Origin of the sequence: Pseudomonas sp. 24 E 13, from assembly GCF_900004715.1 — a bacterium.
In the GTDB taxonomy this organism is placed as follows: Bacteria; Pseudomonadota; Gammaproteobacteria; order Pseudomonadales; family Pseudomonadaceae; genus Aquipseudomonas; species Aquipseudomonas orientalis_A.
The window spans coordinates 24,357-64,880 of sequence record NZ_CVTO01000106.1 but is presented as its reverse complement, the minus strand read 5'-3'; the positions used below and the strand labels follow the sequence as shown (position 1 = coordinate 64,880).

The following is a 40,524-nucleotide window of genomic DNA, read 5'->3' as shown; positions in this document are numbered from 1 at the left end:
CCCCGCCAGCACAAACCGCTCGCTGGCCTGCAACGGCACGCTGAACAGCGCATGCAGCATCAGGCCCGGTACACACCACGCCACGATCTGCAGGTTGCTGGCGGCCAGGTTCGTGGCGCCGGCGGCCAGCCCAGGGCCGAGCACCTGCACCAGCCAGGGCGCCAACAACATCAGCAACAGGCTGGTGAGCAGGGCGATCAGCATCAATGCCGGGAACAGCACCGCCAGCCAGTCCAGGCGTTCGCTGTCCCGGCGTTGCAGATACAGCGGCAACGCGGCGGCACTCAATACGCCACCGGCCAGCGACATGCGCAGCGCCTCGGGCAGGAACAAGGCGATCAGGAACGCATCACTGCGCTCGCCCGCGCCCCAGGCAGCCACCAGCAACCACTCGCGCGCAAACCCCAGGCACAGACCCAACAGGGTCGCCACGGTCAGCCATACGGCGGAGCCGAGCATCAGGGCCGCGCGCCATCAAGCATCGGCTTTTGATACAGCACCGCCTTGACCTGGGGCAGGCGCGCCGGGAACAAGCGGCGCGCCTCCAGCACGTTAATCCCCACCATCAGCCAGAACAGCGCCACCATCACCACGGCAAAGCTGAAGTAGTGGTCAAACAAACCGCTGACCAGCGCCGACAGAATCCCGGCCGTGCTGCCCAGCCACAGCGCATTGTCCTTGGTCAGGCGGATCGGGCCTTTTTCCGGCCGGGCCTCACGCCACCAGCGCACGGTGACCGCGATAAACAACAGCATGCCGACCACGCCGGTCTTGTAGATGAAGTTCAGCCACAGGTTGGAGATGCCCAGCAAGTGCGTGTCCGGTACCGGCGGGTCGACTTTGAAACCGATGCCGAACGGGTACGCCGCCACGGCCTGCGGGAACATGCGGTACTCGTCGAAGCGCACTTCGGTACTGGCGTTGCTCGACGAGAAAATCGTCGCCAGGCGCTCCTGCAACGGCGGATACGCCATGACCAGCGCCACGGTCAGTGCCGCGCCGATCATCAGCAAGCGTCCGGTGTAGGGCACGCGCCGGCCGGCCAGCCATATCAGCACCAGCGCCAGGCTGACCATCGCCCCCCGGCTGCTGGCCAGCAGCAGCGCCGCCGCCCCCAGGCACGCCACGGCCAGGCCCAGCGCGCGTTTCCAACCCTGTTCGGTCATGCCGAAGCAGAAGGCCAGGGGCAGCAGCAGCGCCATGATCCCGCCGATGGCATTCGGGTGCATCCACGGCGAGCCCATGCGCGACGACATGGCTTCCAGGCCGAATTTCAACATGTCGAAGTTGCCGTAATTGAGCAGCGCCAGGATCGGCGCAATCCCCGCCCCGGAGCGCGTGCGCACGAACACCGCGATCGACATCACCAGCATCGCCAGGGTGCCCAGCAGCAGGGCGATCACCAGGCTTTCGCGGCGCTTGTAGTCCACCAGCAACTTGGCCGTGAGAAACACCCCCGACAGATTCAGCAACCAGCGCAGCCAGTTGGCCACGCCGCTGCTTTCGGCATGGATGCTGACCTGGCCGACAATGAACGGGAACACGCTGAACAGCATCAGCCACAACAGCGCCTGGTCGGTGGGGCGGCGGGCCAGGCGCGGCGCATCCGGCAGGCGTGACAGAAAACTGTGCCACAGCACCGCGCCCCAGGTCAGCGCAAGAATCGCTTCGCACACCGTACTGCGGATGCCCAGGTTAAGCGTGGAGTAGGGCATGAAGGTCGCCACCAGGGCGAACAGCAACAAGCCCCAGAAGGGAAAGCGCAGGATGGTCACGGCCGCCGCCAGGCCAATCACGGCGAGAAACGCCTTGGCCGGTGACAGCTCCAGGGCGATTACGCCAAACAGCACGCCGAGGAGGATGGCGACGAGGCTTGCCAGGGAGAGTCTCATTTCAGTTCCTCGATCAGTTCGGCCAGGCGCTGACGATAGGCGTGTTGATTGAAACGTGCGGCCCATTGGCGATGGTCTTCGGGTGTGCCTTCATCACCGCGCTCACCCAGGCTCAGCATCAGTTGCACCAGGGCAGGGCCGTCGGTGGGCGAAAAGCGCGGTGCCGCCGGCGGGGTGATTTCGTCGAGCGAGGTGCCGCTGGCCACGGCCACGGGGGTGCCGACGCTCAGCGCTTCAATCACCGGTAAACCGAAACCCTCGGCGTAGGACGGTTGCCACACACGTGACGCCTGGCGGTACAGCCCGTGCAGCTCGGCATCAGAGACGCCACTCAGCGCATGAATGCCCGCCAGCGTGCGTTGGGCTTCGGGCAAATGCTCCAGGCTGCCCACCAGCACCAGTTCCGGCACGTTGACGGACAGGCGCCGCGCCTGTTGCCAGGCGTCCACCAGGAACGGCACGTTCTTGCGCAATTCACGGGTGCCCACCAGCAGCCAGAAGCCCTTGGGCAATGGGCGCGCCGACAGGTCCGCCGCCGGTTCGTTGAAACCGTTCACCTGATTGGGCAGCACGCGAATCTTGCCCGCCGCCTGGGGAAACAACCGCGCAGTTTCGTCGGCGCTGTACTGGGAGGGTGTCCACACCCGGTCGGCGCTACGCACGGCATAGGCAATCGACAGGCGATCGGTGGTCTTGTACACCAATGCCTTCAGGCGATTGGCGTGGTAGTTGTCCAGGGTGATCTGGAACAGGTCGTGCAGCAGCACCACGGTTCGCAATCCCTTGGGCCTGGGCGGCAACGGCAGGCCCATATTGAAGGTGCTGATGTACAGGTCGATGTGCTGTTCGCGCAGGGCGCGGGGTAAAAAACCGGCTTCGAAGCGCAGGCGATTGTGCGGCTGGTGCATCGCCGTTTTCGCGCAGCCCCAGGCCGGGCAGTGCGCCTGCAACCGCGTTTCATCGCCCAGGGGCGCCACGGTAAAGCGCTCCAGTTCCAGGTCCGGCACGCTGCGCAGGGCGCTTTCCAGCGCATACACCTGGCGGCTGATGCCCGATTGCGGGGAGGTGCCGACGGTGCGGTAATCCAGGCCTACACGCATGCGGGCTCCTTTTGATTGAGCGGCGACAGGGTGGCGTACACCTGCTCCAGTTGGCTGGCGGCAACGCTCCAGTCGTGGGCCCGTCGCACATAGGCGCGGCCGGCTTCACCCATGGGCGCGGCGGTTTCGGGCGACTGCAATAGGCGCACCACGGCGTCCGCCAGGCCGGCGGCGGTTTGCCCGCCGAGGTAATCCAGGCCGTCCACCAGGTCCAGGCCCGACACCCCCTGTTCGGTGCTGGCCAGGGGCAGGCCGGCTGCCAGCGCTTCGAGCACCTTGAGCTTGGAACCACCGCCATGGCGCAACGGCGCGAGAAACACCGAACAGGTCGATTGCAGGCTCAACAGGTTTGGCACAAAGCCTTGCCATTCGATGCGCGGGTCCTGCCAGCGTTCGCGCCAACTGGCGGGCATGCCGAAGCCGCACACACTCATGCGCGCGTCGGGGCAGTGTTCCCAGACTTTGGGCAGGATTTCATCCAGAGCCCATTCGATGGCATCCACATTGGGCGCGTACTCATAGTTGCCCAGGAACAGCACGCGGCGGGTCGACGGGTCAGGGCGGGCAGCGGCGAAGTGATCGCAGTCCACGCCATTGACCACCACCGGCACCGGTTTGCCGGCGATTTTTTCCAGCACCTGCGCATCGCTGTCGGTGACCGCCACTACCTGGGTGGCCTGGCGCATCACGCGACGCTCCCAGCGCGTGTAGCGCCATTGGTCATAGCGAATAAATGGCAGCGCCCAACGTGGCAGGCGGTCGTAGGTGGCCGCGCCAAGGGCCGACTCGACGTTGTGTTCGGTCAGCACGAAGGGTTGGGATTTACGCACCAGCGCATTTTCGTAAGGCTGGAAGGTGTAGCTGTGCTCGACCTGCACCACGTCCCAATGTTCGTTGAGCAGTTGGTTGAACCGGTCCTGCAACGCTCCCGACAGGCCGTTGACGCTGGCCAGCAACGGGTAAGGCGCAAACAGCCCGGCCGCCAGGGTTTTCACGCTGCGCAGCGGGCGGCGCGGCAGGATGATCAATTGCTCGAGAAACGCCTCCAGCACCTGGCGATCGGCCAGCGACACCGGCTGCTTGTCGTGCAGCAGCAAGGTGATTCGGTGCCCACGTGCGGCCAGGCTGCGCAGCAAGTGGAACTGGCGCGTCTTGCCGCCGCTGGTGGCGGGCCAGGGCGAGTAGGGCAGGATCCATAAAATGCGCATGGCGGGCTTCAATCCCATAACAGAATTTGCAGGTTCGACTTGACCGGGACAGTCAACCCGTCGGTGCCGCTCACCGGTGTCTGGGTGCCGCGCAACGGGTCATACAGCGTGGCGCTGGCGAGGTTCGGCAAGTGCGCGTTGCCGCCACCGGCCGACCAGAAAAACCACAACTTGCGCCCATCGGCGCGGGTCCAGCCGATGCTGAACAGGCCGTCGGGCAGTTGGTCGGCGGTGGGCGGGTCGCCGGGGGTCAATTGCGGGCCACTGACGTCGAGGAAATTTTTCAACGCGGTGTAGACCGGCTTGGGCTTGGCGTCGATATCGAGCAAGCCGTAGGCGCGGTCGCGCACGCTGGCGCGCTGATCCAGGTCGTTCAGGGTAAACAGGAAAATCTTGTCGAAATCCAGCGCGCTCATCAGCGCCAGGCGGCGTATCACATAATCGGCCTGGCCCTGTTGGCTGATGATGTCCTGGGCTTCCTTGGGCCCGAGGTAGTTCGACCAGCCCCACTCGGTGCTCCACAGGGTTTTCACGCCGCTGTTCCTCAGCTTCTGGTTGAGCGCGGTGGTCTTGGCCACGAAGTCGAGGTTGGCCGGGTCGTTGCCCTCGGGCAGTTGCGTGTACGGGTGGTAGGACATGACGGTGTTCAGGCTCGGCACGCCGAGGGCATCGAGCGCGTCGAGCATGGTCTGGCCGTTGGGCATTTCGCTGAAAAACGCCATGCCGGCGGCCACCACCGGTTTGTTCGGGGCGACGGCGCGCAGTGCGGCGGCGGTGGTGCGCAGCAGCTGGGCATAACCGTCCGGGTCCGCCGCCGGGCGCCAGAAGCCCAGCAGGTTCGGCTCGTTCCACACCTGCCAGGCGTCGACGCTGGGGTAGCGCTGGGCCAACAGCGCCATGCGCAGCGCAAACACATTCGGGTCTCGCGGCGGGTACTGGTCCTGATACGGCGCACCCGCCGGCGCGGAGGTGATAAACGGCGCCGAGCCGACCAGGTAAAACACCGACTTGAGCTGGTTGTCTTTAAGCTTGGTCACCAACTGGTCCAGGGTCGCCACCTGGTATTGGTCGGCGACGGGTTCCAGCTGGTCCCAATGCAGGTCCAGGCGCACCCATTCCAGGCCCAGGTCCTTGAGGCGGTCGATCTGCAACTGGTAGCGCTCGGGGCTGAACCACAGGAACTGCGCGTTCACGCCGAGGAAGTCCTTCCACACCACCACCTTGTTGCCTTTGAGCACGTGGTTCTCGGCATCGGCCGGGCGCCCCCAGATAAAGGCGGTCAGACCCAGGACGACGACCAGCGCAAGGGTGGCGAAATACGTCCGTTTACGCGCCATACGGGGCTCCCGCAATTGCCTGTTCGAAAAGCTGCTTGAAGTGCTGCGCCGTCAGCGGCCATAAGCGTTCGCGGCCGATGGCCCCGGCGCGTTCGGCCCAGTCCCGGGCCAGGGTCGGTGTACGGGCCAGGCGCAACAACTGCTCGCCCAGCGCGGCCACATCGCCTTCGGGATAGATCGCGCCGTTACCGCTGGCGACTTCCTCGGCAAACGCCCGCGCATCGGAGGTAATCGCTCCACGCCCACACGCGGCGGCCCAGGACAGCGCGCCACTGGTGCCGCGCTGGCGGCCGAGCAGGCCGAGTTTTTTCGATTCGCGATACGGCAGCACCATCACATGGTGGGCCTGGATCGTCTGGGCAATGTCGTCAGCCGGCAGGTTCAGCCGCCAATCGATGACGCCTGCCAGGCCGAGGTCGGCGATCTGGCGGTTCAACTGCTCCAGGTAATTACCGCCCGCGCCAAACGCCATTTCGGCGGCAGTGCCACCGGCCAGGGTCAGGCGCACACGGTCACGCAATTGTGGGGCTTGCTTGAAGACGGCGGCCAGGGCCTGCAACAAGTCTTCAATGCCTTTGCCACGGTAGATAAAGCCGAAATACAGCAGGTGCAGCGTGTCCAGCGGCGGCAGGGCCACGGCTGGAATCAACAGGTTGGCGTGATGGATAACCGCCACCTTACCGGCTGGCAGTTGCATGCGCTGGCTGAGGCAATCGGCGCCCAGGCGCGTCAGGGTGATCAGCCGCGTCAGGCCCCGCGCGACCTGGCGTTCTTCACGCAGGGTCAGCGGGTCTGCCAGCACCACTGCCGCCTGCGGCAACGGGCTGGGCAGGCGCTCCAGCAGGTTGAGCGGGAAGGGCAGGTGCTCGCGCCGCCACACGATGCGCTCGGGGTCATGCACGGTGGCCGTCAGCGGCAGGTCCGGGTAGGCCTTGCGCAACTCGCGCAAGGCCAGGAACTCTCCCAGGCGCCCGCCGCCCAGCTCGGCGTGGACCAGGTCCACGCTGCGCCAGTCGAACGCGGCAACCGCCTGCCTGATCGCCGCGCTCGAGCCTTCCACGCCGCTCAACGGTGTCAGCACCGTCACGCCCAGTTGCTCCAATGCCGTCTTGAAATGGTTCGCATAGTCGGCGATCCCGTTTTTTTCCGGCGGCAAGGGGGCAAGCAGGGCGATGCGCATCAGAACGCCCCCCGGTATTTGCCGATGGTGCGCAGCACCTTGGCTGGCACTTCGAACTTGCGGCGGTTGATGATGATGCCATCGACTTTGCCGAACGCCGTGTTGAGGATCGACAGCGCGTGCTCCACCACCGGCACCGTGCTCTTGCGGGCTTCGACCACCAGCGCGATCAGGTCGGCGCGCAGCAGGTTGACGAAGGCATCGCGGTTGTCCAGCAGCGCCGAGGCGTCCAGCAGCACCACTTCGCCTGGCGCCGCAGGATCAGCGCCGCCGATGCGCACGGTGATGCCGTTTTCCAGGAGCAGTTGACGCAGTTGCTCCACCACGAAGGTCACCCCTTCACCGTGGCGCGCCGAGGTCAGCCCAAGGGTCAGGCCGCGTTCGGCCACGCGGTCCAGCTGCAGCAGGCCGTACAACCGGTAAATGCTCGCATTGAACGCATTGGTGCCTTGCGCGGTGCTGGTGTCCAGCTCCGGCAACGTGGTCCACAGCGGCAGGCCGAACTTGCGTTCCACCAGGCCGCCATCGTGAATGCGCTGGTCGAGCAGGTAGCACAGGTAGACCACCAGCAGGCCGACGACGATGGCGAACGGGATCGCCAGCAACAGCATCAGCAGGGTTTTGGGGAAGATGCGGCCCGGGTTCAGGGTGGCTTCCTCGATCACCGCGATGTTGCTGATCTGGCTGTTATCCAACTCACGGTCGATGCGCGATTTCTCCAGGTTGTCCACGTACAGCGCGTAGTTGCGCTCGGTGGCGCCCAGCTCACGGGACAGGCGCGCCAGTTCCGGTTCAATCTCCAGCGCTTCCTTGCGTTGCGCCTCGAGGTTGACCAGTTGCTTCTGCTGTTGCACCAGCTGGGTACGCAGCGCCAGGTTGTTGCTGGACTCGTCGAGCAGCACACGCTGCAAGTGGATTTCCAGGGTGTTCGGTGCGCGGTTTTCCGAACTTTGCACGGTGTTGCTTTCACTCGCGACCTGGACCCGCATCGCCTGAATCGACGCATCCAGGGCTTTGACCGGCGGCGCGTTATCGGTGTAGGTGCGCATCATGTCGGCTTTTTCCAGCAGCTTCTGGTTGAGCAGACGACGCAAATCCTGCTGCTGCGGGTTCAGCGCAATCTGGCGAACCGTGGTCACTTCCTTGGGTTGGGTCTTGAGCTGGGTGCGCGTGCTCGCAATGGCGCTGTCGGACGAAGCGATCAAGCGCGTGGTGTTGAAGGTTTCACCGCGCAACACGTTGATGCGCTCGGACAAATCCTCCAGGCGATCGGTGATGCTCGCCGCGCCGATGCGGTTCAATTGGGCAAGGATCTGCTCCTTGTAGCTCTTGATCTCGGTGGCGCTGTTGGACACCTGGCCTTCATAGAAGACGTACAGGCTCTTGCGCCCCAGGGCCTGGGTGCGTTCGTTGATGTAGATCTCGACCCAACTCTTGACCACCGCCTGGGCGATTTGCGGGTCGCTCCACTTGAAGCTGATGTCCATCACCGTGGAGCCGGCCGCGTGGCTGACTTCGAAGTTCTTCTCCAGGCCTGCGGCGAGGCGCTCCACCGGCGTGGTCCGTTCAATCACGCCCACGGTTTCCAACACCACGCGCACCCCATCGAACACTGCGCCGATGCCGTTTTTGACGTAGTACTTGGTGCGTTGCCAGACGCCTTCGGGCGGCGGCATTTTGTCGATGACTTCCAGGTAATGCTCGGCCACCGCCCGTACGATCGGGCGCCCGGTGAGCAGGCGTTCCTCATCGACGATCGGGTCGCGCTGGGTGCTGGGCATCACCAGCGCCTGGCGATTGCTGATCTCGATCGGCAGCGTCGAATCACGCCCCGGCTTGACCAGCAGGCGCGCGGTGGATTCGAACTTGGCCGGCAGCAGGAACGCCCCCAGCAGGATGATCACCAGCGCCGCGATGGCCGCCAGCTTGAACTCATGCCGGAAGATGAAGAACAGGCGCAGAAGATCGCGAAAAGAACGGATCTCGATCATGGGATGTCGCTCCTTTAGTTACTGCCGCCGCTGGTTCGGGTGTAGTTGTAGCCAACCCCGATCGACTTGGTGAATGGGATCAGTTGGTTCAGGTAGGTATCCACGCCCTGGATGCGCTCGCCCACATTGGATTTGGGCACGAACACCACGTCACCGCGTTGCAGGGGCACTTGTTTGCGCCCGTTGGGGCCGGTCTTGAGGTATTGGCTGAAGTCCAGGAAGTAGGCGCGATAGACGCCCTGGGTATCTTCGCGCAGCAGCGCGACCATGCTCGCATTGCCCGCCGGGTTCACCCCGCCCGCGCCGATAATGGCTTGCTCCAGGGTGTTGGCCACTGCGATCGACACCGAGGTCGGGTTGTTCACCGCGCCGCCGACAATGATCGAATTGGCCGGCGCCTGGTTGATGTTCACCGTCACCCGCGGCTCGCGATACACCGGCGTGAGCTTGTTGGTCAACTCGTTCGCCACTTCCGTCGGCGTGCGCCGGGCCACCTGGATCGGACCCAGGAACGGGTAGTTGATCTTGCCGTCGCTTTGCACCGTGTACAGCGTCAGCTCGTAGATCGTACTGACGTTGAACGCCGACAGCGTCGGCATTTCCCCGGCATCGCGCACGATACGCAACTGATCGCCGATGCGGATGCGTTCCACCGCAGGCGGCAGTTGGGCAAGCTGGTCGAGCGCGCGCTTGCCGTCCTCGACCGTCTTGTCGTCGGGCGCAACGATGCGCGCGGGCGTATTGCAGGCGGCCAGGGCCATCATGGCCAGGACGAGCAGGGTTCGTTTCATCAAATAGGACTTCCTGTAGGTCATGATGCTCACCTCCAATAACCGGGGAACATGCTGATGCGCCGCTTGAGGGCGAGGGGTAGCCGGCGCTCCTGCTGGCCCAGCCGATAGCCGAGCAATTTGAACGCGCTGCGCACCAGCACTTCGGGTACGCGGTGCCAGGCACCGGCTGCGCGCAATGCCGCGAGTTCAGCCAGTACATAGCGTTTACCTTCACCGCCGGCATCGCCAAAGGCCTGGCGTATCCACGGTTCGCGACCGTAGAACACGCCAATGTCGAAGTAGCGGTGAAACTCGTCCATGAGTCGGTAATCGTGGGAGTGGTACACCTGCGCGGAGGCCGCGTAGCGCACGGTGTAACCTTCGATCAGCAGGCGTGCCGCGACGTAGGCGTCTTCGCTGCCGATCACATCGGCGGGGAAGCCGCCCACGGCCTGCAGGGCGCTGCGCCGGTAGACGGAAAACGAATCGGAGCTGAAACAGGTCTTGATTCCCAGTTCCGGCGCATCGGCCAGGCGCTTGCTGCGGCTTTGGGCCGGGTAATTGAAGTGACGCGACTGCGCGCCCAGCACACCGGCATCCGGATGCGGCAACTGGCGCCCGTAGGCCACGCCGTTGAGCGGGTCCTGCTGCAATTCCGCGAGCAGGTTGGCGAAGGTTTCCGGGGTGGCGGGGATGGCGTCCTGGGTCATCACGATCAGGGCGTCACCGCTGACTTGCTCGCTGGCCCAGCGCCGTGTGCCGCCATGATTGAAGGTGCGCGCGTCGATCACCTCGACCCGCGCACCGTAGTCGCGAAAGCGCGCCACGGTGTCATCGCTGGAGGCGCTGTCGACCACCAGCATGTCGTCCGGCTGCAGGGTTTGCATCTTCAGTGCAGGCAGCAGCCGCGCCAGGTGGCTGGAGGCGTTACGGGTCGGGATGATCAACGAAGTGCGCATGTCATTTCTTCACGTCGGCAGGCGCACGCCCGTAGATGTCATCGAACCGCACGATGTCGTCTTCGCCCAGGTACTCGCCGCTCTGCACCTCGATCATCACCAGGTCGATGATGCCGGGGTTGGTCAGGCGGTGTTTGTGCCCGGCCGGTATGTAGGTGGATTCGTTGGCGTTGATCAGGAATTCGCGTTCGCCATTGGTGATCTGCGCCGCGCCGCTGACCACCACCCAGTGCTCGCTGCGGTGGTGGTGCATTTGCAGCGACAACGACGCCTGGGGCTTGACCACGATGCGCTTGATCTTGAAGCGGCTGCTTTCCTCCAGCACCGTGTAGGTGCCCCACGGCCGGGTGACGGTGCGGTGCAGGCTGAAGGCCGGATGGTTCTGGCGCTTGAGCTCGGCCACGATGTAGCGCACGTCCTGGCTGCGGTTGGCATCGGCGATCAGCAGGGCGTCGGGGGTGTCGACGATGATCAGGTCACGCACGCCGACCGCACCGAGTACGCGCTTGGGCGAGTCGATGTAGCAGTTGTGCACGTCATGCAGGATCGCTTCGCCATTGACCTGGTTGCCCTGGGCATCGCTGGGGGTGAGCTGGCGCAGGGCTTCCCAGGAACCGATATCGCTCCAGCCGATGTCGCACGGCACCACGGCCACTTGCTGTGACTTCTCCATCAGCGCCACATCGATGGAGATGTCCGGTGCACTGGCGAAGGCGTCGCTGTCCAGTTCGCGCTGGCGCGAGGTTTTGTTCTGCAGGTGCTGACTGTGCTCGAGGGCGGCACGTGCGGCGCTCAGCACGTCGGGCGCGTGGGTGTTCAGTTCATCCACCAGGGTGCTGGCCTTGAAGCAGAACATGCCGGCATTCCACAGGTGCTTGCCGCCGTCGAGGTAGGCTTGGGCGGTGGCCAGGTCGGGTTTTTCGACAAAGCGCTTGACCCGGTTGCCCAGGCTCAGCGCTTCGCCTTGTTCGATATAGCCGAAGCCGGTTTCCGGGTGGTCGGGCTGGATGCCGAAGGTCACCAGATAGCCGGCTTCGGCCAGTTCGCGGGCCTGGGTCACCGCCTCGGCGAACGCGCTTTCATCGAGCACCAGGTGGTCGGCGGGCATCACCAGCAGTTGCGCCTCGCCACCGAAATGTTCCTGCACATGCAGCGCCGCCACGGCGATGGCCGCAGCGGTATTGCGCCCGAACGGTTCGAGCAGCAGGTCCAGGGGCAGGTGGGCCTTGTTGACGCTGCGGTAGTCGTCCAGGGTGCGAAACAGCAGGTCGCGGTTGGTCACCGTGAGCACGCTTTCCACACCGGGCAGGCGGGCGGCGCGCTGGAAGGTTTTCTGCAGCAGGCTCTGGCCGTCGCGCATGCGCATGAACGGCTTGGGCATGTTCTGCCGGGACACCGGCCACAAGCGGGTGCCCGAACCACCGGAAATGATGCAGGGAATCAATCCGTTGAGTGTATTCATCAATAGACTTCCTTGGTGGAAAGGACGGCCGGGACCGTCATGAAAACGATGTACAAGTCAAACCACACCGACCATTTGGAGATGTACTCCAGGTCGTACTCGACGCGTTTCTGGATTTTGAACAGGGTATCGGTTTCGCCCCGGTAGCCGTTGATCTGCGCCCAGCCGGTAATGCCCGGCTTGACCCGGTGCCGCGAGCTGTATTCGCTGACCGCCACCTCAAAGGCAACGCCTGCCGCCTTGGTTGCGGTGGCGTGGGGGCGCGGGCCGACCATGGACATGTTGCCCAGCAGTACGTTGAACAATTGCGGCAGCTCGTCGATGCTGGTTTTGCGGATGATGCGCCCGACCCGGGTGATGCGCGGGTCCTGACGGGTGGTCTGGCGCTCGGCGGTAAAGTCGCTTTGGTCGGTGAACATCGAGCGGAACTTGAACACACGGATTTCATTATCGTTGTAGCCGTAGCGGTTCTGGCGAAAAAGAATCGGACCCTTGGAATCGAGCTTGATGGCGATCGCCGTCAGCAGCATCACCGGCGACAGCACCACCAGGGCGACGCTGGCCAGCAGCAAGTCTTCGCAGCGCTTGATAACGGGCGACCAGCCGCGCAGCGGTAACTGCGAAGTATTGAACATCAGGATGCCGCCCACATCGGTAATGCGGCTGTGGCCGTAGCGCAGGGCGGCCATGTCCGGCACCAGCATGACGTTCACCGACATCTGTCGCAGGCGGTTGACCAACCCGTGAATACGCTGCTCGGCGGCCCACGGCAGGCAGATCATCACTTGGTTGACTTGCTCGGCGCGGATCAGCTTTTCCAGGTCGCGGGTATTGCCCAGCAAAGGCAGACTGCTGAGTTCCTTGGGAATGCGTTCGGTGCGGTCGTCGATAAAGCCGATCAGGCCGGAGCGGATATCGCCATTGCGTTGCAGGTGGTCGGCGACATGTATGGCGGTATCGGTGAAGCCCAGAATCACCGTGCGCTGCAGGAATTTGCCCTTGCGCATCAGGCTGCGGTACAGGCGCAGCATCAGCAGACGCTCCAGGCAGAACAGCGCGAGGCTGGCGAAATACCAGGCCACCAGGTTGCGTGGGGTCAACTGTGGGAAGAATTGCAGGATCTGGTACATGAACAGCAGGATGCAGAACGCCGCCGACCATGCCACGATTTTCGCGCGCAGGCGCAAGCGGTTGCTGAACAGCTCTTCGGAATAGATCCCCAAGGCCTGGAACAGAATGATCGTCAACACCGCGAAAAACAGCAACAGCCCGAGGAAGTGCGAGCGCATCTCGGGGTCCATCGGGTCGAGGACAAACGCCAGGAACAACGGTGGAAAAATGGCGCTCAGTCCGTGGCCCAACTTGACAAAAACAATAAAAAACTCAACGAACCCGGCCCGGGTCAGGAACAAGCTGACGACAGATGACTTCTCGCGCATACCAACATCCCTCATTGCATACCAGGTTCTTTGCGCGACTGATGGACCCAGTCGCCCGCGAGTTACATCTGGTTAAAACACAACCGTTCATTCACGTGGAGGCATCCAAATGAATGTAATTTGGCGGAGGAAGTGGCTGAAAGAGTTTCTATTCTGGCGCAGTCAATAAATTGACCATAAGGCGAGGATGGTATTTTATGCATCCTGATTGGTCCTTTGTATGACATTACTTTGACGTTCCTTGTGCTTAGTATTCGGGATAGCACTGTGATTTTGAGTGTAGGAACAAATGTCAGAATTTTCCTGTCCGTCAGGAAAGCTTTTTTTTGACGGGAGGGGGAAATGGGGACGCCGAGGGGCGGCTGCATCAGGCAGTCACCCTCGGAGAAAGGGAGGAGTCAGAAGGTGCCTTGAATGCAGTGAGCATTTCACCCACCGCCGAATCCAGGCATTGGAATGCGGACCCTGTGGGAGGGGGCTTGCCCCCGATGACGGAGTGTCAGCAGTGGATGTATCAACTGACCCACCGCCATCGGGGGCAAGCCCCCTCCCACATTTAACGGTGTTGCCTGCCCCACTATCGAACGCCGTCAGCCATGCATCTCAGCCACCGCCGCCGAATCCAGGCACTGAAACGCGGACACTGTGGGAGGGGGCTTGCCCCCGATGACGGAGTGTCAGCAGTGGATGTCTCAGCTGACCCACCGCCATTGGGGGCAAGCCCCCTCCCACATTTCACGGCGCTGCCGTCGCCACCATTGAGCGCCGTCAGCCATGCATCTCAACCACCGCCGCCGAATCCAGGCATTGGAATGCGGACACTGTGGGAGGGGGCTTGCCCCCGATGACTGAGTGTCAGCAGTGGATGTATCAACTGACCCACCACCATCGGGGGCAAGCCCCCTCCCACATTTCACGGCGCTGCCGTCGCCACCATTGAGCGCCGTCAGCCATGCATCTCAACCACCGCCGCCGAATCCAGGCATTGAAACGCGGACACTGTGGGAGGGGGCTTGCCCCCGATGACGGGGTGTCAGCAGCGGATGTCTCAGCTGACCCACCGCCCGGGGGCAAGCCCTCTCTCACATTGGGTCCTTCATGGGCCAGTGGGAACTCAGCTGCCAGCTCAACCCAGGCGCGCGGCCGCCCGCGCGACAATCTCTGCACGCACTCTGCGCGATTCTGCCGTGCGCTTGTTGGCTTCTTCCAGTACGTGCGTGGGCGCTGTATCCGGGCGGCCCGAGTCGAACGGTGGGGCCGGTGCGTATTCGATTTGCAATTGCACCAGTTGCGCCGCCGCTTCGCTGTACAACTCCGCCGCCAGGGTCAGCGCAAAGTCGATGCCGGCGGTGATTCCGCCCCCGGTAAACAGGTTGCCGTCACGCACCACGCGCGCTTGCACGGGGATGGCGCCCAGTGGCGCAAGCAGGTCGTGGTAGGCCCAGTGGGTGGTGGCCTTGCGGCCGCGCAGCAAACCCGCCGCGCCCAGTACCAGCGAGCCGGTGCACACCGAGGTTATATAGCGCACGGTTTGTGCCTGGGCCTTGAGGAAGTCCAGGGTGCCTGGGTCTTCCATCAGTGCGCCCACACCCGAGCCGCCGGGCACGCACAGTACGTCGAGTTTCGGGCAGTCGGCGTAGGTCATGGTCGGCGTAAACACCAGGCCGGTGCTGGAGGTGACCGGTGCCAGGTCCTGCCACACCAAATGCAGCTTCACGTCCGGCAGTGAGCCGAGCACGTCGTAGGGGCCGGTCAGGTCCAGTTGCTGGATGCCGGGAAATAGCAGAAAGCCGATGTGCAAGGTCATGGATGACGCTCCGATAAAGAGGGTGGACGACTTCACTGTAGAGGCCTAGGCTTTGGCGCACACGCCATTAAGCCCACAGATCTCGCCAAACTATGCCCAGAGTTATTCATGTCCTCGCTTTCGATAATGCCCAGGTACTCGACGTCACCGGGCCTTTGCAGGTGTTTGCGTCGGCCAATGACCTGGCCCGCCAGCGCGGTCTGCCGTTGCCCTATGCGGTAAATGTGATCGCTGACCAGGCCAAACCGGTGGTGACGTCTGCGGGCCTGGCGCTGTTGGCCGATCCGCTGCCCGCCGTCGATCAGGCGTGCGACACGCTGGTGATCGCCGGCGGCTGGGGCGTGTACGGCGCCGCCGAAGACCCGGCGCTGGTGCACTGGGTGCGGGAAAAGTCGCGGCACACCCGGCGCATGGCCTCGGTCTGCACCGGCGCTTTTCTGCTGGCCGCCAGTGGCTTGCTCGACGGTTGCCGCGTGGCCACTCACTGGACGCGCTGTGAAGAACTGGCGCGCAAGTTTCCCGCGCTGACGGTGGAGTCCAATCCGATTTTTATCCGGCAAGGCGCGCTGTGGACCTCGGCCGGCGTGACCGCCGGTATCGATCTGTGCCTGGCCCTGGTGGAGGAGGACCTGGGGCGCGCGGTCGCCCTGGAAGTGGCGCGGCACCTGGTGGTGTTCCTCAAACGTCCCGGCGGGCAGTCGCAATTCAGCGTGACGTTATCCCTGCAACAGCGCGACAGCCGCTTTGCCGAGTTGCACGCCTGGATCGGCGAAAATCTCACGCTGGATTTGAGTATTTCCACCCTGGCCGCCCAGGCCGGCATGAGCGAGCGCAGCTTTGTGCGCCACTACCGCGCCGAAACCGGCCAGACCCCGGCGCGGGCGGTGGAGCTGCTGCGTGTTGAAAGTGCGCGCCGGCAATTGGCCGACAGCAGCACCTCGATCAAGCGCATCGCCGTGCAGTGCGGGTTCGGCTGTGAAGAGACCCTGCGGCGCAGTTTCCTGCGGGCCCTGTCGGTGACGCCCCAGGCCTACCGCGAGCGATTTTCACCGCTGTAGCAATTCCAGCAGCGCTGCCAGGGTGGCCTGTGGCGCTTCCTGGGGAATATTGTGGCCCACGCCGGGCAACACGTGCCGTCGATAAAAACCGCTGAAATGCTCGATATCGTCGTCCTCTGCCGGTGGCGGCCCCACGCCGTCATCGGCACCGCACAGGGAAATGCTCGGCACCGAAATCGGCGGTTGTTGCGCCAGTGCCTGCTCGATGAACGCCAGCGCCGGGTCGCCCGGCGCGTACTGGAAGCGATGGCGGTAGGAATGGATCACCACCTCGACAAAGTCCGGGTTGTCGAACGATGGCGCGGTCTGCCCGTACAGGCTCGGCCCGCGCGTCCAGGACGGCGACCACAACGACCACAACAGCTCGCACAGTTCCCGCCGGTTGGCGGTCAGACCATCCACGCCGCGCTGGGTGTGAAAGTAATACTGGTACCACAAGCGATGTTCTGTCTCTGGTGCTCGCGGCTTGAGTGACTGGGCGATGTCCTGGATGTTGTAGCCATCGCCGGTCACCAACCCGCGAACCCGAATCGGCCACAGCGCCGCGACGATACACGCGGCCCGCCCGCCCCAGTCATAACCGGCCAGGGTGGCGCAGGGGATGGACAGCGCATCCATGAAGTCCAGCAAGTCCTTGCCCAACGCCGCCTGCTGACCGGAACGCATGACCTGTTCGTTGATAAACCGCGTCGGGCCATAACCGCGCAGGTAGGGCACCAACACGCGGTAACCCTGTTCGGCCAGGCCCGGCGCGATCTCGTCGTAGCCGCGAGGGTCGTAGGGGAAACCGTGCAGCAGGATCACCGGCTCACCGTCGAGCGGGCCGTGGGTTTCATAGGCAACATCGAGCATGGACGTGCGCACGTAGAGCAACGGGGCGAGGGTGGTCATGATCGGCTCCTAAGCAGGGGGAGAATCAGGGTTGCCATACCGTTTTCGCACCACTGAGTTTACGGTCCAGAAACGTCGCCGCACTGATCAGCGCCAAATGGCTCAATGCCTGGGGCGTGTTCCCCAGGTGCCGGGCCTGGCTGTCGAACTCTTCAGCGTAAAGCCCGAGCGGGTTGGCATAGCGCAGCAGTTGCTCGAACTCCAGGTGGGCTTTTTCCACCTGGCCGGCGCGTGCCAGGCATTCGACGTACCAGAACGAACACGCGGCAAACGCGCCTTCAGTGCCTTGCAACCCATCGATCTGGCTGTCGTCGTTGCGGTAACGATAGACCATGCCATCGCGCACCAGGCTTTTCTGGATCGCCTCCAGGGTCGACAGCCAGCGTGGATCGGTGGCGGCAACAAAGCGCACTAGCGGCATCAACAGCATCGAGCCGTCGAGGGCGGTACTGCCGATGTGTTGCACGAAATGCCCACGTTCTTCGTTCCAGAAGTTGCTCCAGATATCGGCATAGATCGCCTGGCGGGTCTGGTCCCAACGCGCGAAGGGTGCCGGTAACGAGCGCTTGGAGGCCAGGCGGATCGCGCGGTCCACGGCCACCCAGCACATCAGGCGCGAGTGCAGGAAGTGATGCTGCTCGCCACGCATTTCCCAGATGCCGACGTCTTGCTGATTCCAGATTTCGCAGACTTGATCGACCACTTCAACGGTGTGCTTCCAGCCTTCGTGGGAGATGGCCTCGCCGTATTTATTGACCAGGTACACCGCGTCCATCAGTTCGCCGTAGATATCCAGTTGCACCTGGTCGAACGCTTCATTGCCCACGCGCACCGGCTGCGCGCCACCATGGCCGCTGAGGTGATCCAGGGTGGTTTCCGGCAACTCCTGGCGGCCATCGATGCCGTACAGGATGTTGATCTTGGTCGGCTGGCCGCAGCAGTCGCTGACCCGCCCCTTGAGCCAACGCATGTAGGCGTTGGCTTCCTCGACAAAACCCAGGCGCATGAACGCGTAGACGGTAAACGAAGCGTCGCGGATCCAGGTATAGCGGTAGTCCCAATTGCGCTCGCCGCCGGGCGTCTCGGGCAGGCCGAAGGTCGCGGCGGCGATGATTGCGCCGTGTTTGCGCGAGGTCAGCAACTTCAGCGCGAGGGCCGAGCGGTTGACCATTTCACGCCAGCGTCCGCGGTAGTTCGATTGACTGATCCAACTGCGCCAGAACTTCAAAGTGCGTTCCAGGTAGAGGTCGGTGCAGGCGTTCGTCACGCGGGGATCGTCCTGGCCGCCGAGGACGAATTCAGCGCTCTCGTCCTGGGCCAGGGTGAAGCTGGCCGTGGCCACATGTTCGTCGAGGGTCAACGGGTGACTGCCCGCCAGCCGCAGTCCGGGCTGACCGTCTGCGTTGAACAACACGCCTTGATCGACCGCCTTGGCGTGGGTCTTGGCGCGGGCATAGTCATGGCGCACGGCGCAGCGCAGATGGAAGGTCGCCGTGCCGCTGACCACCCGCACGCGGCGGATCAATAATGGGAGATCATCGACCTCTTCGGTGACAGCCAGCAAATCGGTGATTTCCACCACCGCCGCATCGCTCAGCCAACGAGTTTGCAGCACATTGGTGTCGGGCAGGTAGATCTGCTCGCGGCGTGCATTGGGCAGGTCAGGGGTGAGCTGGAAGGTGCCGGCTTCAGGGCTGTCGAGCAACGCGCAGAAGATCGACGGGCTGTCGAATTCCGGCCAGCAGAAAAAATCGATACTGCCCCGGTCATTCACCAAGGCTGCGCTGCGCATGTCGCCGATGATGCCGTGGGCATCGATGGCACTTTGTGGTTCGTTCTTCAAATCAACCATTGCCACGAAACTCCGGATAAAGGCTCATGCCGCCATCGATGAACAGCGTGCTGCCGACCACGTAATCGGACGCGTCGCTGGCCAGCCACACCACCGCATTCGCCACATCTTGCACATCGCCGACGCGGCCATAGGGAATCAACTTGAGCAGCTCCTGTTCGGCGGCGCCTTCAGTGGCTGCACGGTTGATCGCCGTGCGAATCGCCCCCGGCGCAATCCCGTTGATGCGAATGCGCTGCTCGCTGACTTCCTGGGCGAGGGTGCGCATCAGCATCTCCACACCGCCCTTGGACGCTGCGTAATTCACGTGCCCGGCCCAGGGAATCACCTGGTGCACCGAGCTCATGTGGATGATCTTGCCGGCGGCGCGGGACACGCCCTCACGCACGCCCTGGCGGTTGAAAATCCGCACGGCGGCGCGCGCGCAGAGAAATTGGCCGGTGAGGTTGACGCCGATCACGGTGTTCCAGTCCTCAAGGCTCATGTCGACCAGGTTGGCGTCTTTTTGCAGGCCGGAGTTGGCGACGAGAATATCCAGATGGCCGAAGGCGTCGAGGGTCTGGGCGAACAGGCGTTCGACGTCGGCTTCTTTCGACACATCGCCAGCAAGAGCAATGGCTCGGCCGCCGTTGGCATTGATCTGCGCCGCCAGCGCCTCGGCCGGTGCCGCCTGGGAATTGTAGTTAAGCACCACGGCTGCTCCGGCTTCGGCCAGCGCCTTGGCGGCGCCTTCACCGATACCGGAACTGGCGCCGGTGACCAGCGCCACTTGTTGCTGCAAGGAAATCTGCATCACCCACCCGCTGTTTAATGAGAGTCCTTTGTGCTGACTGATGCGGGGCAATGGAAGTTCAGCATGCCACTGCGCGGGACGACGGGGAACAACCAATGGAACTGTGATTTCTGACAGTAGACGCCTCTCCATCCTCAGCTGAACACTACGAGTGTTGGATTGCCCTGGGACGGATACCATGGACACAAGGTGGTGGGTAGGGGTGCTGGCAGGCTCTTGTTGCCTGCTGGCGACCGCGCAGGCCAGCGCTGGAAAAGAGGTTTTCATCGATCAACTGCTGGCGCAAATGACGCTGGAAGAGAAAGCTGGCCAACTGAATATCGTCGGTGTCGATGCGGATAAAGCGGCGCCCGAGACACTTGAACTGATCGCCAATGGCTCGGCCAGCGGGCTGGGTGGCATGCCATCCTGGCAGGTGGGCGTGGCGTTGCAGCGCCAGGCGGTGGAGCGCAGCCGCCTGAAGATACCGTTGTTCGTCGTGCAGGACGTCGTGCATGGCCTGCACACGATCTTTCCGGTAAGCCTGGCGCTTGCCGCGAGTTGGGATATGTCGGCGATCGCTACCGTGGGGAAAGTCAGTGCCCGGGAGGCCAGCGCAGCAGGCATCAATCTGACGTTCAGCCCTGCGGTGGACATCGCCCGTGACCCTCGGTGGGGCAGGGTTTCAGAGGGCTATGGCGAAGACCCTTTCCTGGCCTCGCGCATCGCCGAAACCCTGGTGAAAAGCTATCAGGGCACGGATCTTCGCGGCGCCGACAGCGTGATGTCGGTCGTCAAGCATTTCGCCCTCTATGGCGCGGTGGAGGGCGGTCGGGATTACAACAGTGTCGAGATGAGCACGGCCAGCATGTACCAGTATTATTTCGCGCCCTATCGCGCCGCCGTGGAAGCGGGCGCGGGCGGGGTGATGATTGCTTTCAATGCCGTAGGGGGCGTCCCGTCGATGGCCAACCCCTGGCTGATCAAGCAGGTACTGCGTCAAGAGTGGGGGTTTGAAGGCGTGACGCTGGGCGACTGCGCCGCGATTGGCCAATTGGTCGACCACGGAGTGGCGGCCCGGCCGGCGGAGGCTGCAGGGCTGGCTTTGCGCTCCGGTGTTGACATGGCGTTATGCGACAGTACCTACGTCGACGAACTGCCGGCAGCCGTCAGGTCGGGTGCCGTGAAGGTGGAGGACCTGGACGCTTCGGTACGCCGAGTCCTGGAGATGAAATATGCACTGGGCTTATTCGACGATCCGTATCGCAAGTTGCGGCGCGCGCCGCCGGCACCGATCGAATCGCGACTGCAACGTGAGGCCGCCCGCGACATTGCGCGCAAAACCTTCGTGCTATTGAAAAACGCTCGACACACCCTGCCGCTGAGCAAGCACGGCACCCTCGCCGTGGTGGGGCCCCTGGCGAAAAGCCAGCGGGACCTGTTGGGCAGCTATTGCGGTGATTGCGGCGCGCAACGAGTGGTCAGTATCCATGACGGCATAGCCCGCGCCGTGGCAGGCAAGGCAACCCTGCTCTATGCCAGGGGCGCCAATGTCAGCGACGATAGCTGGTTGATCGCCCGCATGCAGCGCTACCATACGCCGTTGAACAGGGATGCGCGGGCACCGGATGCGCTGCTGGAGGAAGCCGTGGCGATTGCCCGTCGGGCTGACGTCACGGTGGCGGTGGTGGGCGAGCCCTGGAGCTTCAATGACGAGGGAAGCAGTCGCGCGCGAATCGACTTGCCCGACAGCCAGAAACAACTGCTCCTGGAGCTGAAAGCCTTGAGCAAGCCCCTGGTGATTGTCCTGGTGAATGGTCGCCCGTTGGACCTCACAACCGAACACCAGCAAGCCGATGCGCTGCTGGAAACCTGGTACAGCGGCACCGAGGGCGGCAATGCCGTGGCTGATGTGTTATTCGGTGACTACAACCCTGCGGGCAAGCTGCCGATGAGCTTTCCTCGCTCCGTCGGCCAGGTCCCGGTGTATTACAACCACTTGAGCACCGGGCGGCCCTACAACCCTGCTGCGCCCTACAAGTACACCACGCAATATATCGACGAAGAGGCGGGGCCGCTCTTTCCCTTTGGTTACGGTTTGAGCTACACCGATTTCAACCTGTCGAATCTGCAGGTGTCGCGCACCGTATTGCCGCGCGGTCAGCCACTGAAAGTCAGCGTTGCGCTGACCAATACCGGTACACGATCGGGTGAAACGGTGGTGCAGTTATACGTGCGCGATGTGGTGGCTTCGGTCAGTCGACCGGTCAAAGAGCTGAAGGGGTTTGAAAAAGTCATGCTCAAGGCGGGTGAGCGAAAAGTCGTTGATTTTTGGCTGAACGAAGAAGCGTTGAAGTTCTATGATGCTCAGTTGCGTCACGTTGCCGAGTCTGGTGAATTTATCGTACAGGTAGGGCTGGACTCCAGAAATGTGATTGAACAGCGTTTTGTCTTGGGTGAGTAAAGCGATCGAACGTTGAATCGCCCCTGATTTCCCAGGCATTCCCTCACAGCGCCGCGTATGCGTCGCCCATTCAGATGGGGAACATTTCGCGGTTCGCTCTTCATCTGTCACGACCTCCTTCCTACCCGCATTCAGAAGTTTTCAACACGTCTAGGAACCCAATGCCATGGCTTTGCCACACAGCAAATGCCTGCTGGTGCAGACCTGCGCCACGGTTTATTGATCGCTGGCACGGCTGCAGCAGCAAGGCACCGCCCTAAATCAGAACTGGAGCACCACATGTCGGTATCCGCATCCAATCAAGCGTACACCCCATCAACGGACAACTTCGCGCAGCCCTCTGCAGGCGCGCAGGCCAGCCCGGCGGCCAAGGCAGCAGGCGCGGCCGGCCCGAGTTTCGAGCCATCGGCGAGTCAGTCCGGCCCGGTTTTCGATAGCGCAACGCAGTCTTCGAAATCCGCCTTCAATCCAGGCCCACCTCCACGGCCCAATCCTACGCTGCCGGACCCTTACTACGGCAAGCAGAGCAACGAGGTACTGGCTCAGGGGCTGTTGAATAAATACAACGCCTTCAAACCCTGGTACGCACCGACCGTTACGCCTGAGCATCTCAATAACCTGGCAGGTCGGCCCCTGACCGGTAACCCGGAGCGCGATTCGAATATCAGGCTGGCCAGGGAGGTGCTCAAGCGCCCGGGCCTGACGCAAGCCCTGGATCGAAATAGCGGAACCGGTGCTTTGGATCAGTCCCTCTCCAAGGACGACATCAGTAAATTCATTCTTTCGTCCAATCCACTGAAGCTTCAGGACGACAAGCAACTTGCCCAGAATGTCTTGAATAACTTCAACGCGTTGAAAGGGCCGTGGTGGAGCGCCGACAGAAACGCCATCGATGTCAATACGTTTGCAAAGTACGCCTCGCGCCCGCTTTATGGTCATGGGCCAACCGACAGCATCACCCAACTGTCGAGGGAAATCATGAATCGTTCGGAACTCAAGGGCTCGATGGACAACGTTTTCGGGTTCCTGCGCGACGGCAAGATCACCCGAGACGATCTGTATCGGCTGCTGCGCTGAGACCTGGCCCCACTGCATTGCATCGGCTGGTGGATGCCCGGCCGCGCTATCGCCTGTCGGCGATGCGGGAACCATTTGCAAGGATTTACCACGAACAGAGCATCCATGGGTCCTGCCCTTGGATGCCTTCGTCTACTGGAACAGGTAATGGCCTATGAATTCGACATCATTTGAACCTCGCCAGTCTCACTCCCAGTACGCTGTTTCAAGCCTGCCTGCTCCGGCAACTTCGGCACCAAGCCCAGGCAAATCTCAGGCAAAGGGGCTCAACCTTACGTCTTCGCCGAAGTTCAGTTTCAAGGCGCCTACGACCGAAGACTTCGACAGGGGCTCGCGAGCCGCGGAGGACGGGCCGGCGCCCCGGTCCGCGTGGTCATTGCTTGAAACGCTGTGGAGCAAATTTTCACGTCGGCCGTGACGGGCCAGCCTGGTCGGTTACAAACGCTCAAGTTTTACCCGGCGCATGCCCTGGGCTGATAGGAACCATTATTTTTAGGTTGCCACACATCCGATGCTTGTCTGGTGCTGACAGTCGACGCGCGTTCGAAGGCTGAGCACTCCAGGTTCAGTTGATGGAATCTAATAGGGTGGGAATGAACATGACGAACGGGATTAATCCAGGCTCTGGAATACCTTTTATACCGAATCAGGAGCCTGCGTCGGCCAGCGGTGGTTACACGCGACTCAGCGTCGTCGACAAGGCGATCGGTACTCAGCAGCCGCTGGCAACGGACTCAGGTTTTTTCTCGAACAGCTTGATGGTCAATGGCGCCAGTCGGCATTTCGACGGGCAAGGCTTGTATGGCGGTATGTCGAATGTGGGAAACCCCTATACCAGCTCGGATGACCACCTGCTGGCGACAGACCTCAATAGTAACTTTCCCATGCTTGATAAGTTCAAGACAGATGGCCATCTGACCCAGAGTGGGCTGCAAAAAATTGCCGGTGAGGATGTGCACAAAAGCAGCGTCTCCGAACGCACCATCATGTTGGCCAGGGAGATACTCAATCGCCCCAGGCTCAACGAAGCGATTCTGGTGGATGGCGGTAAAATCACGCCTGAAAGCTTGGCCAACGCTTCCGAACGGCTCACCGGTAACACCAGCCCCAATACTCAAAGTGCGGACCCGTTCCATAGTAAGTCCAATGCCCAGGTCGTTACCGCATTCAGGGGGATGTTCGACCAGCTGCGGGATAAATCGGAAGATTTCGTCTGGCCCTTCGATAAGCACCGATTTGTAAAAACAGACACGCTTGTTGAAATGAGCAAGGACCCTGACGAACTGGACAGTAAAGGTAATGTTGTGCGAGACCCCGCCAACGGTTTCCCGAAGAAGAAATACAGCGAACAGTTGGTGTATCTCGCCAAAAATATCGTTGAAAGACCCGGCTTGCTGGACTCGCTGGACAGCTATAAGGCCAATGGCTACGAACTCACGGGAAGCCGTAACAATGATGGCTGGCTGAAGAACTACAGCATCGATCGATGGTTGGAAAACGACAAGAAAGAAAAGGGCAACTGAAGGCGCCGCAGAGGCATGAGCGGGTTGCATGAAGCAAGCCGCTCATACCTGTGAGTTTATACCCGCAGTATCCTCCCACTGATTGCCACCGCCACCAGCAACCCACCGATCAGCAGGAAGGCGGTTGCCACGCTGCTGCCATGGGCAATGAACCCGATCACTGCCGGCCCCGCCAGAATGCCTGCGTACCCCAGTGTGGTAATGGCGGGCACGGCAATGTGTTCCGGCATCACGCTCTGCTTGCCGACAGCGGTATAGAGCACCGGGACGATATTGGAGCAGCCGGCGCCCACCAGCGCGTACCCGAGCAGCGCCATTTCCCAGGCAGGGGAGAGCGTTGCCAGGAACACACCCGCCGCTGCCAGCGTGCCGCCGCCCACGATCACTCGGGTAGCGCCCAGGCGCCGCACAATAATGTCACCGGTCAGGCGCCCGGCGGTCATGGTCAGGGCGAATGCCGCGTAGCCCAGGCCGGCATACGCTGGGTCCAGCCCGCGCTCGTCACTCAGGAACACCGCGCTCCAGTCCAGTACCGCGCCTTCGGCCAGGAAGACGATGAAACACAAGCAGCCGATAAACAGCACCACGCCATGGGGAATGGCAAACGCCGGCCCAGAGCTTTCACTGCCGTAGGGCAGCAAATGCGGCGCAGCCTTGAGCAGCGCCACTACCATGATGACGATCACTACCAGGGTTGCCTGCAGCGGCGACAAGCCCAGCCCCAGCAGGCCGGAGACCCCCGCCGCGCCCACGATGCCGCCCAGGCTGAACAAGCCGTGGAAGCCCGACATCATGGTTTTCCCGCTGGCGCGTTCAACAATCACCGCTTGCAGATTGACGGTCGAATCCACGGTACCCAGGCCTGCGCCAAACAGGAACAACCCCGCCATCAACAGCGGAATCGAACTCACGGTGGCCAGCATCGGCAGCGCCAGGCAGATCATGATCGTGCCGGCGGTCAACACGCGCCGGCAGCCAAAGCGCGACGCCAGCACCCCTGCCACGGGCATCGCGAGAATCGACCCCACCCCCAGGCACAACAACAACAGGCCAAGCGTGCCCTCGTTGAGTTGCGCGCGTGCCTTGGCGTACGGCACCAGCGGCGCCCAGGCCGCGATGCCGAAGCCGGCGATGAAAAAAGCGATACGGGTGGACATTTGCTCCAGCCGCCCGGGAACCACGGGGGCGGAAGTGGGGATGGCAGTCATGAATAATCCTTGGTGTTGCGTTTAACGAACGATGTCCGGCGCGACATCCTTGCACATCAGGCCTCGTCGGGCGAGCCGTGTTCCCCGGGGATCGGCGCGCTGAGTGGAGATACGTCCACGCAAAGGCTGTCGACTGTATGCAGGTGAGTGTTCTGTAATACGCTGTTGCCTTCTTTTCAGTTAACCGACGAGCAGATCGATGAGATTTCTCAGGCCGTTTTCAGCGTGACGCGTTTCTATGATGCGCGCGGCAATATCTATGGGGTTGTCAGCCCGGAGTACTTGCGTCGCCGGGGTGTGGAACTGCCAGACAGCGCCGACCTCGCCGCGAAGGCGCGACAGGCCTGGACCGTGTCGGCCATCGCTGCCGAATGTGGGTGGGGTGCGGTTTCACCGGCAGCCGATGCCAAGGCCCATCGCTGCGATGGGTTGCTGGTGGGACCCTTTCAGGCAGCGCCGCCCTTTGATGTGCTGATCGTCAATACCGACGGCAGCCTCGCCGAGCGCAGCGGCAACGGGTTAACCATCTTTGCCCAGGCATTGACCGATCAGGGCCTTATGTCCGAGGGTTGCCAGTTGAGGGTGCATCACGATAAGGCGGATGCCGCGTCACCGGTGGTCACTCAGGTGGAGCCTGCGGTTTACAAGCAGGTCAGGGGATTCTGGCTGGCCTTGGGACAGCCGGCTTTCGGCCCGTCGGCCGTCAGCGCCGAGGAGGTTCAGAGCGTTGTCGCGCAGCAGGACGGGTTCAGTCACGTTGTCGCGCTGTCGGCGATAGATCCGCAATGGACACGCAGCCAGTTTGTGCGAATAGGCAATCCCCATTGCGTGACGCTCATCGAGCAGGCAGCGGCATTGCCAGGCAATGACGCCATGGATCAACCGGCATTGTTTGAGTGTTTGCAACAAATTGCATTTGCGCCGCCTGCGGGCAGTGGTCGTCCCTGTAGCGCTGGGATCAATTTGCAATGGGCCGCCCGTGCGTCGGGCAATCAGGTACTCGCGCGGGTATTCGAGCGCGGCGAGGGACCCACTGCTTCCTCTGGTACCAGCGCCAGTGCAGTGGCCTGCGCGGCTTGGCGGGCGGGTTGGGTTGGCGCCGGCGAAGTGGCTGTGGTGATGCCGGGGGGCACGGCGCCAGTGCGTTTGCAGGTTGAGGATGGAACACTGTCGAGCGTCAGTCTTTTCGGAACTGCATACCCACAGGCATAGGCAACTGACACTGTAATAAGTGTCGGCTTTTTCCCTGTCGGATATCTATCTTGAGAAGTACTGATGTAAGAAAGTTCTGTTGTTGATTATGTGTTTATTTGCATGTGTCTTTTATTTTTTAAAGGACACTTCCATTCTCGCCGTACGAATCTTCTGTTTTATTTTCAAAGGGCCGTTTTTTTCCTGAAATCGCTAAGCTTCAGAGCGTTCAGGCGCTTTTTCTCGGCCAGCATTCCGGCAATCAACGAGGAGAGCTTTTAATCAGCGGGTTATTGAGGGCGGGTAACAACGGATGGTTGACGCGTTTGTTTCGTCACGTTTCAAATTAATGATTCCAGGCGTCACTGCCAACTTGCAGGTACTCGCTTTCGAAGGCAGTGAGTGTCTTGATCAGCCGTATTTCATAGATGTGCAAGTCACCAGCGAAAACCCTGACCTGGATCTGGAGGCGTTGCTGCATCAGCCGGCCTATCTGGATCTGGGCACAACGGATCAAGGCCTGCACGGGTTGGTCTACGCCATCGGCCGTAATGGCCCGGGGGCCCGGTTCACCCGTTACCACCTCACGCTCGCACCGCGCCTGGCGTGCCTGGCCCATCGCCTTGACCAGCGGGTTTTCCAGCAGCGTAGCGTGCCGCAGATTATCGCCAGCGTGCTTGAACAACACGGCATCCTCGCAGATGCCTATGCCTTCGAGCTCGGCCCGGTGATTTATCCGCCGCGGCCCTTCTGCGTGCAGTATGGGGAAACTGACCTGCACTTCATTCAGCGACTGTGCGAGGAAGAGGGTATCCATTACCACTTCCGTCATCGTGCCGATGGTCATTTCCTGGTGTTTGGTGATGATCAGACTGTGTTTCAGCGCCTGCCGATGCAGCGGTACTGCTCGACGCTTGATCCGATGGTCGCAACCAACGGGGTCCAGCGCTTCGATACACGCCTGGAAACCCGCATTCGGCGAACGGTGCGCCGTGATCACGACTTCGAACACCCGTCGCTGCAGCTGCAGGACGCCTCCGGCGATGCACCGGACACAGCCCTTGAGGACTACCATTACCCGGCAGGTTTTACCCGTCGTGCACGGGGGGCGCAATTGACGCGTCGCAGTCTGGAGCGGCATCAGTCCGAGCGCCAGCGCGCGTCGGGTAGCAGTGATCAGCCCCTGCTGCGCAGTGGTCATTTCCTTGAGTTGCAAGATCATCCGGACCCGACCTGCAATGACCTGTGGTTGCTCACCTCGGTGCGCCACGAAGGCTATCAGCCCCAGGTTCTGGAGCAAGCGGCAGGGGATACGGACACCTTCGTGAGGTATAGCAACCATTTCACTGCGACCCCTTGGCGTGCGGTGCATCGGCCACCCCTCAAACATCCCAAGGCCTCCATTAATGGCAGCCAGACGGCGACGGTTACGGGGCCTGCGGGCGAGGAGGTGCACTGCGACGCGTATGGTCGCGTGAAGGTGCGGTTTCATTGGGATCGGCTGGACAGGTCGGATGATAAAAGCAGCGGCTGGGTGAGGGTCGCAACCGGTTGGGCCGGTTCCGGGTTTGGCGCCATGCTGATTCCACGGGTGGGCATGGAGGTGCTGGTGACCTTCCTTGAGGGAGACCCGGACCAGCCGGTGATCAATGGTTGCCTGCCCAATGCACTGCACATGCCGGCCTTTTCCCTGCCGCAGCACAAGACCCGCAGCGTGTTGCGCAGTTGCAGTGTTCCGGGTGGCGCGGGCAGTAACGAGCTGCACCTGGAAGACCGCCGTGGTGAGGAACTGATCTACCTGCGCGCCCAGCGTGACCTGGAGCAGCACGTGGGCCATGACAGCCGTTTGCAGGTGCTCGGTGAGCGCAGTGAAGTCATCCGAGGCTTGAGCACGGTTCGTCTCGAGGGCGGTGAGCAGCGCCACATCACGGGCGAGCGCAGCGTTGTGATCAAGGCAAGCGATCACCTCACCGTGCAAGGCGACAGCCACACCCAGGTGGCCCAGGTCATGGTGATCCAAGCCGGTCAACAGATTCACCTGAAGGCAGGAGCCAGCCTTGTCATCGATGCGGGCGCCCAGTTGAGTTTCAAGGCGGGCGGCGAGCATTTGCAGATTCAGGCCGGCGGGATTTTCAGCAGCCGGCCCATCACTGTCGGTGGTTCGCCAGCCGTTGCAAGGTCGGCCAGCCCTTTGTCTGCTGCGGGCACTCCTGAGATTTCGCTGGTACAGGGCCTCATCTCGGACATGGCCGGCCAACTGGATGCGGATTTTTGCCCCCTGTGCGAGCGCTGTCGCGAAGGTCAATGCGCCAGCACCGGGAGGGCCGCGTGATGCAGCACGAGTCTTATCAATGGATGGCGCAGCAGCAACAGGCGGGGCGTCACCTGTGCCTGATACTCGAAGCCAGCAACGAGCACTGCCAGTCGCTCATGGCGGCTCGCGACCTCTCGCACTATTGCCCGCTCTATGCTGAAACCGCGGCAGCGGAACTGGCGAGCAAGGGCCCGGTTATCCTGCTAGTGGAGCAGATAGGCGAGCCTGCGCTGATCGATCTTCTGCAAAGCCCCGAGACCAATCGAGGATGGTTGGGCAGTTTGCCCAACGATGACTTGGCCATTTTGGTCCGACATTGGCGTGAGCGCCTGCTGGTCGGGCCAGAAGGCGAAAAGGCCCTGTACCGTTTTCACGACAACCGCACCCTGGCCCGTGCCCTGGCGTATCTTCCGGCAGAGCAATGGCCGGTCTACCTGGGCCCGCTGACCAGCGTGTGTTATTGGCATGAGGGACGTTGGTGCAGCCACGACAACCCCGCGCCGGGTGCTTACCCGGTGCCCGATCCCGCGCCCTGGTTGCAGGTGCCCAATCCCCGGGCGTCGGCCATTCTCCAGGCCAATATCCTGCGCTACCTGCTGGCTGAACACAGTGAAGACCTGGCGGCCCTGGTGGAATTTCACGATCCCAGGATCTGGTTGGCCGGTGTACTGGAGCAGGCCCGTACCTGGCGATGGCGGTCGCCTGAGCAACTTGAATTTCTGGTGGTGCGCCGGCTGGAGGAGGCGACCCGGAGCAGTGTCATTCGCTGGCAGCCGCTGGAGGGCGAGACACCTGCACAGCATTTTGAGCGGGTGCGGGAACAGTGGTGCACAGAAGGGCTTGGGAATGCGTAGGTGGATGGGAACAGTGTTGCTTGGTGTTGGGATGGTGTGGCTAACGGGATGTGCGGGGAGGGCGCCGGATAGCTTTACGTTGGAGGTAGATTTGCCGGCGGAGTTTAAACTTAAGACGGCGGCTAATTACCGACCCGCAACGGGCGAGACCTGTATGTTGCCGCAACGAAGAGGCAAGCGGCCCGAGCGGAAATTATTTTTTTCTGACTACAAGCCTTTGGCGAGCCGGGTGAGTTATGAGCTTGCATTGAGTGAAAGGGTGGACGGATGTCCGTTGGTATTGGCCAATGTCGAGTTCGACTTCACGGCGAAGTGGGGAACGCGCACTGCAGATATCGGAGGAGATTATGCCCGCATTTCCATCAGAGATCGTCTGGATACGCCTGGAATGCCGGAGTCGGGGGTTCAGCAGATATCAGGGATGTGTCAGTGGTGGTTTCGCACGGTTGGTCCTGTTCATGGCATCAGGAAAATTCTGCAGTGCCGTTCGGTGGATGATGTCGGACAACTGCAAAACGCGAGACCAGGTGGTGTTGCGCAACGCGACCAGTTACCGGGGAAAACACTCAGGGTGGTGTTGACGGTGTCGGCGGAGGAACAGCCTGCTTTTGATGATAATTGGATAGCTGTACCCGGTGGATGGAAACGTTGCAGAGGAACGAGCTTTGAAGACATGTATGGTCACTGTAACGGCGATAAAACTAACTTCAAACCTATAAAAATGCCGGATGGTCGCATCTGTGATGTGTACCCGTCATGTAATTAACAAGGAGACTACTCATGAAACAGGACGCAAGGACGCGAGCTTTTTTCAGTGACGGCAAACCGGCCTGTGCCCTACGAGGACACTGGTTGAGTTTTTGTTTGGTTGATGAAAATGGTGTGGGAACAATGTATGGCGGCCTGCGGTACACCGTCCATGACAGTGTCGGACAACGATACAAAGGTAGATTAGACGGTCAAGGGTTTGCCAGATTAAAGAGTATTTATTGCGGTCCCGTGGTGCTCGTATTAGACGAACTATATTCAGGCGTAGAACAGTGGTATCGGCAGTTAATGGTGCGGCGTACTTATGAACTTCCTATTACCGACCTCCAGTTTCGCGCCGAACAAACGCGATTCGCCAATGCCAATGGTCAGCGAACCGAGAGTAATCCTGTACAGCAGAAAGCCGACCGGTTCTATCAAGTGGAAGTCCGAGACCTGGTCCGTCATGTCGCCCATCTGCCGCCGATAGAATCACGGGCACACCGCCCCAAACGCCATGCTCTGAAAATGATGGCCGAACTGGGGTTTGGCCCGCCAGAATCAACCTTGGCGGGCATCGTACTATTCCCCAACCTCCACACCGCGCTCGAAGTTCGGCCACTGCGAGCGCTACGCCCCATGCTGTCGACGCAGGACAGCTTTTGTGCCCTGAACTTGTATCAACTGGCATTGTTTGCCGCGATGAGCTACTGCGATTTCGGCCAGGTGCCGCCAAAAAATCCTGTGGATGAAGTCCGTTTCCCGCAGCACCCCAGCGTTGGAAATCTGTTCGCCGAACAGCTGTCGGGATACCACGAAGCCTGGCAAATTGATCCGGAGCAAGTGCAGCGTTTTTATCCGCTTTATGAAGAAGTCGCTTATTCAAAACGCTTCGAAATTTTGCCCTTCGATCCTGAGTTGTACCCGCAAAATCGCCCAGAACTGAAAGATGAACAGGAACACCCTGCGCGCTTGCACTTCTTCGATGACGAAAAAGACGGTACCGATACCCAGGCTTTTATCACTCACCACGATGAGGTGGTCCTGATATCCGTGCGAGGCACATTCAGCAAGGCCGACGCGCTGCGGGACGCCAATGCCCATCAAGTGGCGTTCGCTGATGGCGTCGGCAAGGCGCATGAGGGCTTTTATCAGGCATACCGAGCGATGCGTGATTTCATAGTGCGATACCTTGACCAGTTCCATGTAGGGCAGCGGATAATCATCTGCGGCCACAGCCTGGGCGGCGCGATTGCCCTGCTGCTGGCTGAAGGACTGCGCCGAATCCCGGACGCCCATTACAACCCACTCCTCTACACCTACGGCGCCCCCCGCGCCGCCGATTCCGAATTTATCTCTGGCGCATCTGCCCTGGTTCACCATCGAATCGTCAACCATAACGACCCTGTTCCCAGTGTCCCGGCGCCGTGGATGAACACCACTGCCAAACTGTGGGTGCCGGGGGCGGTCACCTTGTTCAGTGCGCCCACCGCCGGCGGTTTGCTGTTCGCCGCCGGCCTGGTGCGCGTCGGTGGGAATGCCTACCAACACCATGGCGAACAACAGCACTTCATGCCGATCACGCTCCCGGATGGCACGCATTCTTCGGTGCTATGGAAACCTGGCTGTGAATCGATCCAGGAGCTGGGCTGCAATCGGGCGTTGCGGTTGCACGGCGACATGCCCGACCGCGACAACCTGTTGAAGCAGCTCTTCCAGGCCAACCAGCACTTCATGACCGCCAGCTATATTCCTGCGGCCTGGGCGACATTGCGCCGCTGGCAGCAAACCCTGGATAGCCAGGGTTCCCTGGTCACTGCGAGGGAGCTGGAGTGGCTTGATCGAGCGCTCGAAGACATGCGCGAACAACTGAGGGCCAAACGCCGCGAACTGGCCCGCATGCGCCCGGCCAACGACCGCAGCCATGAGCATAACGACGCCCTGAATGCAGAGATCGACCGTTTGCATACCAGTCGCGAGCGCCTGGCCAGCCTGCGCTGGCGCCGTCTCGATGGGCGCGATGTGTATGGCAGCCACGCCCAGGGCGCCCACCTGCAACAGGGCCTCAAGCGCTGGTTCACTCACCGGGAAAACCGCGTCTTGTCCCAGGTTGCCAGTATCCCTTCACCCATCCACAGCGACTTGGGCAAAGCGCAAGTGCTGGACATCGACTCGATCGTCTAACACCGCGTTACATGAATTCAACCTGGGCCGGCTGACGCTTCATCAGCACCTTGCCGTTGCGGATCGAATACAACGGCAGGCCCTGGCTGCGAATCACCTCATAGTCACTGTCTGCCGACAGCACCAACAGGTTGGCCGGTCGGCCGGGAGCTAGGCCGTAGCGGTCGCCGAGCGCCATGGCCTTGGCGCTGTTGTCGGTGACCAGGTCCAGGGCGCTCTGCAGGTTGCGGTAGCCGAGCATATGGCAGATGTGCAAACCGGCTTCCAATACCCGCAGGATGTTGCCGTTGCCCAAGGGATACCAGGGGTCGACGATGGAGTCCTGGCCGAAACACACGTTCATGCCGGCTTCGAGCAGTTCGTTGACGCGGGTGACCCCTCGGCGTTTCGGGAAACTGTCAAAGCGACCTTGCAGGTGGATACTTTCGGTGGGACAGGAGACGAAGCTGATGCCGGAATGGCCCAGCAGACGAAACAGTTTGGCGCAGTAGGCGTTGTCGTAGGAGCCCATGGCGGTGGTGTGGCTGGCGGTGACGCGGGCACCCATGTCGCGGCTGCGCGCTTCTTCGGCCAGCACCTCAAGAAAGCGTGAGTGCGGGTCATCGGTTTCATCGCAATGCACGTCTACCAGGCAGCCGGTGCGTTCGGCCAGGTCCATGAGGAACTTCACCGAACTCACCCCTTGATCGCGGGTGTACTCGAAGTGGGGGATGCCGCCGATGACGTCGGCGCCCAGGCGAATGGCTTCTTCCATCAGTTCACGGCCATTGCGGAACGACTCGATGCCTTCCTGGGGAAAGGCCACGATTTGCAGGTCGATCAGGTGCGCGCTTTCTTCACGCACTTGCAGCATGGCCTTGAGCGCGGTGAGGTCCGGGTCGGTCACGTCGACGTGGGTGCGCACATGCTGGATACCGTGGGCGGCGAGGGCCTGGATGGTTTTCTTCGCGCGAGTCCTGGTGTCTTCCTCGGTGATGGTGGCTTTGCGTTCGCCCCAGCATTCGATGCCTTCGAACAGGGTGCCGCTCATGTTCCAGCGGGGTTCGCCGGCGGTGAGCGTGGCATCCAGGTGGATGTGCGGTTCAACGAAGGGCGGGATCACCAGGTTGCCGGCGGCATCCAGGTCGCTGGCCATTAACATCGGTACGCCTGTTTGCGCAGTGATGCTGGCGATCCGGCCGTGTTCCAGGTGCAGATCATGCAGGCCTTCACGGTCGCGCAGGCGGGCATTGATGATGTGCATGGTCAAGTTCCTCTTGGCTAAATTCAATCAGGCGACCGCCAGATTACCATTGGCGGTGCCCAGGCTCATGCCTGGGCGTCAGCCAGCGGTGCGCGCACGCGCAGTACGGCGTTGATCAGTATGTAGGTGAGCGACGCGGCCGCGATCCCCACCAGCGGTGCAACCCAGGGCGAGTTGAACGCCAGCAGCGTACCCACCGCGTACGCCATCAACCCGGGCCAGTTGAACGCGGGCAGGCGGGCATCTGCCAGGCGTGGGTACTGGCCGCGATAGCGGTAGAAGAAGTCCGCCATGATCACCCCGCCAATCGGCGGGATCACCGTGCCCAACAGAATCAGGTACGGCACGAGCATGTCGTACATGCCCAGCAAGGCGAGCAGGGTGCCGATTACCGCACCGGCCAGGGTCACGGTTTTGCGCCGGCGGGTGCGCAGCAGGTTGCAACCGGCGACGGCGAAGTTGTAGATGGTGTTGTCCTGGGTGCTCCAGATATTGAGCAGCAACATGGCCATCGCCGCCATGGCGAAACCCTGCAACAGCAGGACTTCCACCACATCCGGTTGCTGATAGACGATGGCGCCGTAGGCGCCGATCAGCACCATCAGGCCGTTGCCGATAAAAAAACCGATCAGGCTGGCCAGCACCGCAACCCTGGCCGAGCGGGAGAACCGCGTCCAGTTGGTGGCCTGGGTCGCGCCGCTGACAAAGGTGCCGAATACCAGGGTGATCGCCGTGGACAGGTCCAGCTCGGCGGTCGGCACCACGGCCAGCAGGCCGTCCAGCCCGCCGACCTTGACGGTGGCGACCCACATCGACAGCAACAGCAAAAGGCCCATGGCGGGCACCGCGATATAAGACAGGATTTCCAGCCCGCGATACCCCACGTACGCGGTCGCACAGAACACCAGGCCAAATACCACCATCAAGGCCAGCACGCTGCCCTGGCTCAACGCGAAATACTTGCCCAGCACCACGGCTGCGGTGGCGGTGCCCCAGGCGTACCAGCCAATCTGGGTGAAACCGAGGATCAGGTCACTGAGCTTGCTGCCGATTTCACCAAAGCAGAACCGCCCCATCAATACCGAGTTCAGACCGCTCTTGAAGGCGATGTACCCCAGCCCTGCGGCGTATATACCCAGCAGCAGGTTACCCAGGGCCACGACGCCGAGCATGCCGGTAAAACTGAAGGCCACCCCCAGCTTGCCGCCGGCAAACATCGTTGCCGTAAAAAACGTGAACCCCAGCAGCACCATGGCCGTGGACGCAAGGCCCTTGCGCGCATGCAGCGGCACTTCACTGAGCGGGTAATCGTTGCCGGATTCTTGCTGGGTCATGTGCCTTGCTCCCTGAATGAAGACGCAGGCCTGTTGCACCGAGCGTGCCAAGCTTTCGGCAGCGGTGTATCGACAGCCAAGCGCAGGGAGGGCGTCGGCGCGAGGGTTCCAGGTGGCCTATCAAGCGCGAAAGCAGTGCAGTCGTGAAACAAATTGGATCAGTTGAGTCCAGGCGTAAAAAAACCACCCGCAGGTGGTTCTTCAACGCTGGATCGCTTATTCGCCGCGATAAATGCAGCCGCTGGTGCACGTCTCATGGATGCGAATGGCGCTGAGTTCCGGCAGCAAGGGTTTCAATTCAACCCAGATCCACTTGGCCAGCACTTCGCTGGTGGGGTTTTCCAGGCCGGGGATGTCATTGAGGTAGTTGTGGTCCAGACGCTCGTAGAGCGGCTTGAAGATCGCCTTGATTTCCGAGAAGTCGCGAATCCAGCCGGTATGGGGATCCAGGTCGCCGCTCAAGTGGATCGCCACCTTGAACGAATGCCCATGCAGGCGCCCGCATTTATGGCCGTCCGGGACGTGGGGCAGGCGGTGGGCGGATTCGAACGTAAATTCTTTGAAGATTTCCACGGTATTTTCAGCTCGGTCAGGTATCTGGCAGGCGGCGAGTTTAACAGCTTGACCCGCCGCCGCGCATACCGCTGGGTCAAAGTGCTTGCAAACGCTCGCCCAGGCCTCCGTTGTCCGCCAACTGCAGGAACTCATCGCCCAGCCGTCGACTCTCGCTCATTGCCGTCTGCCAGTAGGCGTTGCGGCTCGCGTCGTCGCCCATGAAGCGCTTGAAGTCGTTGCGGTCCGGCAATTTACCGTGGGGCAGGCGGGCCAGGTAGTCCCTTGACGGTGCCAGCAGCAGGACATCCTGCAACCCCTGTGGGTTGCTGCGCCGCCACGGCAGGCCTTTGTCGAACCAGCCCGGAATGACGCGGTCGGTGAAATGCGGATACAGCACGATATCGTCGCCGCAGTAGGGCAGGTCGAGGTGGTAGTCCAGCAGGCCGCCGTCGCGGTAGGTGCCAACGCCTGCGCCGGGCAGGTCGCGCACGCCTTGCATCACCATGGGAATCGAGCCGGATGCCAGCAGCGCCTGGCGCAGGTTGCCCATTTGCAGTTCAAGGAAGCGCGACGGGAAATCCTCCAGCGCGTACACCGGAGGCGCCTGGCGGGGATCGTGGATGATCAGGCGTTCGAAATGCCGCGACAGTCGTGCGCGGCCGCGCAGGTTGTCGGCAATCACCGATGACAGGCCCAGGCCCAGCCGGCCTCGATGGTCATCGGCGAGCAGGCCATGGCTTTTCACCACCATGATGTTCAGGCGGTAGTCGGGGTGGTTCAGCACCTGTGCATCGCGGCCGGCCAGCAGGTCGTCGAGCATGCGCCGGCAGCTCTGGCTGACTTCGGCCATGGTCACGCCTTTGGCGAAACGCTGTTCGTTGTACAGGCGGCCCAGGTCGAGCAAGCCTTGCACCGGGTCGGGCAGGCAAGCGCTGGCAAACCGCCAGGAACCGATGGACGCACCGATCAGCGCGCGCTCCCGAGGCATGCGCGCCAGCCAGTCGCCGAACAGCGCCAGGTCCAGGCCCTGGATGCCCAGCGCCTTGGGGCCGCCGGCCGCACCCGGGAGAATGCCAACGTCGGCAGGTGCAAGACCTTGCTCGCGAATGCGCGCAAAGGCGCGTTTGCCGGCCCTGAGCGTCAGGGCGGGGAACTTGATGTGAATAGCGGTCATACCGTTCTCTGTCAGAGCGATTGCAGGAGCAAGCTCACTTCTGCGGGAAATTGCCATGGTGGCAATTCAGTTTCAATTAAGTTGCCGCGCGTACCGTGATCATTCGTAGGAAAAACATCCTGAAACGGAGACTTATCATGAAGCGCCTCACAGCGCTGGTCGCCGCCGGTATCATTGCGTTCTCGGTCACGCCGGCCTGGGCAATGGACCCCGACAAACCACTGAAATTGCCTGGCACTGTTACAATTGTCGCCTTCGATCAGCTTGAAGCCACCGCCTTGGGCTTGCATCCGGGGTCGACCTTGCTGGGCACCGACCTGGACGAGGAATACGGCAAGTACATCTACCAGATCGAGCTGGAAGATGCCCACGGCCTTGAATGGGACGTTGAATTGGACGCGCTCACCGGGCACGTTCTCAAGAATCATCAGGACACGTAATGACGCTATATCGACGCGCCGGTAGTCTGGTGCTGCTGGCGCTCCTGGCCTTTTGCTCAAGCCTGGCCGCTCGCGACCTCAATCAGGATGAAGCCTTGGCGCTGCGGCAGCAGGGCGTGATCCTGCCGCTGGAGCTCCTGTTGCATAAGGCGATGTCACGCTACCCGGGAGGCCGGCTGCTGGAGGCGGAGCTGGAGCTCAAGCATGGCCAATACGCCTATGAAGTGGAACTGGTGACCACCGAAGGCGTCGTGCGCGAAATCAAGCTCGACGCCACCAACGGTACCTTGATCAAGGATAAGGAAGACTGATGCGCCTGCTTTTGGTGGAAGACAACGTCCCGCTGGCCGATGAGCTGCTGGCCGGCCTGCAGCGTCAAGGCTATGCGGTCGATTGGCTGGCCGATGGACGCGACGCGGCGTACCAGGGCCGCAGCGAGCCCTATGACCTGATCATCCTCGACCTTGGCCTGCCGGGCTTGCCGGGGCTCGAGGTGCTGGGGCAATGGCGCGCCGCAGGCCTGGCCACGCCGGTGCTGGTGCTGACGGCGCGTGATTCCTGGGCGGAACGCATCGAGGGGCTCAAGGCCGGTGCCGATGATTACCTGAGCAAGCCTTTTCACCCCGAAGAGCTGCACCTGCGCATCCAGGCGTTGTTGCGCCGGGCCCACGGGCATGCCAACCAACCGACCCTGCAGGCCGCCGGTCTGCACCTGGACGAAGGCCGCCAGTGCGTGCTGCGCGACGGTGACGAGATCCAGCTCACGGCCGCCGAGTTCCGCCTGTTGCGCTATTTCATGCTGCACCCCGAACAGATCCTGTCCAAAAGCCATCTGGCCGAGCATCTCTATGATGGCGAGACCGAGCGCGATTCCAACGTGCTGGAAGTCCACGTCAACCATCTGCGCCGCAAACTGGGACGCAGTGTGATCGAAACCCGGCGCGGCCAGGGTTACCGGTTTGGCGCCAGCCCTGCATGAAGTCGATCCAGCGGCGCTTGAGCCTGGGGTTGATCAGCGTGATGGTGATCGTCGGCGTGGTGCTGGCGCAAACCAGCCTGTGGCTGTTCGAGGCCGGATTGCAGCGCTATCTGGAGGCCGGGCTGCGCAATGACAGCGAGAACCTGCTGGTGGCGCTGGTGCGTGGACCCAACGGTGTGCAGTTGGACGAGCAGCGCCTGTCACCGGCCTATCAACGGCCATTCTCGGGGCACTATTTCCGCATTGATTTTGCCGATACGCACTGGCGCTCCCGCTCATTGTGGGACCAGGAGCTGCCGACGCTTCCCGAGGCCGGTCTCAAGGGCAACCTGCAACTGGGGCCTGAAGGCCAGAAACTGTTGGTATTGCGCTCGGACTACAAACGCTTCGGCCAGTCGATCTCCATCAGTGTGGCGCAGGACTACACGCCGGTGCGGGAAAGTTTCCGCCTGATGCGCCAGATCGGCCTGGTACTGGGGCTGGCGGCCTTGCTGGTGGTGTTGGTATTGCAGCGCATCACCGTACGCCGCGCCTTGCGCCCGCTGGAAACCGCGCGCAATCAGATTGCTCAGTTGCAACAGGGCCAGCGTTCGCAACTGGACACCCAGGTGCCGGCGGAGCTGGAGCCGCTGGTGGCGCAGATCAACCATTTGCTGGCGCACACCGAAGACAGCCTCAAACGCTCGCGCAATGCCCTGGGCAACCTGGGGCACGCGCTGAAGACCCCGTTGGCGGTGATGCTGAGTGCCGCGTCAAGCGAGGCGCTCAGGGATCAGCCGCAGTTGAGCAAGTTATTGCGCGATCAGCTTGAACAGGTGCAGCAGCGCCTCAACCGCGAGCTCAATCGCGCGCGCCTGGCCGGTGAAACCTTGCCGGGGGCGTTGTTTGACTGTGAAAAGGAACTGCCGGGGCTATTGGCCACCCTGCGCATGATCCACGGCGAACACCTGGACCTCAGCTACCACGTCGCCCCGGGCCTGCAACTGCCCTGGGACCGGGAAGATTTGCTGGAGCTGCTCGGCAACCTGCTGGACAACGCGTGTAAATGGGCGGATGCCGAAGTTCGACTGAGCGTGAGTGAGGCGGCGCACGGCTATCGGTTGGCGGTCGAAGACGATGGCCCGGGCATTCCGGAGATCCAGCGTGAGCAGGTGTTCAGCCGTGGCGCACGCCTGGATGAACAGATTGATGGCCACGGCCTGGGGCTGGGCATTGTGCGCGATATTGTTGACGTGTGGGGCGGGGTGCTGCAGTTGCAGGAAAGTGAGCTGGGTGGGCTCAAAGCGCTGATCGAATTGCCCAGGCGGTAGTGCCAATCTAAAACTGTGGGAGGGGTGGTGCGACGATTCGACTTGCCCCCCCGTTGCTACTTGTCAGCCTATGACTATCTTACTGATGCTCCACAATTCAATGTGGGAGGGGGCTTGCCCCCGATGGCGGCCTCTGGGCTAACCCGGCGTCCTGCCGGGTTGCCCACGGATTCAAGCCTGCGTTCGGCCAGCGTGGTTTAACGGGG

33 protein-coding genes are annotated in these 40,524 nt (G+C 61.9%); 13 read left to right on the top strand and 20 right to left on the bottom strand.

Translation table 11 applies throughout. The features are described from left to right. The 12 genes from BFP90_RS10090 to BFP90_RS10035 all read right to left on the bottom strand — a co-directional run. Positions 1–459, bottom strand: a 459-nt coding sequence (locus tag BFP90_RS10090) for a lipid II flippase MurJ (RefSeq protein WP_305118397.1), incomplete at its 3' end; no start/stop codon positions are given. After that, complete coding sequence (locus BFP90_RS10085; protein WP_065896569.1) at positions 459–1,892, bottom strand: O-antigen ligase family protein; 1,434 nt, start codon at positions 1,890–1,892, stop codon at positions 459–461. The genes BFP90_RS10090 and BFP90_RS10085, both read right to left, overlap by 1 nt. Next, positions 1,889–2,992: a glycosyltransferase family 4 protein gene (locus BFP90_RS10080; protein ID WP_065896568.1), complete on the bottom strand. Its 1,104-nt coding sequence runs from the start codon at positions 2,990–2,992 to the stop codon at positions 1,889–1,891. The genes BFP90_RS10085 and BFP90_RS10080 overlap by 4 nt, the downstream gene beginning before the upstream one ends. Next, the gene (locus BFP90_RS10075) at positions 2,983–4,200 is read right to left on the bottom strand and encodes a glycosyltransferase family 4 protein (protein ID WP_065896567.1); all 1,218 of its coding nucleotides are present in this window, start codon (positions 4,198–4,200) and stop codon (positions 2,983–2,985) included. Before BFP90_RS10075 ends, BFP90_RS10080 begins: the two co-directional genes overlap by 10 nt. Before the next feature lie 8 nt (positions 4,201–4,208). Beyond that, positions 4,209–5,537 carry a cellulase family glycosylhydrolase gene (locus BFP90_RS10070; protein WP_065896566.1) on the bottom strand — a complete coding sequence of 443 codons (1,329 nt, stop codon included), beginning with the start codon at positions 5,535–5,537 and terminating at the stop codon, positions 4,209–4,211. Then, positions 5,527–6,717: a glycosyltransferase gene (locus BFP90_RS10065; RefSeq protein ID WP_065891798.1), complete on the bottom strand. Its 1,191-nt coding sequence runs from the start codon at positions 6,715–6,717 to the stop codon at positions 5,527–5,529. The genes BFP90_RS10070 and BFP90_RS10065 overlap by 11 nt, the downstream gene beginning before the upstream one ends. After that, positions 6,717–8,708 (bottom strand): GumC family protein, encoded by a 1,992-nt coding sequence (locus tag BFP90_RS10060; RefSeq protein ID WP_065891799.1) that lies wholly within the window; start codon positions 8,706–8,708, stop codon positions 6,717–6,719. The genes BFP90_RS10065 and BFP90_RS10060 overlap by 1 nt, the downstream gene beginning before the upstream one ends. Before the next feature lie 14 nt (positions 8,709–8,722). Next, positions 8,723–9,499, bottom strand: coding sequence for a polysaccharide biosynthesis/export family protein (locus BFP90_RS10055; protein WP_065883162.1), 777 nt, complete (start codon positions 9,497–9,499; stop codon positions 8,723–8,725). Positions 9,500–9,528: 29 nt separating this feature from the next. Beyond that, positions 9,529–10,440, bottom strand: a complete 912-nt coding sequence (locus tag BFP90_RS10050; RefSeq protein ID WP_065891800.1) for a glycosyltransferase family 2 protein — start codon at positions 10,438–10,440, stop codon at positions 9,529–9,531. Between the two features lies 1 nt (position 10,441). Continuing rightward, the gene (locus BFP90_RS10045; protein WP_065896565.1) at positions 10,442–11,902 is read right to left on the bottom strand and encodes a mannose-1-phosphate guanylyltransferase/mannose-6-phosphate isomerase; all 1,461 of its coding nucleotides are present in this window, start codon (positions 11,900–11,902) and stop codon (positions 10,442–10,444) included. Then, positions 11,902–13,341 (bottom strand): undecaprenyl-phosphate glucose phosphotransferase, encoded by a 1,440-nt coding sequence (locus BFP90_RS10040; RefSeq protein WP_065891802.1) that lies wholly within the window; start codon positions 13,339–13,341, stop codon positions 11,902–11,904. Before BFP90_RS10040 ends, BFP90_RS10045 begins: the two co-directional genes overlap by 1 nt. 1,126 nt (positions 13,342–14,467) lie before the next feature. Next, complete coding sequence (locus BFP90_RS10035) at positions 14,468–15,148, bottom strand: DJ-1/PfpI family protein (protein WP_065891804.1); 681 nt, start codon at positions 15,146–15,148, stop codon at positions 14,468–14,470. Between the two features lie 92 nt (positions 15,149–15,240). Here BFP90_RS10035 and BFP90_RS10030 point away from each other — a divergent pair, with 92 nt between their 5' ends. After that, positions 15,241–16,206, top strand: a complete 966-nt coding sequence (locus BFP90_RS10030) for a GlxA family transcriptional regulator (protein WP_065891805.1) — start codon at positions 15,241–15,243, stop codon at positions 16,204–16,206. Here the strand turns inward: BFP90_RS10030 and BFP90_RS10025 are convergent. Genes BFP90_RS10025 through BFP90_RS10015 form a run of 3 tightly spaced genes read right to left on the bottom strand, consistent with a single transcriptional unit; the run spans position 16,195 to position 19,742 of the window. Further along, a complete protein-coding gene (locus tag BFP90_RS10025; protein ID WP_065891806.1) occupies positions 16,195–17,097 on the bottom strand; it encodes an alpha/beta fold hydrolase in 903 nt (300 codons plus the stop codon). The genes BFP90_RS10030 and BFP90_RS10025 overlap by 12 nt on opposite strands. A gap of 25 nt (positions 17,098–17,122) precedes the next feature. Beyond that, on the bottom strand, positions 17,123–18,949 hold the full coding sequence (locus BFP90_RS10020) for a glycoside hydrolase family 15 protein (RefSeq protein ID WP_065891807.1): 1,827 nt from the start codon (positions 18,947–18,949) through the stop codon (positions 17,123–17,125). Continuing rightward, positions 18,942–19,742 carry a glucose 1-dehydrogenase gene (locus tag BFP90_RS10015; protein ID WP_065896564.1) on the bottom strand — a complete coding sequence of 267 codons (801 nt, stop codon included), beginning with the start codon at positions 19,740–19,742 and terminating at the stop codon, positions 18,942–18,944. The genes BFP90_RS10020 and BFP90_RS10015 overlap by 8 nt, the downstream gene beginning before the upstream one ends. 178 nt (positions 19,743–19,920) lie before the next feature. On the opposite strand from BFP90_RS10015, the gene bglX reads away from it, so the two are divergent. The 3 genes from bglX to BFP90_RS10000 all read left to right on the top strand — a co-directional run bounded on the left by bglX (position 19,921) and on the right by BFP90_RS10000 (position 24,785). Beyond that, positions 19,921–22,185 (top strand): beta-glucosidase BglX, encoded by a 2,265-nt coding sequence (gene bglX, locus BFP90_RS10010; RefSeq protein ID WP_065896563.1) that lies wholly within the window; start codon positions 19,921–19,923, stop codon positions 22,183–22,185. Between the two features lie 279 nt (positions 22,186–22,464). After that, positions 22,465–23,262: a hypothetical protein gene (locus BFP90_RS29125; protein ID WP_242522259.1), complete on the top strand. Its 798-nt coding sequence runs from the start codon at positions 22,465–22,467 to the stop codon at positions 23,260–23,262. Positions 23,263–23,861: 599 nt separating this feature from the next. Continuing rightward, complete coding sequence (locus tag BFP90_RS10000) at positions 23,862–24,785, top strand: hypothetical protein (protein ID WP_240997043.1); 924 nt, start codon at positions 23,862–23,864, stop codon at positions 24,783–24,785. Between the two features lie 56 nt (positions 24,786–24,841). Here the strand turns inward: BFP90_RS10000 and BFP90_RS09995 are convergent, their stop codons facing one another. Further along, positions 24,842–25,993, bottom strand: a complete 1,152-nt coding sequence (locus tag BFP90_RS09995; protein ID WP_065891810.1) for an MFS transporter — start codon at positions 25,991–25,993, stop codon at positions 24,842–24,844. Positions 25,994–26,218: 225 nt separating this feature from the next. Between BFP90_RS09995 and BFP90_RS09990 the strand changes: the two genes are divergently transcribed. The 5 genes from BFP90_RS09990 (at position 26,219) to BFP90_RS09975 (ending at position 33,283) form a co-directional block, all read left to right on the top strand. Continuing rightward, positions 26,219–27,205, top strand: coding sequence for a diaminopimelate epimerase (locus BFP90_RS09990; RefSeq protein WP_065891839.1), 987 nt, complete (start codon positions 26,219–26,221; stop codon positions 27,203–27,205). A 292-nt stretch (positions 27,206–27,497) separates the two neighbouring features. Continuing rightward, complete coding sequence (gene tssI / locus BFP90_RS09985) at positions 27,498–29,516, top strand: type VI secretion system tip protein TssI/VgrG (RefSeq protein ID WP_065896562.1); 2,019 nt, start codon at positions 27,498–27,500, stop codon at positions 29,514–29,516. Continuing rightward, on the top strand, positions 29,516–30,352 hold the full coding sequence (locus BFP90_RS09980) for a DUF4123 domain-containing protein (protein ID WP_065896561.1): 837 nt from the start codon (positions 29,516–29,518) through the stop codon (positions 30,350–30,352). Before tssI ends, BFP90_RS09980 begins: the two co-directional genes overlap by 1 nt. After that, complete coding sequence (locus BFP90_RS27250; protein ID WP_083203202.1) at positions 30,345–31,118, top strand: hypothetical protein; 774 nt, start codon at positions 30,345–30,347, stop codon at positions 31,116–31,118. Before BFP90_RS09980 ends, BFP90_RS27250 begins: the two co-directional genes overlap by 8 nt. Before the next feature lie 14 nt (positions 31,119–31,132). Then, positions 31,133–33,283, top strand: coding sequence for a lipase family protein (locus tag BFP90_RS09975; RefSeq protein ID WP_065896560.1), 2,151 nt, complete (start codon positions 31,133–31,135; stop codon positions 33,281–33,283). Between the two features lie 7 nt (positions 33,284–33,290). Here the strand turns inward: BFP90_RS09975 and codA are convergent, their stop codons facing one another. The 4 genes from codA to BFP90_RS09955 form a co-directional block, all read right to left on the bottom strand. Continuing rightward, a complete protein-coding gene (gene codA / locus BFP90_RS09970; RefSeq protein ID WP_065891815.1) occupies positions 33,291–34,526 on the bottom strand; it encodes a cytosine deaminase in 1,236 nt (411 codons plus the stop codon). 65 nt (positions 34,527–34,591) lie between these two features. Beyond that, a complete protein-coding gene (gene codB / locus BFP90_RS09965) occupies positions 34,592–35,860 on the bottom strand; it encodes a cytosine permease (RefSeq protein WP_065891816.1) in 1,269 nt (422 codons plus the stop codon). Positions 35,861–36,076: 216 nt separating this feature from the next. Beyond that, entirely contained in the window at positions 36,077–36,433 is a 357-nt protein-coding gene (gene queD / locus BFP90_RS09960) for a 6-carboxytetrahydropterin synthase QueD (RefSeq protein WP_065884039.1), read from the bottom strand. 76 nt (positions 36,434–36,509) lie between these two features. After that, positions 36,510–37,589 (bottom strand): patatin-like phospholipase family protein, encoded by a 1,080-nt coding sequence (locus BFP90_RS09955; RefSeq protein ID WP_065896559.1) that lies wholly within the window; start codon positions 37,587–37,589, stop codon positions 36,510–36,512. 137 nt (positions 37,590–37,726) lie between these two features. Here BFP90_RS09955 and BFP90_RS09950 point away from each other — a divergent pair, with 137 nt between their 5' ends. The 4 genes from BFP90_RS09950 to BFP90_RS09935 are packed head-to-tail and all read left to right on the top strand — an operon-like array spanning position 37,727 to position 40,318. Beyond that, on the top strand, positions 37,727–38,029 hold the full coding sequence (locus tag BFP90_RS09950) for a PepSY domain-containing protein (RefSeq protein WP_065891818.1): 303 nt from the start codon (positions 37,727–37,729) through the stop codon (positions 38,027–38,029). Then, entirely contained in the window at positions 38,029–38,340 is a 312-nt protein-coding gene (locus tag BFP90_RS09945; RefSeq protein WP_057726271.1) for a PepSY domain-containing protein, read from the top strand. The genes BFP90_RS09950 and BFP90_RS09945 overlap by 1 nt, the downstream gene beginning before the upstream one ends. After that, positions 38,340–39,008, top strand: coding sequence for a response regulator transcription factor (locus BFP90_RS09940; protein WP_065884046.1), 669 nt, complete (start codon positions 38,340–38,342; stop codon positions 39,006–39,008). Before BFP90_RS09945 ends, BFP90_RS09940 begins: the two co-directional genes overlap by 1 nt. Beyond that, positions 39,005–40,318 carry a sensor histidine kinase gene (locus BFP90_RS09935; protein WP_065896558.1) on the top strand — a complete coding sequence of 438 codons (1,314 nt, stop codon included), beginning with the start codon at positions 39,005–39,007 and terminating at the stop codon, positions 40,316–40,318. The genes BFP90_RS09940 and BFP90_RS09935 overlap by 4 nt, the downstream gene beginning before the upstream one ends. Positions 40,319–40,524: the final 206 nt, after the last annotated feature.

What these genes read in the sequence shown, in the direction of transcription:
- BFP90_RS10045 (WP_065896565.1), bottom strand. Translation starts at nt 11,902, where the DNA reads ATGAATACACTCAACGGATTGATTCCCTGCATCATTTCCGGTGGTTCG.
- bglX (WP_065896563.1), top strand. Translation starts at nt 19,921, where the DNA reads ATGGACACAAGGTGGTGGGTAGGGGTGCTGGCAGGCTCTTGTTGCCTG.
- BFP90_RS29125 (WP_242522259.1), top strand. Translation starts at nt 22,465, where the DNA reads ATGTCGGTATCCGCATCCAATCAAGCGTACACCCCATCAACGGACAAC.
- BFP90_RS09945 (WP_057726271.1), top strand. Translation starts at nt 38,029, where the DNA reads ATGACGCTATATCGACGCGCCGGTAGTCTGGTGCTGCTGGCGCTCCTG.
- BFP90_RS10050 (WP_065891800.1), bottom strand. Translation starts at nt 10,440, where the DNA reads ATGCGCACTTCGTTGATCATCCCGACCCGTAACGCCTCCAGCCACCTG.
- BFP90_RS10030 (WP_065891805.1), top strand. Translation starts at nt 15,241, where the DNA reads ATGCCCAGAGTTATTCATGTCCTCGCTTTCGATAATGCCCAGGTACTC.
- codB (WP_065891816.1), bottom strand. Translation starts at nt 35,860, where the DNA reads ATGACCCAGCAAGAATCCGGCAACGATTACCCGCTCAGTGAAGTGCCG.
- BFP90_RS10065 (WP_065891798.1), bottom strand. Translation starts at nt 6,717, where the DNA reads ATGCGCATCGCCCTGCTTGCCCCCTTGCCGCCGGAAAAAAACGGGATC.
- BFP90_RS09940 (WP_065884046.1), top strand. Translation starts at nt 38,340, where the DNA reads ATGCGCCTGCTTTTGGTGGAAGACAACGTCCCGCTGGCCGATGAGCTG.
- BFP90_RS10080 (WP_065896568.1), bottom strand. Translation starts at nt 2,992, where the DNA reads ATGCGTGTAGGCCTGGATTACCGCACCGTCGGCACCTCCCCGCAATCG.
- BFP90_RS10085 (WP_065896569.1), bottom strand. Translation starts at nt 1,892, where the DNA reads ATGAGACTCTCCCTGGCAAGCCTCGTCGCCATCCTCCTCGGCGTGCTG.
- BFP90_RS09955 (WP_065896559.1), bottom strand. Translation starts at nt 37,589, where the DNA reads ATGACCGCTATTCACATCAAGTTCCCCGCCCTGACGCTCAGGGCCGGC.
- BFP90_RS09935 (WP_065896558.1), top strand. Translation starts at nt 39,005, where the DNA reads ATGAAGTCGATCCAGCGGCGCTTGAGCCTGGGGTTGATCAGCGTGATG.
- BFP90_RS09980 (WP_065896561.1), top strand. Translation starts at nt 29,516, where the DNA reads ATGCAGCACGAGTCTTATCAATGGATGGCGCAGCAGCAACAGGCGGGG.
- tssI (WP_065896562.1), top strand. Translation starts at nt 27,498, where the DNA reads ATGGTTGACGCGTTTGTTTCGTCACGTTTCAAATTAATGATTCCAGGC.
- BFP90_RS09950 (WP_065891818.1), top strand. Translation starts at nt 37,727, where the DNA reads ATGAAGCGCCTCACAGCGCTGGTCGCCGCCGGTATCATTGCGTTCTCG.
- BFP90_RS10055 (WP_065883162.1), bottom strand. Translation starts at nt 9,499, where the DNA reads ATGAAACGAACCCTGCTCGTCCTGGCCATGATGGCCCTGGCCGCCTGC.
- BFP90_RS27250 (WP_083203202.1), top strand. Translation starts at nt 30,345, where the DNA reads ATGCGTAGGTGGATGGGAACAGTGTTGCTTGGTGTTGGGATGGTGTGG.
- BFP90_RS10070 (WP_065896566.1), bottom strand. Translation starts at nt 5,537, where the DNA reads ATGGCGCGTAAACGGACGTATTTCGCCACCCTTGCGCTGGTCGTCGTC.
- codA (WP_065891815.1), bottom strand. Translation starts at nt 34,526, where the DNA reads ATGCACATCATCAATGCCCGCCTGCGCGACCGTGAAGGCCTGCATGAT.
- BFP90_RS09975 (WP_065896560.1), top strand. Translation starts at nt 31,133, where the DNA reads ATGAAACAGGACGCAAGGACGCGAGCTTTTTTCAGTGACGGCAAACCG.
- BFP90_RS09995 (WP_065891810.1), bottom strand. Translation starts at nt 25,993, where the DNA reads ATGACTGCCATCCCCACTTCCGCCCCCGTGGTTCCCGGGCGGCTGGAG.
- BFP90_RS10060 (WP_065891799.1), bottom strand. Translation starts at nt 8,708, where the DNA reads ATGATCGAGATCCGTTCTTTTCGCGATCTTCTGCGCCTGTTCTTCATC.
- BFP90_RS10000 (WP_240997043.1), top strand. Translation starts at nt 23,862, where the DNA reads ATGACGAACGGGATTAATCCAGGCTCTGGAATACCTTTTATACCGAAT.
- BFP90_RS10020 (WP_065891807.1), bottom strand. Translation starts at nt 18,949, where the DNA reads ATGGTTGATTTGAAGAACGAACCACAAAGTGCCATCGATGCCCACGGC.
- BFP90_RS10015 (WP_065896564.1), bottom strand. Translation starts at nt 19,742, where the DNA reads ATGCAGATTTCCTTGCAGCAACAAGTGGCGCTGGTCACCGGCGCCAGT.
- BFP90_RS10035 (WP_065891804.1), bottom strand. Translation starts at nt 15,148, where the DNA reads ATGACCTTGCACATCGGCTTTCTGCTATTTCCCGGCATCCAGCAACTG.
- BFP90_RS10025 (WP_065891806.1), bottom strand. Translation starts at nt 17,097, where the DNA reads ATGACCACCCTCGCCCCGTTGCTCTACGTGCGCACGTCCATGCTCGAT.
- BFP90_RS10040 (WP_065891802.1), bottom strand. Translation starts at nt 13,341, where the DNA reads ATGCGCGAGAAGTCATCTGTCGTCAGCTTGTTCCTGACCCGGGCCGGG.
- BFP90_RS10075 (WP_065896567.1), bottom strand. Translation starts at nt 4,200, where the DNA reads ATGCGCATTTTATGGATCCTGCCCTACTCGCCCTGGCCCGCCACCAGC.